This window comes from Bradyrhizobium sp. USDA 4461, from assembly GCF_054055655.1.
This window is the reverse complement of sequence record NZ_JBSRXM010000001.1, coordinates 2,965,141-3,020,423: the sequence shown is the minus strand read 5'-3', so window position 1 is coordinate 3,020,423 and position 55,283 is coordinate 2,965,141. Positions and strand designations below refer to the sequence as shown.

Genomic DNA, 55,283 nt, shown 5'->3' with positions numbered 1-55,283 from the left:
ACGTCGCCGGGGCGGAAGCCGATCGCGTGCAGGCCGAAGGCGATGTCCCTGGAGGTTTGCAGCCATTCGCGCCAGCTGGTCGGCTGCCAGACGCCGAACTTCTTCTCGCGGATCGCGGGCCTGTCGCCACGCGTTTGCACCGCGAGCAGAAAGCTCCGCGCGATCGTGTCGGCAACCGTCAGCACCGCTGGTCCTGCCATGCGCGCTCCCTCCTCTGCCGCCTGTCTCGCGCGCCGGGTTGTTGTGCCGGTCTTGTTGGCGAAACAGGCCTGAAATCTAGCTCCAACCCTCGCTCAACGCAGCGCCGACTTTCGTCGACGCTCATCAACGCCAAGTCCTCCTAACGCCACGTCTTCTTCTTTTTCCAGCGCCGCTCGCCCCGCGCGCCGGCTTCCTTGGCGCCGAGATAGAACTCCTGGATATCGGGTGAATTCATCAGCCGCTCGCAGGTGTCGTTCATCACGACCCGGCCGATCTCCAGCACATAGCCGTAATGCGCGGTCTCCAGCGCGATCTTGGCATTCTGCTCGACCAGCAGGATCGACATGCCCTGCTCCTCGTTGACCCTGCGGATGATGGTGAAGATCTCCTTCACCAGGATCGGCGACAGCCCAAGCGACGGCTCGTCCAGCAGCAGCAGCGTCGGCCGGTTCATCAACGCGCGCCCGATCGCAAGCATCTGCTGCTCGCCGCCCGAAAGCTGGCCGGCCGGCTGGCCGAGCCGCTCCCTCAGCCGTGGAAAATAGCCGTAGACGCGCTCGAGGTCCTGCGCCACACCGTCGCGGTCCTTGCGCAGATAGGCCCCCATCATCAGGTTCTCGCGCACCGACAGGAACGGAAACACCTCGCGCCCCTCCGGCACATGGCTGAGGCCGAGCCGCACGATCCGGTCGGCCTCCATGCGCTGGATCGGCTTGCCCAAAAATTCGATCGAGCCCTTTTGCGGGTCGAGGATGCCGGAGATCGTCTTCAGCACCGTGGTCTTGCCGGCGCCGTTGGCGCCGAGCAGCGTCACGATCCGGCCGCGCGGCACCTCGAGGCTGATGCCGCGGATCGCCATGATCGGCCCGTAATAGCTTTCGACGTTGGAGAGCTTCAGGATGATGTCCGGCGTGCTCATGGCATCATCCTCATGCGCCCAAATACGCGGCGACGACGTCGGGATGGTGCTGGACTTCCGAGGGCGAGCCCATTGCCAGCACGCGGCCGTAGTTCAGCGCGATCACGCGGTCGGAGACGCGGTTGACCAGCGTCATGTCGTGCTCGACCATCAGCACGGTGATCCCGAGCTCGCTCTTCATGTCGCGGATCCAGAACGACATGTCGTCGGTCTCCTCGACATTGAGGCCGGGCGACGGCTCGTCGAGCAGGATCAGCTTCGGCTCCGAGCACAGCGCGCGCGCCAGCTCGATCACCTTGCGCACGCCGTAGGGCAGCCCCGAGATCAGCTTGTCGCGGTAAGGCTCGAGATCGAGGAATTCGATCACCTGCTCGACCTGTCGGCGATGCGCCTTTTCGCCGGCGCGGACGCTTCCCAGAAACAACAGCTCCTGCCAAAGCTGGGTGGTGGAATGACGATGCCGGCCGACCAGCAGGTTGCTCAGCACCGTCGCATTCTCGAACAGCTCGATGTTCTGGAAGGTGCGCGCGATGCCGAGCCTGGCGATGTCGTAGGCCGGCTGCTGGGTGATGTCCTGGTCCTCGAAGAAGATCTTGCCCGACGTCGGCGGATAGATCCGCGAGATCAAATTGAAGATCGAGCTCTTGCCGGCGCCGTTGGGCCCGATGATCGACAGGATCTCGCCCTTCTCGACCGCGAAGCTGACGGCGTCGACCGCCTTGAGGCCACCGAAATGCAGCGACAGGTTCTCGGCGCGGAAATAGCTCATCGATTCCGCTCCGATTTCACATAAATCTTCTGCCGCTTGAAGGTCGCGCGCTTGTACAGCGGGAACAGCTGGAAGAAGAGCTTGATCTTGAGCCAGCGGCCGTAAAGTCCCAAGGGTTCGAAGAGCACGAACACCACGATGATGATGCCGTAGATCGCGCCCTTCAGCCCGTTGGCCGAGGCGAAGGCTGCGACCGCATCCTGGATATGTCCCGCGCGCTCGGGGCCGGCACCCAGCGTCGCCGCGACGCCGCCGATCACGCCGGGCATGTCGTCCTTCAGATAGGTCAGGAACGGGTCGATCATGACCAGGAAGATCGCGCCCAGCACCGCGCCGTGCAGGCTGAATGTGCCGCCGATCAGGATCACGATGATGAACTCGATTGAGAGCTGCAGCGTGAACATCTCGGGCGAGATGAAAGACAGCTTGTGCGCGAACATCACGCCGGCGAAGCCGGTGATGGCAGCCGAGATCGCAAACGACTTCACCTTGTAGAGCGCGACATTGATGCCCATGCTGCGCGCCGCGGTCTCGCTGTCGCGGATCGCGACAAAAGCGCGCCCGGTCGGCGAGCGCAACAGGTTGAGCGTGCCGACGATGGTCAGCACCAGCACCGCGAGGCAGAGGTAATAGAACGTCGGGCCGTCGCGCGACACCGTGGTGCCGAACAGCTGCATCGTCTTGACCCGCATGCCCTCATTGCCATGGGTCACGCTTTCCCAGCGCGCCAGGATTTCCTCGACGATGAACGCAAACGAGATCGTCGCGATCACGAGATAGATGCCCTGCAGCCGCAGCGCCGGAAACCCGACCAGCGCGCCGACCACGCCGGTCAACAGCCCCGCGGCGAGGAAATAGACCGGAAACGGCACGTTGAATTGCTGCAGATAGGCCGCAGTGTAGGCGCCGATCGCCAGAAACGCGGCGTGGCCGAGCGAGGCCTGTCCGGTGAAGCCGGTCAGGATCATCAGCCCGACGCCGACGGTCGCATAGATGCAGACGAAGACCAGCTGGCTCATCAGATAGCTAGAGAGCACGTAGGGCGCGATCAGCAGCACCGCGAGCAACAGGCCGTAGGAATAGACGTAGCCGGAATGCGGGAGCAGCCTGATGTCGTCTTCGTAATCGGTCTTGAAGAGAAACCGCATGCGTCCTCCTCAAACCTTCTTGCGGACGTGAAGGCCGAACAGGCCTTCGGGCTTGAGCAGCAACACCGCGAGCAGCACGATGTAGGGCGCGACGTCCTTCCATCCCTGCGGCAAATAGAAGCCGGCCATGCTCTCGATCACACCGATCAACACGCCGCCGACCACCGCGCCCGGGATCGAGCCGAAGCCGCCGAGCACCGCGGCCGGAAACGCCTTCAGCCCCAGCACCAGCCCGACATTGGAATGGATGAAGGTGATCGGCGCCAGCAGCACGCCGGCGCAGGTCGCGACCGCCGCCGAGATCGCCCAGACGATCGAGACCACGCGCTTGACCGGGATGCCCATGTAATAGGCAGCCAGCATGTTCTCGGAGCTGGCCCGCATCGCGGTACCGAGCGTGGTGCGGTTGAAGAACAGATAGAGCAGCGCGCACAGGATGATGGTCGCCGCGATCACCGACAGCTTGTCATAGGCGAGTACCAGGCTGCCGATCCGCAACACGCCCTGGCTGAACGGCGTCTCGATCTTGAAGTCGTCGGTCCCCCAGATCATGCCGGCCACCGAGCGCAGGAAATAGCCGAGCCCGATCGTCGCCATGATGATGGAGAATTGCGGATAGCCGAGGATCGGCCGCACAACGACCCGTTCGGCCAGCATGCCGAACAACGCCATGCAGATCACCGCGCCGGCGAAGCCGACCCAGTAGTTCAGCCCGAGCATGCCAATGAAGGTGAAGGCGAAAAAGCCGCCCAGCATCATCAAATCGCCCTGCGCGAAGTTGACGACCTCGGTTGCCTTGTAGACCAGCACGAAGCCGAGCGCGATCAGGCCGTAAACGCAGCCGAGCGCGATGCCGCTGACGAGCTGCTGAACAAAGTCCAGCATCGTTCCCTCCCCGATGCCCGGCGATTCTTATCCGATCGCTCGTCGCATCCCGCCTTCACGCCCTTGTGTCGGAAGCGCTGAAAGCCGCTATGTCCGCCCCGATTGAGCCAAAACGCCCGATCCCTGTCAACAAACCGCTGATCCGGCTGTATCATCACATTTGCGAAGATTGCCCGCAGCACGGGGTAATACGGATATCGCCTGCGATTTGCCCCGTGCGATTCACTGCACCGAAACGGTTTTTGTCCAAGTTTGCGCAACCGACGAGCGAAATCCCGGATCGCCACCGCATCATGACATCGCAACTGCCCGCACTCGCCCTGCGAGGGTTAACCAAGCGTTTTGATCGCCCGGCGGTCGATGCGCTCGATCTCACCATCCGGGTTGGGGAGTTCTATGCGCTGCTCGGGCCGAACGGCGCCGGCAAGACCACGACGCTGCGCATGGTGGCAGGTTTGCTGCGTCCGGATGCCGGCTCGGTGTCGATCCTCGGCATCGATGCGCTGGCCGATCCGGTCGCAGCCAAGCAGATCATGGCCTGGGTGTCCGACGAGCCGATGATCTATGACAAGCTGACGCCGCTGGAATATCTCGAATTCGTCGCCGGCCTGTGGGGCATCGATCCCCGCACCTCGGAAAAGTCGGCGCGCGAGCTCCTGGTGTCGCTCGGGCTCGAGCCGCATCTCAACGAGCGCTGCGAGGGCTTCTCCAAGGGCATGCGCCAGAAGGTGGCGCTCGCCGGCGCGCTGGTGCACGAACCCCGCCTGATCATCCTCGACGAGCCGCTGACCGGCCTCGACGCGCTGTCGGCGCGCCACGTCAAGGGTCTGTTGCAGGAGCGCGTCCGCACCGGCTGCACCGTGATCATGACGACCCACATCCTCGAAGTCGCCGAGCGCATGGCCGACCGCATCGGCGTGATCGCGGCCGGCAGGCTGATCGCCGAGGGCACGCTCAATGAACTGCGCGAGCAGAACGGCCGCAACGACACCACGCTCGAGGACATGTTCATCGCGCTGGTCGATACCGAAGCGGCGGCCGCGTGAGCTCGGTCGCCCATCTCAGCTGGTTCGCCCGCCACGAATTCCGCCTGGCGTGGCGCGAATGGCTGGCGATGATGACCGGCGGCCGGCGAAGGCGCAATCGCGCCGTGATCGGACTTGTGGTCTTCGCCGCGATCCTGCATCTGCCGGCCTATGCCGTGGTCAATCGCTATGCCGACTTGAGGTTTCCGCTCGATCCGTCGTCGCTGATCGTGCTGACCGCGACAGTCTTCCTGGCCTGGGCGCTGATGCTGTCGCAGGCGATCGAATCGGTGACGCGCGTGTTCTATGCCCGCGCCGATCTCGATCTGATCATGTCGTCGCCGGCCAAGCTCACCAACATCTTCTCGATCCGGATCGTCGCGATCGCGCTGACGGTGAGCAGCATGGCGCTGTTGCTGTCGACGCCGTTCATCGACGTCCTGGTGTATCTCGGCGGCCCGCGCTGGCTCGCCGGCTTCGGCGTCGTGCTTGCGATCGGACTGTCGGCGGCCGCCACCGCAATTGCCGTCACCGCCTTCCTGTTTCGCCTGATCGGGCCGATCCGGACCCGGCTGGTGGCGCAGGTCGTCTCCGCGGTCATCGGCGCGGGTTTTGTCATTGCGCTGCAGGTCGTGGCCGTGCTGTCCTACGGCACGTTGTCGCGCTTTGCCTTTTTGACTTCGGATACCGCGGCACACATCGCCCCCGCGCTTGACAGCCTGCTGTGGTGGCCGGCGCGCGCATCGCTCGGCGATCTCGACATCATGATGCTGCTGCTCGCGGCAAGCCTCGTGCTGCTCGGCGTCGTGATGGCGGCCTTCGCGCCGCGCTTCGCCGACACGGTCGCAAGCGTCGCCGCCAATCCGGCTGCGGTCACGCGGGGGCGCGCCCGCGCGTTCCGCCCCGGCTCGCGGCAACAGGCGCTGCGGCGCAAGGAGTTCGTGCTGCTGCGCCGCGATCCATGGCTGCTGTCGCAGAGTCTGATGCAGATGCTCTATCTGCTGCCGCCCGCGCTGATGCTCTGGCGCAGCTTCTCCGGCACATCGACCGCGATCGTGCTGATCACGCCTGTTATCGTGATGGCCGCAGGCCAGCTTGCCGGCGGACTTGCCTGGCTGACCATTTCGGGCGAGGACGCGCCCGATCTGGTGGCGACCGCGCCGCTGCCGCCGTCACGCGTGACCCGCGCCAAGATCGAGGTGGTGCTGATCGCAATCGCGGTGGTGTTCACGCCGCTGGTGGCCGCGCTGGCGTTCGCCTCGCTGGCGCAGGCCGTGGTCACGGCGATCGCGATCCTGATTGCGACCGCATCCGCCGCCGCTGTCCAGCTCTGGTTCCGCGCACAGGCCAAGCGCAGCCAGTTCCGCCGGCGCCAGACTTCCTCCCGCATTGCGACCTTCGCCGAAGCCTTTTCCTCGATCGGCTGGGCCGCAACCGCGGCGCTGGCGCTGACGATCCCGGCGGCCGCGCTCGTCAGCGGCATCATGACCCTGCTGACGCTCACGATCGCCTGGAAGATCAGCCCGCGGCAGCGCTGAAACCGAGCTACGCCTTCATCACTTCCATCACCGCCGCTGCAAACGCCTCCGGCGCTTCCTGCGGCACGTTGTGACCGGCGCCCGGAATTGCGCGATAGGCCAGGCGGCATGTGTATTTTGCGGCGGTGCGACTGCCGTCGCTGACGAACGTCACGCCGTCGTCGGCGCCGTCGAGTGAGATGGCGGGGACGGTGATCACAGGCAATGTATCGAGCCGCCGCTGCACATCCGCGTATTGCGGGTCGCCTTCGACGACGCCATAGCGATGCCGATAGCTGTGGATCACGACGTCGACATAATCGGGATTGTCGAACGCGATCGCGGTCCGCTCGAAGCAGGTCTCGTCGAACGTCCAGCTCGGCGACCATTGCGACCACAGGATCCTTGCGATGCCGCGCCGGTTGGCGGCAAGGCCGGCGCGGCCGCGCTCGAGCTGGAAATAGTACTGATACCAGAGCGGGACCTCGCGCTCCGGCGGCGCCGGCACCATCGCGTGCGCAATGTCCTGGATCATGTAGCCATTGGTGCAGACCAGTCCGAGGCAGCGTTCCGGCCACAGCGCCGCACCGATCGATGCGGCGCGGCCGCCCCAATCATAGCCGGCGAATACCGCGCGCTCGATGCCGAGCGCATCCATCAGCGCCATCATGTCGGCGCCGACCGCGGCCTGCTCGCCCGAACGCGGCGTCGCCTTATCTCGGAACATCGTCGGGCCGTAGCCGCGTAGATAGGGCACGACGACCCGGCAGCCTTGCGCGGCCAGGATAGGCGCGACGTCGACAAAGGAATGGATGTCATAGGGAAAGCCGTGCATCAGCAACACCACCGGACCATCCGCCGGGCCGCCCTCGTAATAGGCGATGTTGAGCACGCCTGCGGGGACATGGCGCAACGGTTCGAGCCGCTTGGTCGAAGGCGCGCGCGGCGAGGAGGCAGTGTCGGTCACGCATAACTCCCTGATCTCGGTTGTGTGCGCGGCATGGTAGCGCGTCCCGGCGCCGGAATCGCCTGGATCGTGTTGCAGTCAGCGCCGTGGAGCGATGCGCCGGCCTCATCATGACGGCGCGCCAATTGCGCGGTAGTCTCGCCTCGGCGGATGTCGCCGAAGGCGGAACAGGTCATGCTGAGATTGCTCGCCGCGTTGGTCTTGCTGGGATCATTGACCGGCCATGCCTTCGCGCAGGACGCCCAGCGCAGCGAATGCCTCGCGATGGCCAACGCGCCACTGCGCGCTACCCCCGTGAGCTACCGGCGCGTCGCGGCCAAAACCGAGGAGGTCGCCATCACCTATGCCGGCCATTCCACCTACTACATCGACACGCCTGGTGGCGTCCGGATCGCGACCGACTACAACGGCGTCTATCAGACCGGACGGCTGCCCGACGTCGCGACCATGAACCGGGCGCATGCGACGCATTACACGCTGTTCCCCGATCCCGGCATTGCCCACGTGCTGCACGGCTGGGGCGAGAACGGCCAGGCCGCGCATTACGCGGAGCGGATCGGCGACGTCTATATCCGCAACGTCACGACCGACATCCGCCGCTATTGGGGGGAGGACCCCGGCGGCGAGATGATCAAGGACGGCAATTCGATTTTCATCTTCGAGGTCGCCGGCCTCTGCATCGGCCATCTCGGCCACCTCCATGTCAGGCTCGACGACAGCCAGTTCGCGGCGATCGGCCGGCTCGACATCGTGATGGTGCCGATCGACGGCACCTATACGATGTCGCTCGACGGCATCTCCGAGATCACCAGGCGGCTGCGTGCATCGGTGGTGCTGCCGATGCACCGCTTCGCCACCCCGCTCGACGAGTTCATGCGCCTGATCGGCCAGCAGTTCGAGATCGACCGCCGCGGCGGCGAGCGCACCTTGCGGATTTCCCGCGACACCCTGCCGGCGGCACCGACGGTGATCATCCTCGACGGGGTGTGAGATCTCTGTTCAAGAAGAAGCAAAACCAACGGGAGTGAAAATCGATGGCCAGCACGTTACCCGCCTCCGCCAGCGGGCTCTATGCCAATCCGCGCGAAGACTGGCTCGCCCAATACACCGAGGAGATCATCGATCCGAACAGGCCGATCGTCGATCCGCATCACCATCTCTGGGATCGCGGCGGCCTGCGCTACCTGATCGAGGAGATGCGCGACGACATCGCTTCCGGCCACAACATCGTCGCGACCGTCTATGTCGACTGCCGGTCGATGTACCGCGCCGACGGCCCGGAGGCGTTCCGCCCGGTCGGCGAGGTCGAGTTCGCCAACGGCGTCGCGGCGATGGCGGCGAGCGGCGGCTACGGCAAGGCGGCGATCTGCGCCGGCATCGTCAGCCACGTCAACCTTCTGCTCGGCGACCAGGCCAAGGCGGTGCTGGAGGCGGAGATATCAGCCGGCAACGGCCGGTTCCGCGGCATCCGCCACTCCTCGGCCTGGGACGAGGCCCCTAACGTCGCCCATATGTACGCCAGCCGGCCGAAGGGCATCCTCCTCGATTCCACCTTCCGCAAGGGTTTTGCCTGTCTGGCGCCGCTCGGCCTCAGCTTCGACGCCTGGCTGTTCCATCCGCAGATCGGCGAGCTCACCGACCTCGCCCGCGCCTTCCCCGACACAAGGATCGTGCTCGACCATTGCGGCGGCCCGGTCGGCACCGGCCGCTTCGCCGGCAAGCGGGCGGAGACCTTTCCGGTCTGGAGGGCGTCGATCCAGGAGATCGCCAGATGCCCCAACGTCGTGGTCAAGCTCGGCGGGCTGGCGATGTGCCTGCTTGGCTATGACTTCCACCTCCGCCCCCGCCCGCCGTCGTCGGAGGAACTCGCCGGCGCCTGGCGGCCTTATGTGGAGACCTGCATCGACGCGTTCGGCCCCAACCGTTGCATGTTCGAGAGCAACTTCCCACCTGATAAGGGGCAATGCAGTTATCAGGTCATCTTCAACACCTTTAAACGGCTTGCATCACAATATAGCGAAGCCGAGAAGACGGCGTTGTTCTTGAAGACGGCAAAGGATGTCTATCGGCTCGATATCGGGTAAGCTTCCGACTCATGGATGACGGCATCACCATCCGGCCGCTTCGAGAGGCTGATGCGGAAGCGGTGGTCGCACTTTACGCAAAGGCAGCTGCGGTGGAACCGCGGCTAGGCCCTGTCACGCTGTCGCAATGGGACCAGTTCCTGAAGCTGCCGCAGAACCGCGGCGGCCGCGACTTTCGTGTTGCCGAGCAGAACGGGCGGCTTGTCGGCCTTGCCGAGTCCTCGTTGCGCGACCAGGGCGCAGGGCATTCCCGATTCCTCAAGATCGTCGTGACGCCCGAGATGCGGCGGCGCCGGATCGGGCTCGCATTGGTCGACGACGTGCTGGCAATCGACACCGACCCCAATCTCACCGTGCAGACGCTGGTGAGCAGCGACTGGCCGGCCGGCATGGCCTTCGTCGCCGCCTTCGGCTTTGTTCATGTCGAGTCGGAGATCGGGATGAAGTGCGTCGAGCCGTTGCAGCCCGCGCGCACGCTCGCCGCCGCCCGCGCCACCATCGAGCAGGTCTCGGACGTCACCGCCTGCGCCGGCCAGGTCGCGCGGATCCACAACACCGCCTACGCCTCCGACGCCGCGTTCCGCCTGTACTCGCCGGAAGAGATGGCGCAGGTCCTGACCGAGACCGAGGTCTGGATCGCATCGGAGGATGGACAGGTCTCGGGCTTCTGCCTGACCGAGCCGGAGCAGAACTCGATGTGGATCGAGTCGGTCGCCGTCGACCCGGCGCGGCAGGGACGCGGGCTCGGCCAGCTCCTGGTCTATCGCGTGCTGGCCGCGCACGACGTGTCGGTCGAGCATCCCTGCTGGCTCAATGTCTCAAGCCGGAACGCTCCCGCGCTGAAGATCTACCGCCGTCTCGGCTTCAAGCCGCAGCACGAGACCTGCCGCTTCCTGGCGATGCGAGGCGACCTGATCGCCGCGCGCGAGCGGCGGTTTCGTTAGCCACCTTGAAGCCTAGTCGAGCGACAAGAACCTAGCCCCGTCATCCTGAGGTGCGAGCGGAGCGAGCCTCGAAGGGTGAACGGCCGAGCTCTCTCCGAACGCGTGGCCAATATCCGGGCCGCGCATCCTTCGAGGCGCGCAAGAGCGCGCACCTCAGGATGACGGGATTATGGGCGAGCGCGCCCTACGCCCACTCGCCCTTGCGGAACACCGGGACGCTGCGGCCATCGGCGTGGATGCCGTCGATGTCGGTGTGGGCGGAGCCGATCATCCAGTCGATATGGATCAGGCTCTTGTTGCCGCCCTGCTCGGCGATCTGCTGCGGCGTCAGCTTGTCGCCGTTGACGAAGCATTTCGAGTAGCACTGGCCGAGCGCGATGTGCGAGGCGGCGTTCTCGTCGAACAGCGTGTTGAAGAACAACAGCCCGCTCTTCGAGATCGGCGAGGAGTGCGGCACCAGCGCGACTTCGCCGAGACGGCGCGCGCCCTCGTCGGTGTCGAGCACCTTCTTCAAGACTTCCTCGCCGCGCGAGGCCTTGGCCTCGACGATGCGGCCTTCCTCGAACTTCACCGAGATATTGTCGATCAGCGTGCCCTGATAGGACAGCGGCTTGGAGCTCACGACATGGCCGCTGACGCGGCGGCAGTGCGGCGTGGTGAAGACCTCTTCGGTCGGGATGTTGGCATTGCAGACGATGCCGTTCTTGGCGGTCGAGGCGCCGCCTTCCCATTCATGGCCGTCGGCGAGCCCGATCGTGAGGTCCATGCCGGGGCCGGAATATTTCAGCGCGTGGAAGCGCTGGCCGTTCAGCCAATCGGTGCGCTCGCGCAGTTTGGCGTTGTGCCTTTCCCAGTCGGCGACGGCGCCATCCTGATCGACCCGCGACGCGGAGAAGATCGCATCCGCAAGCTTCGCCACCGCGACGTCCTCGGCATCGTCGGGGAACACCTGCTTGGCCCAGGACGTGCTCGGATAGGCGATGATGTTCCAGTTGGTGTCGAAATTGACGATCTTCTCCAGCGCCGGCTGGTAGGCGATCGAATTGGCCTTGCTGGCGCGCGCGACCTTGGTCGGGTCCTCGCCGGACAGCAGCATCGGATTGTCCCCGACGATGGCAAGCCGCGCGGTGTTGGCGCCGAACGCCTTCGCCATGCCCTCGTAGAGCCAGCCCGCGGCGCGATCGAAACTCGCATCGTTGGCGTAGCGGTAGCGTGCCAGCGTCAGCTCTTCGTCCGAGAAGAACGGGGTCACCAGGCCCGCGCCGGCCTTGTAGGCATGCTCCACCACCCGCCGCACCAGCGGCATCGCCGCGGCCGGCGCCGTCAGCAGCAGATCCTGCCCCGGCTGCAACTGCAGGCCGACCTTGATCGCGACTTCGGCGAGCCGATCGAGCTTTACCGGATCGATCGAGGCGGAAAGGTTGCGTTGATGTGCGGTCATGAAGCGCCGTGTCGTTGGAGGATCTCTTCAGGATTCGTAGTCCAATTCGATCCGCATTCGCAAGGTTCCTGCCTGCCGCATCCGATCACGCGGCAGCGAGCGATTGTCTCGAATTTTGCCGCTTTGGCGCGCGTTCACCTGTTCGGCCCCGGCGTGAACCCTACGCCGCAGGCGGCGCCTCGCCGAACACCTCGGCTGCGATCTTGCTGGTCTCGATCGCGGCCGGAATGCCGCAATACATCGCGACCAGCAGCAGCACGTCCTGCACCTGCGCGGCGGTGCAGCCATTGGCCAGCGCGCCCTTGGCATGGACGCGGAACTCGGCGGGCTTGCTGCTCGCCGCGGTGATGCCGAGCATCACCAGGCTGCGGAGCTGGTCGGACAGGCCAGAGCGCTCCCAGACGTCGCCATAGACATAGGCATTGATGATGTTTTGCAGCGGCGTGCCGAACTCGCCCGCAGCCGCCATCCGCTTGGCGACATCGCCCTCGCCGAACATCTTCTGGCGCCGGCGCAGCCCGCGCGCATGGAGATCGCTGATGTCGACCATCGTCGTCTGGCTCCCTGTATGGACTATTTATACGGATAAATATGTCGCACCTCAATATTCCTGGAGGCGCTTAGCTTGCACCTCCGACCAATTTGTCCGTATAAACTCGGCCCAAACAGACGCGGGAGGGACCGGGATGAAGTTACGGCTGGGGCTGCTCCTCGTCCTGCTCGCGGCACTTCCGGTCCTGCCGGCATACGCGGCGGACGATTTCCCGCAACGGCCGCTCAGGATCATCGTGCCTTTCCCGGCCGGCGCCGGCCCCGACAATGTCGCGCGGCTGGTCGGCCAGCACCTGCAGGACGCGTTCGGCCAGACTGTGCTGATCGAGAATCGCGCCGGCGCGCTCGGCAGCATCGGCGCCCAGGAAGTCGCCCGCAGCGCGCCCGACGGCTACACGCTGCTGATGGGCACCAACACCACCCATGCCAGCAACGTCGCGACACTGAAGAGCCTGCCCTACGACCCGGTGAAGGATTTCGCGCCCGTGATCCGCACCACGACGACGGCGATGGTGCTCCTGGTCAACCCGAAGCTTGCGGCCAAGGACCTGCCGCAGTTCCTCAGCTATGCCAGGGCCAACCCCAATCTGACCGCAGGCTACGGCTCCGGCGCATCGCAGATCTCGATCGCGCAGCTGCAATCGCGCGGCGGCCTGTCGCTGATCGCGGCCTCCTACCGCGGCGTGCCCCAGGCGATGACCGACGTGATGGCCGGAGTGATCGACCTGACCTTCGGCGATTTCTCGGTCGCGATCCCGCAGATGCAGGGCGGCACCCTGCGCGGCATCGCCGTGACGTCGGCGACCCGCAACGAGCTGACGCCCGGCCTGCCCGCGCTGTCAGAAGCGATGCCCGGCTTCGAGGCCACGATCTGGTACGGGCTGTTCGCGCCGGCCGGCACCCCGGGGCCGGTGGTCGACAAGCTCTATGCCGAGTGCGCCAAGTATCTCGCGATGCCGGAGACGAAGAAGAAGCTCGCCGATGTCGGCGTGATCGTGGCGCCGCTGGCGCCGGCCGAGTTCGGCGCGTTCGTCAGGAGCGAGGTCGTGCGCTGGTCGGCCGAGGTCAAGGCGGCCGGCATCCAGCCGCAATAGCGCGGAGCGACATCGCACATGGCTCGCGAGACACCCATCGGCATGATCGGCCTGGGGTTGATGGGATCGGCGCTCTCCGCGCGGCTGATCGACGCCGGCATCGGCGTCATCGGCTTCGACGTCGATGCGGCGAAGACGAATGGCTTGCGGGCCAGCGGCGCCGAGTTCGCGGCCTTCGCCGCCGACGTCGCCGCACGCTGCGGGACTATCGTCGTCGCGGTGTACGACGCGGCCCAGGTCATGGGCCTGCTGCCGGACCTCGCCAATGCGACAGTGCCGCCGCGCGTGATCTGCACCACCACCTGCGCGCCGGGCGAGATCACGGCAATTGCCGAGTTCGCGGCGCGCGCGCGGCTCGGCTTCATCGAGGCGCCGATCTCGGGCACCAGCGCCGAGGTCCGCGCCGGCACCGCCACCGCGCTGGTCGCCGGCGATAGCGACATCATCGCGGCAGCCGCCGCGACGCTCGACATCCTCTGCCCGCAGCGGATCAATGTCGGGGCGATCGGCAATGCCAGCCGCACCAAGCTTGCCGTCAACCTGGTCCTGCAGAGCAACCGCGCCGCGCTCGCCGAGGGCCTCGCCTTTGCCGAAGCGCTCGGCCTCGACGCCGCGGCCTTCCTTGCGGCTGCGCGGCAATCGGCGGCATATTCCAAGGTGATGGACAGCAAGGGACCGAAGATGCTGGCGCGGGATTTCTCGCCGCAATCGCATATCGCGCAGACCTTGAAGGACGCCGAGCTGATCCTGCAGGAGGCTGCCCGCCACGGGCTGTGCTTGCCGATGACGTCGACGCAGGCGGAGCTGCTGCGCGCGGCGATTGCGCTGCAAGGCCCGGACAGCGACAGCGCCGCGGTGATCGAGGCGATCCGCCCCGGCCGCGATCAGCACAGGGAGCGCTCATGATCACGTGCGCGATCGCGGGCCTCGGCCGCTGGGGTCGCGCGCTGGTCGAGGCTGCGCGGAACGAGCCGCGGCTGGAGATCGTCCGCGCGGTGGAACCCGACGTCGCCGGCGCCGCGGGCTTCTGCGCGGCGCACGGCCTATCGCCCGCGCCGAGCCTCGAGGCCGTGCTGGCCGACCCCGCCATCGACGCCGTGCTGCTGGCGACACCGCATTCGCTGCACAAGGGCCAGGTGATCGCGGCAGCCCGAGCCGGCAAGCAGGTGTTCTGCGAGAAGCCGCTGGCGCTCCGGCGCGACGATGCCGCCGAGATGTTCGCGGCCTGCCGCAAGGCGGGCGTGCTGCTCGCGGTCGGGCATAACCGCCGGTTCTGGCCGTCGATGCAGGCGCTGCGCGCGATCGCAGCGAGCGGCGAGCTCGGCACGATCCTGCATGTCGAGGGCCACAACAGCAACGAGAGCTCGCAGGCAATCACCCAGGGCTGGCGGCTGTCGCCCGAGGAGTCGCCGGGCGGCGGGTTGACCGGCGCGGGACTGCACGTGCTCGACGGCTTCGTCAGCCTGCTTGGTCCTGCTCGACAAGTTTATGCCCGGTTGAGTGAGCGCGCGGCGGGCCCACCGCCGCTCGACACTGCAACTTTGGCGATTGAATTTGTGAATGGCGTGAGTGCAACCCTTGCGACGGTGCGCGCAACACCGTTCTATTGGCGCGTGCATGTGTTCGGAACGAAGGGATCCGCCGAGGTGCTCGACGAGACGACGATGGTGCTACGGACGTCCGGTGCGGCGCCTGCGACGACGCGCTATCCGGCGGTCAACACGCTCACCGCGGAACTTGCGGCCTTTGCCGATGCGGTCGAAGGCCGCCGGCCGTTCCCGGTACCGGAGGCAGACGTGCTCGCGACGCTCGCCGCGTTCGAGGCCGCGCTGCGATCGATGCAGTCTGGACACGTGGTCGCCTGCCATACGGCATACCAGTGATCCGCCATGTCTGAACAACCGGACCGTGCGAGATCGTCTCGCTACCGCGACATCGCCACCGGATTGCAGAGGGACATCCGGCTCGGCACCTACGCGGTCGGCAACCTGCTGCCGACCGAAACCGAGCTGATGGCAAGCTACCAGGCGAGCCGCCAGACGGTACGCGAGGCGCTGCGCATCCTGATCGACCAGGGCCTGATCGTGCGCCGCGCCGGCCTCGGGTCGGTGGTGATCGCAGCCGAGCCGCCGGTGCTGTTCACCCACAGCGTCAAATCGCTCGGCGAGTGGCTGCGCTATTCCAACGAAACCTACCGCGATGTGGTCGCGAGCGGCGACATCGTCGCCGACCGCAAGCTGGCCGGGCTGTTGAAATGCGAACCCGGCAAGAGCTGGTTCCTGATCGAGGCGGTGCGCCGCTCCGACCAGTTCGCCGCCCCGCTCGGCTGGACCGAGATCTATGTGTTGCGCCGGTTCGCCGATGTCGTGACCCGCAGCGACCACGGCCGCACCCCGGTGCACGAGCAGATCGCCAAGATGTACGGCCAGGTCACCGAACGCGCCCAGATGGAGATCTTCGTGCGCGGCATGCCGGCGCCGATCGCCAAGGCGCTCGGCGTCAAGACCGGCTCGCCGGCACTCACCGTGATCCGCCGCTATTACGGCGTGCGCGAAGAGCTGTTCGAGGTCACCATCACCACGCACCCGGAAGGGCGCTATACCTACACGATGGACATGCAGCGCTCGCTGCGGCCGAAGCTCTAGCGTTTTGCTTTGACGCGTTTTCTTTTCGCGAACCGGTGTCCACTTCGCTCGAAAACGCTCGGGTCTAGCGCGCCCGCGCCAGATGCGTGGGGGCGGAGGTGTGCGCCATCTGCGGGGTGCCGCTCACTCCCCAAATCGCGACCGCAATCAACGCGGCCGCCCAGACATATGGCACAGCATTCGGCTTCTTCATTTCAGAGATCATCCCCAATGTCTCAGGAGGACCAACTGACCTCACAACCCGGATCGTGAATCTCACGACCGAGGCCATCAGCGTCTCACCAGGCACCGTCCTTCACAACGCTACTAAGGTTAGACCTTGTCGGTTTCAGGACGCCTTCGTGCGAATCCGGAAATGATTTCGCGGGAACCGGGCTCTCTCATCCGAATTGATGAGACCGTGGCCGGCCGGCTTCGGCGCCGTGCGAGGTCCAGGAGAATTTTCTGCTTAAATTTGAGTCAGACACGTAGCAAACCTGCCAAAGGGTGCCCGCTGAATTCTTTTTGATTGTCCGTCGGACTCCGGTCGTGGCATCAGGACCTGTGACACTGTGATGACAAGGGTTTCTCCCGTGACTGCCGAATCGGCCAAACCGCACGGCGGCTCCCGCCGCCACTCCAAGGAAACCCAGGACGAGGTCGCACGGTCGCTGGAACGGGAGCTCAGGTTCCTGACCGAGGAGCGCCAGGAGCGCGCGCTCCGGCTCGGCTTCGAGATCGCGGCCAACGGACCGATCAAGGCACCGAAGACAGACCATTAGGCCCGCTGCCGCGAAGCCGGACGCACAACTTCCGTAGCACTGCTGATTCGCGCGGCCGGCTGCCAACGACCGAGACGCACGCCGGCGTGCGTTCGTCGCGCGGCGTTCGGCGTCCGGGCACGACGCGAGGATTCCGATTCAACCTGTCAAACAGCTTGTTCGACGTCATCACCCGCATGCGGTTGATGCGCGCCGCGGCTCCTTCCCCGCGTCGTCCCGGCCTAGTGCGCAATTGCGCACGGGGGGCGGGACGACGGTGGCGATAGAACTCGATGCACGACGTCAAACACCTTGTTCAGTGTCATCGCCCGGCTCGACCGGGCGATCCAGTACGCCGCGGCCTCCCGGCTCAAGCACTGCTGCCTCTGGAATACTGGATCGCCCGGTCGAGCCGGGCGATGACAGCTGAGGATGGGATACAGTTTCGCATTCTCGCGACATAAATCGTCCGAGCTTTTGATTTCGTTCCGCCCTCCTCTCACAGAGGGCGCAGGGAAAGCCGGGTGCCGATCGCACCCATGGGCCCCGAGCAATGGGTAGAAAGCTCGGGGGTAGGACCACAGGTGTAACCGGAAACACTCCGGCTTTCCCTGCGCGATGGCTTACGACTTATACGTGCTCTCCCCGGCGAGACTGGGCTTTTTTGTCACCGCCTTCACAACGCGCATTTGCGCAATCGGAAGAGACACCTACCGCTAGGGCGTCAGGCCTGCACGATTTCGCCGTCCGCTTCATGCGCATTCGTCGACTGCGCAATCAGCGTCCACCGCATCTCGACCCACGTTCGTGACGACCGCGAAGCGCCCCTCGTGTCGGGCGAGACGCGGAATTCATACACCGAGTTGCGCTTCGGATAAAGCGAAAAATTTTTGCGGCGAGCCCTTGACGCGTTTTTGCTGAGTTGCCCGTCGGGTTGTTTTGTCGCACCTCTCTCCGTCATTGCCCGGTGCGCAATTGCGCACCTGAGGGCGCGCCGCTTGGCGCGAGCCCCGGAATGACGACGCTGGGAGCTGCGCGATTTGCCCTACCCCGCAGACGCCGACTTGTCTGTGGCCAGAGCCCGATCCCGCCAAACGCCCTATTGCCAATGGGCTGGTTTTGATACACGCTCAGCGTGCATCAATTTTTGATTGTTTTTTTGACGAATGGATTGGGGCGCGTCATGACACGGCGCTGGGCAGTTATATTTCCGGGACTGATCTTCCTCACGGCGTGCGCCATCCACCCTTTGCCGGAAGACTACACGGGCGTAACCACACCGCAGATCGTTCAGCAGATTCGCTGCGAAACCCGTGACGCGGCCATTCAGGCGCTTGTCACCTGGCTCGAAGACCTTGGCCGGGATCATCCAAGCCAGGCGGGCGTTCCGCTCGCCCGAACGCTCGCGGCGCGCTACAAGAACAACCCGAATGAAATTTCCGGGTTCAGTTCGGCTCTCTTCAAAGGGGATGAATTTCAACAAGTCCGCAATGTGATCGATGTCTTCTATTCGATCGGTGTTGCCTACAATTTCGATCTGACGATGACCGAGAACAATGATTTCTCGGCCGGGACCGCAAACCTCCAAGGCGGGCCGTCAAACTCGCTGTTCAAGTTGGGGCTCGGCGGGTCCGTTACGCGAAAGCGCAACAACGAGCGCAGCTTCACGGTCACCGACACGTTCAGCAATCTGCTCACCAAGCTCAACACGACCGTGAGGGAAGGTGGCCGTCGCGACTGCGATGGCTACCTCGTTGAAGCGAACTACGCTTATCCAATCGTCGGCCATATCGGCATGGACAGGATGGTCTACGACTATCTTGACCTCACCCTGTTCGGAAACCTGGCCGGGACGAAAGCGAAACCGACCGCGCCTCCAACGATGACCGACGATTTGACATTCACGACGACACTCGACGCCTCGGCGACACCAAAGATCACGTTCACACCAACGGGCACGGCCTTTCAGTTGACGGACGCCGCCCTGACCGGAGAGCTGAAGCGGACCGATATGCATGAAGTGACCGTCGGCTTGGCGTTGCCGACCAGTGCGACGGCCTATCTGAGCAGCCTGCGGGCCTTCACCTTCGCGCCGACCAATGCCGTTGTGGTCGGTGACAGGGAACGCGGCCGCACCTCGATGGTCCTGGGCGCGCGCGTCATTGGCGGAGGCACGTCTTCCGAGACGTTGGCCGTTTATGCCGTCGACCAACGCAAGAGCCAGCAATTCAAGCTTCTGCCAACTCCGTAGCAGGAAGGTAAAGACCATGGCCAAGGCATCGAAGACTGCGAAGAAGGCGAAAAAGGCGAAAAAGGCCAAGAAGGCCAAGAAGACCAAGACGGGCAAGAAAGCGGCGACGCGTAAGGCAGCGGGAAAACGCGCAGCCAAGAAGGCCAAGCGCAAGCCCGTCAAGAAGGCCAAAAAGCAGATCAACCCGTTTCCAGGCGGCCCGCACGTTCCGCGGGGAGCCAAACCGGCGACCAGAGGGGCGCAGCAAACCGAAGAGGTGATCAATCCATTTCCGGACGGCCCGCACTGGCCCCGATAAGACAAGCTCCGCGCGCCCCGCCGATTTCCATCGACAGCGCGGTAGAGGGACCAGCGGCCCCGTTGCCGCAAGGCCCCATGACGCTGCCGTCTTTGCTCGGAAGATCAGGCGGCGCTGTAGCCGCCGTCGACGACGTGCGATGCGCCGGTCATGAACGAGGCCTTGTCCGAACACATCCAGACCACGGCTTCGGCGATTTCCTCGGGCACGCCCAAACGACGCACCGGCACCTTGGCGATGATCTCGTCGTAACGTTCGTCCATCGTTTCCTTGGTCATCGGCGTCTTGATGTATCCGGGATTGACGCAGTTCACCCGGATGCCGTCCTGGGCATATTCGATCGCGGCAGACTTGGTCAGCCCGACGACGCCGTGCTTGGTCGCGACATAGTGGCCCGACGTGGCGAGGCCGACCAGGCCTGCGATCGAGGCCGTGTTGACGATGGCGCCGCCACCGCCCTGCTTCAGCATCTGCGCGACCTCGTATTTCAGGCACAGGAACACGCCCATCAGGTTCACCGAGAACATCTTCGCGACCGAGGCTTGCGTCAGTTCGTGAATGCGCTGGCCGGGCGGGCCGACGGAGCGTGCGGCCACGCCGGCATTGTTGAACGCGCAATCGATGCGGCCGAACGCCGAAGCCGTGCGCGCCACCATGTTCGCGACATCGGCCTCGTCGGTGACGTCACCCTGGATCGCGATCGACTGGCCGCCGGCGGCATTGATGAGCGCGACCGTCTCCTCGATGCCGCCCTTCGAGAGGTCGGACACCGCCACCCGCGCGCCTTCGCGCGCCATCGCGATCGCGGTTGCCCGGCCGATGCCGGAGCCGCCGCCCGTCACCAATGCAGCCTTGCCGTCCAGAATGCCTGCCATGAACCTGCTCCGATGGTCAGCGCTTGCCTTCGATTGCGATCTCGACGAGGTACGGCCGCCGGGCCGCGACGGCCTTGGCAACGGCGCCGGCGATGTCGTCGGCCTTGTCGACTCTCACGGCCTCGACGCCCATGCCGGCCGCGAGATGCACGAAGTCGAGCGCGGGGCCGGTGAGATCCATGTTCTGATAGGGATGCTGGGTGCCGGCTTCGAAGTTCTGACGCCAGACGTCGACATTGTGCTTGAGGATGCGGTACTCGCGGTTCGCCAGCACCACGAACACGATCGCAAGCCTGTGGTGCGCGGCGGTCCACAACGCCTGGATCGCATACATCGCCGAGCCGTCGCCGGAGATCGCGACCACCGGACGGTCGGGCATCGCGACCTTGACGCCGATCGCGCCGGCAAGCCCTTGGCCGATGCCGCCGCCCCGGCCGCCGAAATAATCGCCGAAGCCGCGATAGTCGAAGGCACGCGCGAGATCGAGGCTCGCCGTGATGCTTTCATCGACGATGACGACGTCATCGGGCAGGCCGCGGCGCAGCTCCGCCGCAACCCGCGGCATCGAGCTCGGTTCCCGGTTCCAGCTCTTCTCGACACGCGCGCGATAGGTCTCCTTCTCCTTCGCCTGCAATTGAGAAAGCCTGATATTGCGGCTTTGCGCGGCTTGCCTGAACTCCGCGCTCGCCTTGGCGCGTACCGCGTCGGTCAATGCGCCGATGCTGACGGCGATGTCGCCGACAATGCCGGCATCGAGCCGGTTGTTGAGCGCAAGACGCTCGGCGGAGGCTTCGATTTGCAGCACCGATGCGCCGTCGGGGATGTGGCCGCCGGGCGCAAACCAGATGTCCTCGAAGAACGGACCGCCGATCAGCAGCACGAGATCGGTCTCGCCGAGCGCCTTGCGCACCTGCCGGGCATCGCCCGGCAGCGACTGGCGATAGCTCGGATGACTGGTCGGAAACGGCGCGTGATGCCGCAGCCCCTCGAACCAGACGGTGGCGCCGATCGTCTCCGTAAGCGTCACCAGCGCCTGCTCGCCGCCGGATCGCGCCACGTCGTCGCCGGCGATGACGGCCGGATTGTTCGACGTGAGGAGCAGCGCGGCCAGCGCGTCGATGCCGGCCGGATCGGGGCGCGTCGATCGCCACAAACGATCCGGCGTCGATGCATCGACCGCGGTCTCCTGCTCCAGGACGTCGATCGGCAGCGCGACGAACACCGGCCCCTGCGGCGCATCGGTCGCCACCTTGAACGCGCGGCGCATGATCGGCGTGATCTCGTCGGCGCGCTCGATCTGCACGCTCCACTTGGTCACCGGAGCTGCCATCGCAACCAGGTCATGACCGAGCAGCGGATTGTTGAGCCGCATGCGCGTATCCTGCTGGCCGGCGGTCGCAATCACGGGCGACCCTGCCTTCAGCGCGCCGTAGAGCGAGCCGATGCCGTTGCCGAGGCCGGGAGCGACATGCAGGTTGGCGATGGTGACGCGTCCCGACGCCTGCGCGTAGAAGCTCGCCGCGCTGACCGCGACACCTTCATGCAGCGCCATGATGTAGTCGAGTTGCGGAAAGGCCGGCAGGCTGTCGAGCAGCGGCGTCTCCGTCGTGCCGGGATTGCCGAAGATGTGGCGCACGCCGTGCGACACGAACGATTCCATCAGCACACGACGCCCGCGCATTCGCTCCCTCTCGATCGGCTTTGTTTTGTGCATCATCAGCCGTCGAGCGGCACATGGCAACCGCGCCAGCCGGCCAGCGTCCGCGCGGCCGGCTGCGTCTTCCGCATGGCTTCAAGGCGCGAGCGCACCGTGCCGCCGCGATTGCGGGCGAAGCGAAGCAATGACGGCGTGATATGGAGCGGCATTCTGCGCTGTCATCACCCGCGAAAGCGGGTGATCCAGTATTCCAGAGACAGCGGTGCTTGAATCGAGAAGCCGCGGCGTACTGGATCGCCCGGTCAAGCTGGGCGATGACGGTGCGCTGAACGGCGGCGGCGTTCAGCGAGGCTGCCGGAGGCCACCTTTCCTGCTTATTTCTTGAGATTTGCAGCGAACAGCTTGGCGGCTTCAGCCTTCGATTCCTGATCCGCCTTGGCGTCGTATCGGAGCGGCAGGTTGAACTTCTTGCCGAGCTCGGTGGCTTCCGGGTTGGTGAAGGCGTGCACGGCGCCGGGATATTCGATGATCCGGTAGTCGGCCTTCGCGGCGTCGAAATCCTTCTTCAGCGCCTCGTACTGCTCGCGCTTCACGAATGGATCGTCGGCGCCGTTGAGGATCAGGATCTTCGCCTTGACGGTTCCCGGTGCCGGCGCGGGGGTGTTGAGGCCGAGCGAGGCGTGAAAGCCCGCTACCGCAGCGAGATCGGCGCCGCTGCGCGCCATGTTCAGCACCACCGCGCCGCCGAAGCAGTAACCGACCGCGCCGATCCGCTGCGGATCGACTGAGGCCTGCTTGGCAAGCTGCTCCCGCGCGGCGTTGAAGCGCTGCTCCATCACCTTCGGATCCTTCATCACCGAGCCTGCGAGCGCGCCGGCGTCCTTCGGGTTGTCGGCGGTCCTGGCGTCGCCATACATATCCGCAACGAACGCGGTGTAGCCCTGCTCCGCGAACTTGCGCGCCTCGTTATGGATATGCGCCGTGATGCCCCACCATTCATGCACCATGACGATGCCGGGCCGCTTGGCCTGGGTCGCGTCGTCATAGACAACGAAGCCTTTCATCGTGGCCTCGCCGTCGGAATAGGTGACGGGCTCTTCCCGGATCGCAGCATTCGCGCTCGTGACCATCGCGACGGCGCACAGTGCACCAATTAGAATCGCTCGCATGCCGACCTCCTGTGCGTTTGCGTGATGATACTGGCATACCAGAAACTCCTACGCCAGACCGTGCAGGCATCACTAATACGTTGCAGGGCGCGCCGGATTCGTCAGGAGTCCGGCCCCAAGCCGGAAGCCGAGGGCTCCGCAGAAACGATCCGAAACCTCGTCGGTGAAAGCGAAGCGCGGGGCACCGACCTCGCTCACATTTTTGCGGCAAGTATGTCCAATCCTGCGAGCAGCGCGGTGGAGACGCGCTTTGCGCGTGCGTCCGATCTGACCAGGTCGGCGCAGCAAGGAGCAGCCCGCGACGTCGCCACCACGAGCCGCCGGCTGGAGATCGCCACACGAATCGATGACCCGAAGTATCCGAGCTGCTGGCCAGAAATGAACACTGCCGCGTCGAATTCGGGGTCGTGCGGCCGTCCGGAGAGACTCGCTGGCTTCGTTCGGTCGCCTGCCTGATCCTGAATTCCACCAGCGGTCACCGTCGCGCGATCGGCTGCGTCACCGTTGCGGCCGATGTCAATATGCCGAACGGGACTAACGGCTTCGCGCTCGCTGCGGCCTGCTACGAATTTTCGGAGATTTGAATGCTCGGCCGCCCCGACGACAAGGAAGCCCTCCGGCTCGCGCTGGCGTTCTATTGCATCATGGAGCCGGAGAAGCGCGCCATCGTTCTGAGCCTCGCCGAACAATTTGCCCGCGCATCGCAAACCGTCGAAGGCTGCGTGCACTTCCTGTTGCTGGACGACAGCCTGCCGGCGAGTCACGATGCGGTGCAGGAATTCCTGAATCGGAAGCGTCCGACCGACCAATAACTGTCGCTCCCGCGCTCGTCGCGCTATCGCGCGCTCTCCACGAAGCTGACCGGCGTCCCCTTGGCTACACCGGCCGCGACGCGCGCCGCGTCCCAATTGGTGAGCCGGACGCAGCCATGGGACTCGGCTTTGGAGACTTTGTCGGGATTGCCGGTGCCGTGGATGCCATAGCCCTCCCCCGAGAGATTGATCCAGACCGAGCCAACCGGGTTGTTCGGGCCGGGCTTGATCGTGAACGGTTTGTTCGACTTGACGCCCTTGAACCTGTATTTTGGATTGTAGTGATAGGTCGGGTTCTTCTCGACCGCCGTCACCTTCAGCGTGCCGCTCGGCGTCGGCTTCTCCGTGCTGCCGACCGTCGCGGGATAAAAGGCGAGCAGCTTCCCCGCAGCGTCGAATGTGCTGAGCGTCTGTCGCGTCTTGTCGACTTCCACACGCGCAATCGCCGGCGGCTTTCCGGTGTCGAGCACGTTCGCGACCATAATGCTGTCACCCGGCTTGTCGAACTTCTGTCCCGGATTGAGCGCCTGCAGCAGCCCCTCGCTCATGTGGAATTTTTCCGCGAGCGCTTCGCGCGGGCTGGTGTAGTTCAGCGCCGGGAGGCTCTTCATATCTTCCATCTTCGCGGGAATCTTCTTCGAGAACGGACCTTTCACGTCGGCATCGGCGATCGTGTAGCTGACGATCGCGGGCCCCTCGCTGGCGGCGGCGAGCTTGCTCCAGAGGTCGGCCGAGACCGTCTTATCGAAGGATAACCCGTTCGCTGCGGCAAACGCAGCGAGCGCCTTCTGCGCATTCTCGCCGAACTTGCCGTCGATCTCGCCCGGAGAGAAATGCGCGCGGTCGAGCAGGATCTCGAGCTTGGCAATCGAGGCGTTGAGCTGGTGACGGCCCGGCAATGTTGCCGGCGGCGCCGCAACGTCATTGATCGCCGCGGCATCGAGACCTGCCGCGACTGCGGGCGCGGCCGGCAGAAGCAGAGCAGCAAGGGCAAATCGCACAACGAAAAAATGTCGGAACATCGCGCATCCCAACGAGCTACCTTCTGTAAAGCGACGGAAAGCGCCGAAGTTCCAATGCAAGTGGCGGCCGGCCACATTTCCACTCAGAGAATTGAGCGCACTGGTGTATTTTGCGGATCGTTTTCAGACCCGCTTGCTTGCAATTCATTTCCAGTGGACGTTGCCATGACATTGATCGATGGCCTGGGATATCTGGCGTCGGCGCTCGTGTTGCTGACGTTCAGCATGAGCACGATGTTGAGCCTGCGCTCGGTCGCGATATGCAGCAATCTGGCGTTCATCAGCTACGGGCTGGGTGCCCGATTGTACCCGGTGCTCGCCCTGCACATTATTCTGTTGCCGTTGAACGCGCTGTTGCTGGTCCAGATGGTCCGGCTGCTGCGCAAGGCCAGGCTCGCCGCATCGACTGATCTCTCGCCAAACTGGCTGCAACCGTTCATGCAGCCGAAGCACGTCAAGGCCGGAGAAACCATCTTCAGGAAGGGCGATGACGCGGACCTGCTCTACATGGTCGTTTCGGGCGAGGTCAGGTTTCCGGAGATCGATCGAAGCGTATCGGCGGGCGAATTGTTCGGCGAGATCGGACTGTTCTCGCTCGAGCGCCGCCGCACGCAAACCGCGCTGGCGGCAACCGATGTGGATCTGTTGTGGATCAGCGACGGCGCGCTGCGCAAGCTGTGCGAACGCAATCCGGGACTGTCGCTGTATTTCCTGCGGCTGACGGCGACGCGGATGACAGAGAACGCGGCGCGTGCGATCGGCGTGGCCGCAGTCGCGCGTTGAGTGCGCCGCGCGCCGGTTCTACCGCGCGGAAACCGCAGCGCTCGGCAGCGGCGCAAACTGCATCTCCGCGACGGCGGAGCCGGCATAGGCGCTGGCGATCAGGATCATAACGCGAAGGGCGACGAACATGGAGCCTCCTGAGCTTCTTGTGTTTGCGCCAGGATAGGCGGGACTCCTTTCCCGCCGGTGAGGAAAGCTGGTTGCCGCAACCTTGAAGGCATTGGTAAGCGAGCTCTTTACACGGCCACGTTCATCAGTTGGGAACCGTATCGGCCGATCGCCCGGAACGCTCAACCCGGAGTTCACCGTCGCCGGGCATTGTGCGCCTCAATCAAGAAGGCGCGAACACAATGCCGATTTTCAGGACGATCCTTGTTGTCGTATCGATTTTTCTTGCCGGCTTGTACGTCTACGATACCTGCCGCCGCAACCCGCAGGCCATGCCGGGTTCGGTAAACGAAATCCTTGCACGGCGGTGGCCGGAGCCCGATGCGTTTCGTGTCACGGCGGCCGCGGTTTCCGCAGCCACCGCCAGCACGACGCCGGCGGCGCGCGTTAGGGAAACGTTTGCGATGTTCATCCCGAGGGACGCGCGGCGTCATTTGACGCAGGGCAGTCTTTGACCGCTTCGGTCAGCCCAGCGACACGCCGGCCTTGGCGCGGCTGATTCCGAGCGTCAGGATGCGGTTCAGCAGGCCCGGGTAGTCCAGCCCGTCATGCCCGGCGGCGGTCGCGAACTCCTGGCTCTTGGCAATTTCCGGATTGGGATTGGCCTCGATGAAAAACGGCACGCCATTGGTCGACAGGCGGAAGTCGATGCGCGCGTAGCCGTCGAGCCCCAGGGTGCGGTAGATGCGCTTGGCCAGCCGCTGGATATGCGCTGAGAGTTCCGGCGTCAGGTCCTCGGCCGGGCCATCCACGATCCCGACGCGCTCCTGATAGCTGGTGTCATGCTTGACCTTCTCGGTTGCGATCTGCCGCGCAGCCGGGCCGCCCATGCTGCCGAACTTCAACTCCCAGACCGGCAACACCCGCAACCGGTTGTTGCCGAGCACGCCGACATAGAGCTCGCGTCCCTCGATGAACTGCTCGGCGATCGCCGCCGTGCCGATCCGTTCATGGATGAAGGCGACGCGCTCCGCGAGCTTTTCGTCGGTATCGACGATCGAGGCCTGCGAGATGCCGAGCGAGCCGTCGCTGCTCAGGCTCTTGACGATCAGCGGCAGCTCGAGACGCGGCGGCCGTTTGACCTTGCGGCGCATCGGGAACACGGCGAAGGCCGGCACCGGAACCCGGCGATGATGCACCAGCGTCTTCGACAGGTCCTTGCCGCGCGCCAGGATCAGGCCGCGCGGATTGCACCCGGTATAGGGAATCTTCATCAGCTCGAGATAGCTCGCGATGTGCTGGTCGTACACGACATCGTAGTGAAACTCCTCCAGCAGCGTGAACACGACGTGCGGCTTGAAGTCCTCGATCGCGTCGCGCACCGGCTTGATTTCCTCCTGCACGCCGAGCGGACGAACGTCATGGCCGGCCGCGCGCAGGGTGCTCACGACGTCGTATTCGGTTTTCCACTCGTTGATCTCCCGCGCGGAATATCCGTCGCTGGAGTCCGGCGGCACACAGTCCGGGTGCATCAGCACCAGAATGCGAGAGTGTTTCATAGCGCGATCCATTTGCGGCGCGAGGGGCCGAACAGCGCGTGCATGGTCTTGGCGGTCAGCAGGATAATGAAATTGGTCACCAGCTTCTTCTCGGGGCCGACGGCACGCAGATTGAGCTCGCGGCAGCGCGAGATCATATCGTCGAGCACCGCATCGAGCGTCAGCTGGTTCTCGCCGGTCCAGCGCGCGACCAGCTGCCTGATCTGGGCGCGATGCCGCCGGATGAAGGACGAAGCCGGCGGATGCCGGTGATGGCGGGGATCGGCGGAGAACAGTTTCGACAGATCGCGATCGTAGGTCTTGGGCGGGCTGAAGGCGTAAAACGCCTGCTTCTTCTTGTAGTGCTCGCCGAGCGTCTGCTTGAGCGTATACAGCGGATCGACCCGCTCGCGGTTGGCGAGCGGCGGCCGCTTGCCGGCGATCTCGCCCATCAGCTCGTCGACATATTCGAGCTTCTTGATCGCCGGCCAGCCGGCATAGCGCGTCCGCCAGTTCGACCGCGGCCGCAGCCACACCGCAAAGGTCTCGGCGAAATCCTCGTCCGGATGGCTCTGCGCGTACCAGAGGCGGAGATGCTGGACATAATTCCGGCTGGCCGGATTGGGCCGGTAATAGCGCGGATAATGTTTCGACGACGGGCCGAACAGCTGCTGCCAGCGCCGGCGACGTTGCAGCTGGTAGCCGTGCTGCACGGCGTGGCCCGCCTCGTGACGGAGGATCGCCATGCATTCCGACCAGGTGCCGCCTTCGACGTCGAGCATCATCTTCTTCTCGAGCTTCATCAAGCGGGGATGGGCGAGATAGAACGGAATGGCGATGCCGGGCACATCGGCCGGGCTGAACCATTCGCTCGATATCCAGGTGTGCGGCCGCAGCCGCAAGCCGCGTTCCTCGAGCTCCTCATAGAGCGTGCTGACGCAGTCCGCGAGCCAGGTGTCCTCGACCGCAACCCTCAGGCTGCTGAGACGCTGCTCGAGCAACTCTTCGTCCGACAGATTCTCCCAGGCGAATTTGCGGCGCGGCATTGGCTTCCAAAAATCAAAAACAATCGGAATCGGGATGGTGTCATAGGTTGCCGCCGGCAACAACCGCCAGGCCTTCGCGGCAGCCCCCGGCCCGTGCCGGGCCCGACCCGCAGTTGCCCGTGCTTCCGCCGCAGGCCGGCAGCGGCGCGACGAGACCAGGTCGCTGGCGTGCGCCTGTGAAGCGGCTCAGCTTGTACGATACCCGGGATTACTCGCCGCAAGGCCCCGCATGCCGCTTCGCTCATGCGGGCTGCACGGTCGCTAGGGCTTGACCCAGCGCTGCACGGCGGCGGCGGTATCGGCCGGGTTGCTGTTGAAGCAGATGGCGGCGCCAGGCGCGAGCCGGTGCACCAGATTGAGGATCTGCTCGAACAGCAGCAGCCGCTCCGGCGGCTCGCGCAGCCCCGCGCCGATCACGATGCAATCATAGCGGCGCGCGTTGAGGGCCGCCGCCGCCACCGCTTCCGCGGTCTCGCCGAGATCGATCAGGCAGCTCTCGACGTCGTAGCCGAGCGTCCGCAGGCCCTCGATCTGCGCGTCGATATAGCTGCGCACGAGCTCGGGCGTGAATTGCGGGACGACGGAGAGATCGACGAAGGTCGGGTCGAGGCCGATCGCCAGCACGGATGGCTTCGTCATGGCGGCAGTTCCCAGTTCGGTACATCTCGCGCGAGCCTGCCACGGATTTGAGTCGAAATCGCGGAGCCGTCAGTGACGGCCCTGGTCCTGCGCGGCGCGCGCAGCGGCGGCGGCACGGCGCTTGAGGAACTCGCGCTCGCGCGCATTGCCGGCCAATGCGGCGGCGGCCTCGAACGCGGCCTGCGCCTCGGCAAAGCGGCTCAGCCGGTGCAGCAGATCGCCGCGCACGCTCGGCAGCAGGTGATAGGATTTCAGCGCCGGCTCGTCCGCGAGACTATCGACGATCGCGAGCGCGACGAGCGGCCCTTCGGCCATGCCGATCGCGACCGCGCGGTTGAGCGCGATCACCGGCGAGTCCAGCAGCGCGGCCAGATCGCCGTACAGCGCGGCGATGCGGTGCCAGTCGGTGGCTTCAGGCGTGTCGGCCTCGGCGTGGCAGGCGGCGATCGCGGCCTGCAGCACATAGAAGCCGCCGGCGCCGCCGAGCTCGCGGGCGCGCGCCAGCGCCAGTTGGCCGCGGCGGATCTGCAAACGATCCCACAGCGCGCGGTTCTGCTCCATCAGCAGGATCGGCTCGCCGGCCGCGTCGGTGCGCGCCACCATCCGCGAGGCGTTGAACTCCATCAGCGCCAGCAGCCCATGCGCTTCCGGCTCGGACGGCGCGATCGACGTCAGCACGCGGCCGATGCGCAGCGCCTCGTTGCAGAGCTGCGGCCGCAGCCATTGGTCGCCGCGTGCCGCGGTGTAACCCTCGTTGAAGATCAGATAGACCACCTCGAGCACCGAGGCGAGCCGCTCGGACAGCTCCGCACCGCCGGGCGTCTCATAGGCGAGACCGGAGTCCGACAGCGTGCGCTTGGCGCGCACGATGCGTTGGGCGATCGCGGCCTCGCTCTGCAGGAAGGCGCGCGCGATCTCCTCGGTGGTGAGGCCGCAGATCATCCGCAGCGCCAGGGCGGCGCGGGCCTCGCGCGACAGGCGCGGATGGCAGGCGGTGAAGATCAGCCGCAGCAATTCGTCGCCGATATCGTCGTCGAGCGCGGAATCGAAATCGGGCATGGTCTCCTGCTCCCGCGCCAGATCATGCGCCAGCATGCCGTGCCGCTGGCTCAGCATGCGGTTGCGCCTGATATGATCGAGCGCGCGGCGCTTGGCGGTCGCCATCAGCCAGGCGCCCGGCTTCTCCGGCACGCCATCGGCCGGCCAGTGCTCCAGCGCGGCGACCAGCGCTTCCTGGGTCAGATCCTCGGCGAGCGGCACGTCGCGCAGCATCCGCGACAGGCTGGTGATCAGCCGCGGCTGCTCGATGCGCCACACACCGAGGATGGTGCGCTTGACATCGTCGTCCGTCACGCCGGCCTCCGGCATGCGCCCGAGGCGACCGTCAGCACTCCATGAAGGGACGAACCTCGCATGACAGTTCCCAATCCGGCATGTGGTCGAGATGAAGCTGCATGAACTCGACCGCGCGCGCCACGGCCTCCTCCTTGTCCTTCAGCTCGAACACCGCATAGCCGCCGACCACTTCCTTGGCTTCCATGAAGGGGCCGTCGGTGACGGTGAGCTTGCGATCCTTGATCTTGACCTCCGCGCCCGCGGTGCGCGGCAACAGCGCGCCGGTATCGAGCATGCGACCGGCCGCGATCTCGCGTTCGGCGAGCTTGCCGATCGCCTCCCGCAACGGCGGGTTCGGCAGCATCGGCTTCTCGGCCACCAGGACATACATGAAGCGCATCGCCTGTCCTCCTCTTGGTCTTTCCCTTGGTCTATTCGGGACACTGGCCGGCGAAGCCTGCGAAGGCACGGACCTCGCAGGTGCCTTCCCAGCCCGGCATGTGATCCTTGTGCAGCTGCATGAACTCGACCGCGAGTGCGATGGCCTCTTCCTTGCTGCGCAGCTCCGTGATGGCATAGCCGCCGATCACTTCCTTGGCCTCGATGAACGGGCCGTCGACGACGCTGAGCTTGCCGTCGGCTATCCGCACCTGGGCGCCGGTGGCGAGCGGCATCAGGCCGGCATTGTCGATCATGCGGCCAGCCTTGATCTCGCGATCGGCGAGCTTGTGCATGGCCTCCAGCAGTTCCGGGGTCGGCTGCTGCGGCGGCTGCGACGAGGTGACGATCGACATAAAGCGCATGAAATTGCTCCTGTTTCCGGGCGAGCCGCGGGATGATCGCAGGTCAAATCGGCTTGTTATGGGGAACGACGATCCGGCGGCCGCCGGATCGACAGGGGCTTGGGAATTATTTTGAGGGTGCCATCGAGACGCAGATCGCCCCTTCGTCGTCCCTGCGAAAGCAGGGACCCATAACCACAGAGTTGAGTTGTTGAGACGAGCCCTGGCCACAGCCGCGCCAACCAACGGGCATCGTGGCTATGGGTCCCTGCTCCCGTGCGCAATTGCGCACTAGGCAGGGACGACACGGTATGTGTGGCAGCGCCGCCCCCTACTGCTCGCGCAGCATGATCAGCGGGTCGGCGCTGTCGGGGACGCGGCGCCACTGGGCGTTGTCGTCGGCCTCGAATTGCCAGGTCTCGCCCTTGGCCGACATCAGGATGATCTGGCCGTGGTCGAGCCGCCACTGCGTCGGGTTGAAGGCGGCGACCGTGGGATCGCATTTGCCTTTCAGGAACACCTGGAAATTGTCGTTGCCGGCGTCGGTGTTGGTCAACACCAGGCCGCAGATCGCCTGGCCGTTGCCGCGGACCATCGACCAGTCGCCGATCATCTGGTCCATCGACTTGGCGAGCGAACGGGCGGCAGCGAGGTTTTGCAGGATGTAGACGCCCTCGTTGGTGCGCATGCCCTCGAAGATGCCGGTCTCGACCTCGGTGAAATCGATCACCGCCTCGCCGGTCGCGTTTTGCAGCCGCACGATGTCACCGAGACCCTTGATGCTCCAGCCGGTGATGTCCTTGGTGAAGGGCAGCGCGGCCGCGCAGCCCGGCTCGAGCTCGAGCTTGAGGCCCAAAGGCGTCGTGTCGCTCTTCAGCGTCACGACGCAGGTCTTGCTGCGCTCGGTGGTGGCGAGCTCCCACTGCCCGATCATGTCCTTCTGCAACGTCTTGACGTCCTGCGCGGCGGCCGGACCGGATGCGGCCAGCAGCACGAGCAGGGCGACGTTGCAGCGGGACAGCGGCATCAGCGATCCCTGACCGGCGTTTCGGCAACCGGCGTCAGCGGCGGCTTGCCGGCGAACCAGTTCTTGATGTTGTCGACCACGAGCTGGTCCATCGCATTGCGCGTCACCACCGACGCCGAGCCGATATGCGGCAGCAGCACGACGTTCTGCATCGCCTTCAATTCGTCCGGCACGTTCGGCTCGGCCGCGAACACGTCGAGGCCGGCGGCGAGAATGGTGCCCGATTTCAGCGCGGCAACCAGCGCCGGCTCGTCGACGACGGAGCCGCGCGCGACATTGATCAGTACGCCGCGGGGTCCCAGCGCCTTCAGGACGTCGGCATTGATCATCTTCGCGGTCGAGGCGCCGCCCGGCACGATGACGATCAGGGTGTCGACCGCCTTCGCCATCTCGATCAGATCGGGATAGTGCTTGTAGGAGACGTCCTTGGACGGGTTGCGCGAGTGATAGGACACCGGCACCCGTGAGGCTTCGAGACGGCGCCCGATCGCCTGGCCGATCCGGCCCATGCCGACGATGCCGATCTTGCGGTCGCGCAGCGAGCCGACGCTGAGTGGATAATTCTGGGTCTGCCACAGGCCGGAGCGCACATAGCGGTCGGCCTTGACGAACTCGCGCAGCGTCGCGATCAAGAGGCCCATCGCGACGTCGGCGACCTCCTCGGTCAGCACGTCGGGCGTGTTGGTGACCACGATATTGTGATCGCGCGCATAGGCGGAATCGACGTGGTCGTAGCCGACGCCGAAGCTGCCGACGATCTCGAGCTTGGGAAACAGTGCCAGCGCGGTCTTGTCGGTCGCCATCGTATGATAGGTGACCGCGATGCCGCGGATCTTGCTCATCGTGTCGGGCGTCAGGCGCTCGAGGTCGCCGCGGCTTTCGGCCCGGTGCAGCACGTATTGGTCGGGAAAGCCGTTTTCGAGGATTGGCCGGATCGGTCCATAGATCAGCAGATCGATCTTTTCGGAAGAAATCGGGGCCATCAACTGTCCTTTCCTAACGCGCTTTCATGCCAGCGGCGCAACAAGAGGTGGGAAACTAGCGCCAGCACCCCATAGATGACAATCCCGGCCAGCGATAACAGCAGAAGGGCTGCGAACATGCGGGGAATATTCAACCGGTAGCCGGATTCAGCGATCCGGAAGGCGAGCCCCGAGCCGGCGCCGGCGCTGCCCGCCGCGATCTCCGCGACCACGGCGCCGATCAGCGACAATCCTCCAGCGATGCGCAGGCCGCCGAGGATATAGGGCAGCGCCGCCGGCAGCTTCAGGAACAGCAGCGTCTGCAGCTTCGAGGCGCCATATAGTTGAAACAATCCGGCGAGGTTGCGATCGACCGAGCTGAGGCCGAGCGTGGTGTTCGACAGCACCGGAAAGAACGCCACGATCCAGGCACAGACGATGACGGCGGTCTGCTGCTGCAGATAGATCAAGAGCAGCGGTGCGATCGCGATCACCGGCGTGACCTGCAGCACCACGGCATATGGGAACAGAGAATATTCCAGCCATTTCGACTGGTTGAACAGCAGCGCCAGCACGATGCCGCCGATCGCCGCAGCGACGAAGCCTTCGAGCGTTGTCAGCAGCGTGACGCCGAGCGATTGCGACAGGATCGGCCAGTCCGCGACCAACGTTTTTAATACGAGTAGCGGGCTCGGCAGCACATAGGGCTGGATGCCATAGGCGCGCACGATCGCCTCCCAGAGCACGAGGCCCGCGGCAAACACCGCGACCGGCAACACGAAGCGGACGAGATCCTGCGGAGACGTCATGCGCCCGCCTGCCCTGCATAAGACGGCGCCAGCGCGCCTGACACTTCGCGGCAGAACGCGGCATATTCGGCGGAGGTGCGGAACTCCTCACCGCGCGGCTCGGTCGTGGCGATGCGAAACTCGGCGCCGATCCGGCCCGGACGCGCCGTCATCACGATCACGCGCTCGGACAGATAGACCGACTCGAACACCGAGTGCGTCACGAAGATGACGGTCTTGTGCAGGTTGCGCCACAGCGCCAGCAGGTCGTTGTTGAGGCGAAAGCGCGTGATCTCATCGAGCGCCGCGAACGGCTCGTCCATCAGGAGAATATCCGGATCGGTCACCAGCGCGCGCGCCAGCGACACCCGCATCTTCATGCCGCCGGACAATTCGCGCGGATAGGCGGCGGCGAACTCCGCAAGCCCGACCTGATCGAGCGCCGCATCGATGCGCGCATCGGCAGCGGCCGCAGGCAGACGGGCCAGCTTCAGCGGCAGGCGGACATTGTCATGCACATTGGCCCACGGCATCAGGGTCGGCTCCTGAAACACGAAGCCGATCCTGTGGCTGCCGCGCTGCGCCGCGCCGTGATGGGCCAGCTCGACCGTACCGGCGCTCGGCGTGGCGAGACCTGCGATAATTCGCAGCGCGGTGGATTTGCCGCAACCGGAGGGCCCGAGCAGCGAGACGAACTCGCCGCGCCTGACATCGAGGTCGAGCGGGCCAAGCGCCGTCACGCCGCTGTCATAGGTCTTGCAGACGCCGCGCAGGCGCACGGCGAAGCGGCTGGCCGCGGTTTCCGGCACGATGCTCTCTACCATCGACGGCCAGATATTGCTGCACACGATCGTGCCGCAAACTGCACCTCTCCACACCGGGAAGAGGCCGCGCCGCAGGCGCGGGTGAGGGGGCGCCGGTCCCATGAGACAGCGGATACCCGCATCGCATCTGATGATGCGATGCGACCTCTCCCACAAGGGGAGAGGTGAAGCACCGATGCCGCAGGACCTGGGTACATGCCCGTCCGCGCCCGTCAGTTCTTCGGCCGCAGCTCGACGCCGACCGCCTTGTTGACGAAGCGCAGCGTGTAGCCCTGGCGATAGTCGATGGTGCTCTTCACCACGCCGGCGCGCACCATCTTGTCGAAGAAGCTCGCCATCCGCTCGTCGGTCATGGCGCCGATGCCGTTCTTGACGGAGTCGCCGGAGTCGACGATGCCATGCTCGCGCATCTTGGCAACGCAATAGGCCAGCAGCTCGTCGTTCATGTCGGGGTTGAGCTTCTTGATCATCGCATTGCCGGCCGAGTTGTCGCCGTAGACATAGGTGTACCAGCCGACAACAGAGGCATCGACGAAGCGCTGCACCAGGTCAGGCTTCTTGTCGACCAGGTCGCGGCGGGTCTCGATCAACGTCGAATAGGAGTTGAAGCCGTAATCGGCGAGCAAGAGCACGTTCGGCTTGAAGCCGGCGGCCTTCTCGACCGCAAAGGGTTCCGAGGTGACGTAGCCCTGCATCGCGGTCTGCTTGTTCACGATGAAGGGCTGCGGATTGAACGTGTAGGGCTTCACCTTGTTTTCATCGAAGCCGTATTCGGATTTCAGCCACTGGAAGTAGCTGGTGATGCCCTCCTTGGAGATCAGAAGCGTCAGCGGCTTCAGATCCTCGATCTTCGTGACCTTGACCTCGGGATGGGTCAGGAAGACCTGCGGGTCCTTCTGGAACATGGCGGCGACCGCGACCAGCGGCACGTTGTTGGTGACGGCATCGAAGGTCTGCAGCGAATTCGCGCTCATGAAGAAGTCGAGCTTGCCCGCGATCAAGAGCATGCGGTTGTTCTCGTTGGGACCGCCGGGCACGATGGTGACGTCGAGGCCGTACTTCCTGTAGGTGCCGTCGGCCAGCGCCTGGAAGAACCCGCCATGCTCGCCCTCGGCGACCCAGTTGGTGCCGAACGAGACCTTGTCCAGAGTCTGCGCTCGTGCCGGGACGAGGGTCACGGCGAGGCCGAAGGCAACGGCCAGCAGGCTTGTGGTTAACGCTCGCGGCAAAAAGGCCCGGATCATGGTTGGACTCCGTCTGATATTATGGCCCATGATGGAAGGCGGGACACGTGGACCGCGCCCGGAGACGCGAACGCCCCGAATGATGTTAGACAAACTAGCCTGCAAATCCATCCAATGAAACGCTTGTATTGAGACGACCGGCCCGATGACTTCTCAGCTCCCGTCCCGTGACTGGACCGCCATCCACTGGCCCGACCTCGCCAAGGGGGCGGCGGCGCGCTGGATCGCGGTGCTGCCGCTGGCCGCGACCGAGCAGCACGGGCCGCATCTGCCGCTCGGAACCGACGTCATGATCGGCGAGGCGTATCTGGCGCGGGTGCGCGAGCTGCTGCCGGCCAAGATCCTGGCCACGTTCCTGCCCGTGCAGCCGGTCGGCATCTCCACCGAGCACATCGATTTTCCCGGCACCCTGACGCTGCCGACCGAGGTCGCACTGAAGGGCTGGATGGCGCTCGGCGAGAGCGTGGCGCGCACCGGGATCAGGAAGCTCGTGATCGTGACCAGCCATGGCGGCAATTCGGCGGCGATGCAGCTGGTGGCGCAGGATCTGCGCGCGCATCACAAGATGCTGGTGGTGACCACGAGTTGGTCGCGCTTCGGCGCGCCCGACGGGCTGTTCGATGCCGACGAACTGCGCCACGGCATCCATGGCGGCGCAGTCGAGACCTCGATCATGCTGGCGAAATATCCGCAACATGTGCGCAAGGATGCGATCGCGGACTTCAAGTCTGCAAGCGTGCAGATCGAGAAGGATCATCGTTTGCTGTCGACGCAGCGCCCGGCGCCGTTCGCCTGGCAGGCGCAGGACCTTAATCCCAGCGGCGCGATCGGCGATGCGACCAAGGCCTCTGCCGACAAAGGCGAGAAGCTGCTCGAGCACGGCGCACGCGCGTTCTGCGAGCTGCTGGCCGATGTCGATCGGTTCGATCCGGGCGTCTTTCAGGGCAACTGACCGGGCATCGCTACGTTCGGCGAGAGGCCGACGAAACAATTCACGAAACCATATTTCCTGCCTCGTGTTCGAACCGGAACCGAAAAACCTCCGTCCAACGGGCATGCGGACCACACCGGCGCCGCGCTCAAACAGGATGAGTATCCGATGTCGATCAAGACCAAGTTGGCCGCCCTCGCCCTCACTGCGCTTGCCGTGACCGGCACCATCGCGACCACCACCTCGCAGGCCGAAGCCAGGCCGTATGGCTGGGGCTGGGGCGTCGGTGCAGGCCTCGTCGGCGCCGCCATCGTCGGCAGCGCGATCGCAGCCAATGACGGCTACTACAGTGGCTATCGCCGCTGCGTCTGGGTGCGCCAGTTCGACGCCTACGGCAACTACATCGGCCGCGTGCGTTCCTGCTACTGATCGACGGGTTTCTCATAAAGGCTGCGGATCCTGCGTTCGGCGCGGGTCCTCATCCACCCCGTGTCGCAACCGACCCGTCCGGTGATCCCCCCGGGCGGGTCACGCTTTGCCAGCTCGCCGCATGCGGGCCGTCTCACAGATATTTCGCGATCAGCCGGAAGTCGCGCAGCACGCCGCGGCCCTTCGGACCCGACGCCTTCAGCGTTTCCTCCAGGCTGTGGCCGATGTGATCGTGGATCAGCGCCTTCTTGGCGCTCTCGATCGCGCTCTCCACCGCCTGCAATTGCTGGGCGATCTGCGCGCAGGGCCGGCCCTGCTCGATCATCTCGACAATGGTCTCGAGATGGCCGTTGGCGCGCTTCAAGCGCCGGGCGATCGCAGCGTGCGGATGGTCGTCGGGCATCTGGGTCTCCTATCCTCCCTGGAGGATAATCATGATCCTCCCCGGAGGATAGCAGAATCGGCTTGACAGGCCATTGTCACGGGCGTAGTGCCCGATTGCCGGAACATGCGTTCCGCACCGGGGTTTTACTCCCGGATAGCAACCCGACCACGAGCCAGCACAGAAGGCACATGGGCAGTAGCAACTCAGGCGACAGTCGACCGGCAACGGGACACTTGACGCCGCAACACCGCAAGACTGTCGCGCAGATTGCCTGCGTGGATGGGTGGTCGCGCCTGACGTAACCGCCTGCTCCTCACCGGCCTGCCGCGCGACAGCGGAAGTGGAGGTGAGCGATGTTCGAAAAGCTCGCAAAATTCCGGTCGTTCGAGCCGCGGCGCGTGCCGCGGCCGGCGGCCATTCATTCCAATGACAACCTGCCGGGCTTTCGCCGCCTGGCCGGCCGCCGGCGTCCAACCCCGGCCTGTCATTGGGTTCTGATCGAGGGCCGGCTGGAGTGCCGGTGGAGGATCGACGACGGCAGCGGCGATCTCGATCGTCAGCGGCGCGCGGGCCGGCATCTCGGCCCGCGCGTGAGAGCTACACGTCTCGCGGTGAAGACCGCCGCGTACGTCTAGGAGGCCAATATGGACGAAGGACCTAGTCGTCCCGTTGCGCGCCATCGCGGCGCGGCAGCGGGACCATGGAGCTGCATCACATCTGGAAACGCCGCTGCTCACGGTAGCGGAGACGTGCGTACCTAGCGGCGCTGCGTCCCTCCCGCCGTGCCCGCAAGGCGGCGAGGAGACGCGAAATGACCGAAAGCAAGATCACCCAAACCGCCATTCTCGACAGCGCACATGCCGGAGATATCCGCGGCGCGCTCGGCAGCATTGCACGCGACGACACCGCACCGCGTGCGACCTTGCTGGCGCGGCTGAAGACGCTGCTGGCGATCGTCGGTCCCGGCCTGATCGTGATGGTCGGCGACAACGATGCCGGCGCGTTCGGCACCTACACCCAGGCCGGGCAGAATTACGGCACCACGCTATTGTGGACGCTGCTGCTGCTGATCCCCGTGCTCTACGTCAACCAGGAGATGGTGGTGCGGCTCGGCGCCGTCACCGGCGTCGGCCATGCGCGGCTGATCTTCGAGCGCTTCGGCAAGTTCTGGGGCGCCTTCAGCGTCATCGACCTGCTGGTGCTGAATGCGCTGACCATCGTCACCGAATTCATCGGCATCACCTTCGCGCTGCATTTTCTCGGCGTCTCGCGGTTCTGGGGCGTGCTGGCCTCGGCTGTGATCGTGATGCTGGCAGTCTCGACCGGCGACTTCCGTCGCTTCGAGCGCTTCGGCATCGTGCTGGTGATCGGCAGCCTGCTGCTGGTGCCGGTCATCCTGATGGTGCACCCGCCGATCGGGCAGATCGCGGCCGACTTCTTGGTGCCGAAGATGCCGCACGACGCCAAGCTCAGCGAGGTGATGCTCCTGATCGTCGCGATCGTCGGCACCACGGTGGCGCCGTGGCAATTGTTCTTCCAGCAGAGCTACATCGTCGACAAGCGGATCACGCCGCGCTTCATCCGCTATGAGCGGATGGACCTCTGCCTCGGCATCGTGCTGGTCGTGGTCGGCGCGGTGGCGATGATCTCGTTCTGCGCAGCGGTGTTCGCCGGCAAGCCCGAATTCGGCAATTACACCGACGCGCTGGGGACCGCGGTCGGGCTCGAAAAATATGCCGGCCGGCTGCCGGCGGTCCTGTTTGCCCTCGCGCTACTGGATGCCTGCATCATCGGCGCGGCCGCGGTGTCGCTCGCAACCGCCTACGCGATCGGCGACGTGTTCGCGGTCAAGCACTCGTTGCACCGCAAGCCATGGGATGCGAAGGGCTTCTACAGCGTCTATTGCGGGCTGATCGTGCTGGCCGCCGTGCTGGTGCTGACGCCGGGCACGCCGCTCGGGCTGCTCACCAATGCGGTGCAGACGCTGGCCGGCGTGCTGCTGCCGAGCGCGACCGTGTTCCTGCTCTTGCTGTGCAACGACCGCCACATCCTCGGGCCGTGGGTGAACTCGACGCGGTTGAACCTGTTCACCGGCGCCGTGGTCGCGGGGCTGGTGATGCTGTCGGTGATCCTGACCGCCTCGGTGCTGTTCCCCGACCTCGGCGAGCAATGGATCATCGGCATCCTGGTCGGCGGCAGCGGGCTTGCACTCGCGCTCACCGCCGCCGTCAAGTTCTACGAAATGTCGTCGCGACGTCACGCTTCATTCCGCTTCAGGCGCAAGCCGCCGCTGGCCGATCGCGACAGCTGGCGGATGCCGCCGCTCGACCGGCTGCCGCCGGCGCGACTCAGCCCGCTGAGCCGGATCTGGATGATCGTGCTGCGCTTCTATCTGGTGGTTGCCGCCGGCCTTGTGCTGCTGCGCATCGTCCAGCTCGCGACGGTCGGGGCGTGACGGCGCTCGGCCGCGGCCGGCGGTGGGGCGCGATCATGCTGTTCAGGCTGGCCGGCGCCATCCTGCGCGGTGCGGCTGCGCTCCATCAGCGGCACGTGATTTCGCCCGCCGGCTTGCGGACGGCGCTGTCGATGGCGCGATCGGTCGAACGGGCCGGCGCGCGGATCGTGCTCGGCAGGGCAGCGCAGCCGGCATTCATCGCAACAACGGAAGAAGACAATGACTGAACGGTCCGATCTCGACCGATCTGCCACAGCCGCGCAGCCGATCGCAGCCGCGGAGGCGTGCAGCCCGGCGGTGTTACGTGACTGTCATAGTGGCGTGCAAATCGAAAAGGTATCAGGCGCACCCCAGTTGCTATTGCGAATTATTTGCAATAAGAAGCTGAGGATGCCAGGTGCTGATCTGGCTTTGGATGGGACGAGACGGATCGGACCGGGGACGGCGGGCAATGAATTCAAATCTCGGGTGGCACACGGCCGCCAAATCTGTGATGACGGGCGAAACCGCCAACCGTTCGCGGAACGCCGCGCCATGACCTGCGTCCGTCTCTTCCGGGTTCAGATCGCCGCCGGCGCAGCGCTCGGTGCGGCCACCTTCGGCGCGCCGGCGACCGCGGCCGATCTGCCGCTCAAGTCCCCAGCCGCCAAGGCGGTCTACAGCTGGACCGGTTTCTATGTCGGCGGCCATGTCGGTTATGGCGACGGCACCCTGGGCCCCGGCACCAATCCGATCCTGGAGCAGGGCGTGTTCTTTCCGCCCACCATCACCGGCGGGATCGGCGGCTTCCAGGCCGGCTACAACAAGGAATTCGCCAACCGCTTCGTGCTCGGCGTCGAGGCGGACGCGACTTTCACCGGCCCCACCGACCTGCCGCGGCGTGTGCCGGGGCCCTTCAATTCGTCGATCGACTATGTCGGCACGGTGCGCGGCCGCGCCGGTTACAGCTTCGGCAGCTGGATGCCCTATGTGACCGGTGGCTTCGCCTGGGGCCACACCGAGGTCAGGGTCAACGATGCCGGCGGCAACGTGATCTCCGAGCCCGGCCAGTACCAGACCGGCTGGACCGTCGGTGCCGGCGCCGAATTTGCGCTGAGCGGCAACTGGACCGCCAAGCTCGAATACGACTACATCGACCTGTCGCGCCGCACGCTCGGCCTCGACGATTTCGGCATGCCCGGCGTCAGCATCGACCCGCGCATTCATTTGCTGAAATTCGGCCTGAACTACCAGCTCGGCGACTCGCCCTGGTCGGCGACGCCGACGCGGAGCGCGCTGCCCGACTCCAGCGACTGGAGCGTGCACGGGCAGACCACGCTGCTCGGCCAGGGCTATCCGTCGTTCCGCGCGCCCTATTCCGGCACCAACAGCCTGCCGGGCGTGAGCCAGGTGCAGCAGACCTGGACCACGACGGCGTTTCTCGGCGTGCGGCTCTGGGAGGGCGGTGAGCTCTATTTCAACCCCGAGACGGCGCAGGGTTTTGGCCTCAACGGCACGCTCGGCCTTGCCGGCTTCCCGAACGGCGAGGCGCAGAAGGCCGGCGCCGAATTCCCGAAGATCCGGCCGCAGCGCTATTACCTCAAGCAGATCTTCGGCTTCGGCGGCGAGCAGGAAGACGTCGCGGACGGTCCGAACCAGATCGCGGGCAAGCGCGACATCGATCGCCTCACGATCGTGGTCGGCCGCTTTGCGGTGGGCGATTTCTTCGACGGCAATTCCTACGCCAAGGACCCGCGCGCCGACTTCATGAACTGGGCGATGTGGGCGTCGGCCGCCTACGACTTCCCGGCCGATCTGCCCGGCTACACCCGTGGCGCCGTGGTCGAGCTCAACCGCAAGGACTGGGCCGTGCGCGCCGGCGTGTTCCAGGTGCCCAATGCACCGAACAGCGACGTGCTGGTCTCCAACGCCAATACCGGCGGCGCGGTGGTGGAATTCGAGGGCCGCTACTCGATCTTCGATCAGCCCGGCAAGCTGCGCGTCGGCGTGTTCGGCAATCGCGGCAACACCGGCAATTACGCCCAAGCGCTCGCGATCGAGGACGCCAACCCTGCGCTCGACATCAACGACGTGATGGCCGGTATCCGCAAGGACAACACCAAATACGGTTTCTATTTGAACGGCGAGCAGCAGATCGCAACCGATGTCGGCATGTTCGGGCGCCTCAGCTGGAACGACGGCCGGACCGAGATCCTGTCGTTCACCGACGTCGATCGCAGCCTTTCGGGCGGCCTGTCGATCAAGGGCAGCCGATGGGGCCGGGCGAACGACACGATCGGCATCGGCGGCGCGATCAACGGGCTCTCCGCCGCGCACCGCGACTACCTCGCTGCCGGCGGCCTCGGTCTGCTGATCGGCGACGGTGCGCTGAACTACAGCCCGGAGCGGATCTTCGAGACCTATTACGCCTATCAGGTGAACAAGAACCTGACCGTGACCGCGGACTATCAGTTCATCACCAACCCCGCCTACAACGCCGACCGCGGCCCGGTGCACATCTTCTCCGGCCGCATCCACGGCGAGTTCTGAGGCCGCTGTAGCCCGGATGGAGCGCAGCGAAATCCGGGGTGCTTCATCCGCGCATAAAGAATCCCGGATTGCGCGGAAGCATGGATTGCCTCGTCGCTTCGCTCCTCGCAATGACAGCCTGGATGGTTGGTCGAGGTGCGGCCAAGCCGAACGCCCTCTCCCCACTTAGATATATGTAGACCCCCCGGGCTTGCCGCAAGCCCGGGGTGATCCCGTAGAACGCGCGCCCAATCGAATGGAGGAGCGCGCGATGCGGGAACATGATGTGGTGATTTCCGGCGGTGGACCGACCGGGTTGATGCTGGCGTGCGAGCTGGCGCTGGGGGGAATCGACGTTGCGATTGTCGAGCGGCGCGCCAGCCAGGATCTTATGGGCTCCCGCGCAGGCGGGCTGCACGCGCGCACCCTCGAGGTGCTCGACCAGCGCGGCGTCGCGGACCGGTTCGTCTCGGAAGGGACGCGCCATCCGGTCGTGCACGTCCACCCGATGCCGCTCGATCTCAGCGATTTTCCGACCCGGCATAATTACACGCTCGCGCTGTGGCAAAACCATATCGAGCGTATCCTGGCCGGCTGGGCCGGCGAGCTCGGCGTGCCGATCTATCGCGGGTGCGACGTGACCGGCTTTACGCAAGATGACAGCGGCGTCGATGTCACGCTGTCAGAGGGCGATGTGCTGCGGGCACAGTATCTTGTCGGCTGCGACGGCGGACGCAGCCTGGTTCGCAAGGCAGCCGGCATCGATTTCCCCGGCTTCGAACCGACCGCCAGCTGGCTGATCGCGGAAGTGCAGATGGCGGAGGAGCCGCCGCTCGGCTTTCGCAACGATGCCGTCGGGATCCACGGGATCGGCAAGATCGAGGACGGACGCGGGTTGCGGCTGGTGCTGACCGAGCGGCAGCTAAAGTCCACCGAACCTAGCTTGAGCGATGTGCGCGAGGCGCTCGTCGCGGTCTATGGCTCCGACTTCGGCATCCACAGTCCCGGCTGGATCTCACGGTTCACCGACATGGCGCGTCAGGCAGGCGCCTATCGCGAACGGCGCGTGCTGCTCGCCGGCGACGCCGCGCATGTGCATCCGCCGATGGGCGGACAGGGCCTCAACATCGGCGTGCAGGACGCGGTCAATCTCGGATGGAAGCTGGCGCAGGTGGTCAAGGGCATTGCGCCGGACAGTCTGCTCGACAGCTACCACAGGGAGCGCCACCCGATCGGCGCTCGCGTGCTGCGCAATACGATGGCGCAGGTCGCGCTGCGCCGTACCGACGACCGCTCCAAGGCGCTGGATGAATTCGTGCGCGAACTGCTCAGCATGGACGAACCGCGCAGACGCTTCGCCGCGATGATGTCCGGACTGGACATTCGATACGATTTCGGCAGCGGCCATCCGCTGCTCGGACGCCGTCTGCCCGATCTCGATCTCGTCACCGCCGGTGGCCCGGTGCAGGCCTTCACGCTGCTGCACCTTGCGTGGCCGGTGCTGCTCAATTTCGGTGAGCCGGCCAGCGTCGACCTGACCGGATGGACCGACCGGGTTCGGCTGGTCGACGCCGTCTATGGCGGCGAATGGGAGCTTCCGGCGATCGGCACCGTTGCGGCCCCGACCGCGGTGCTGGTGCGGCCCGACGGTTACGTGGCGTGGGTCGGAGAGCGCACGCAGGCTGGGCTCACTGAAGCACTGACGAGATGGTTCGGCGCGCCTGCCGGTACGTAGGGAACGTAGCCCGGATGAAGCCAACGGGTCGCGCGAACGCGCGCCCGATGACAGGCTCCGCGTAATCCGGGATCGGTCGATCCACAGAGAAAGGGCCCCGGATTGCGCTGCGCTTCATCCGGGCTGCGGCACGACGCTTTCGCGCTTCTACCCCGCCGGCTGGAACGAGTCCGCGCGCGCCATCGCCCAGGCGTCGCGGAAGCGGCGGTCCTGGGTGCCTTCGAGCAGCTCGCCGGGGCGCAGCGTCGGGTAGAGTTCGGCAAACGTGGAGACCTCGGTGGTCGAAGAGCGCTGCGAGAAGTGGATCGGGCGCAGATCCTTGGTGTGCTCAAGGCCGGCGGCGGCGAGCAGCTCGGTCAGCGCGTGCAGGGTCGAGTGGTGGTAATTGTACACGCGCTCGATCTTGTCCGGCACATAGAGCGCGCGGTTGCGGATCGGATCCTGCGAGGTGACGCCGGTCGGGCAGCGATCGGTGTGGCAGCTCAGGGACTGGATGCAGCCGAGCGCGAACATGAAGCCACGCGCCGAATTGCACCAATCGGCCCCGATCGCCATCGCGCGCGCCATGTCGAAGGCGGTCGCGATCTTCCCGGAGGCGCCGATCTTGATGCGATCGCGCGCGCCGATGCCGATCAGCGCGTTGTGGACGAAGTTGACGCCCTCGCGCATCGGCATGCCCAGATGGTCCATGAACTCGAGCGGCGCCGCACCGGTGCCGCCTTCATTGCCGTCGACCACGATGAAGTCGGGATACAGCCCGCTCTCCTTCATCGCCTTGCAGATCGCCAGGAATTCCCAGGGATGGCCGATGCACATCTTGAAGCCGGCCGGCTTGCCGCCGGACAGTTTTCGCATGTTCGCGACGAATTCCATCATCTGGATCGGCGTCGAGAACGCCTTGTGATAGGCCGGCGAGATGCAGTCCTCGCCCATCGGCACGCCGCGGATCTTGGAAATCTCCTCGGAGACCTTCGCCGCCGGCAGCACGCCGCCATGGCCGGGCTTGGCGCCCTGGCTGATCTTGAGCTCGACCATCTTGATCTGGTCCTCGCCCGCGACGCTCGCGAACAGCTCCGGGTTGAAGGTGCCGTCGCGGTTGCGGCAGCCGAAATAGCCGGAACCGATCTCCCAGATGATGTCGCCGCCCATCTCGCGGTGATAGGGACTGACGCCCCCCTCGCCGGTGTCGTGGGCGAAGCCGCCCTTCTTGGCGCCGGCATTCAGCGCCCGCACCGCGTTCGGGCTGAGCGCGCCAAAGCTCATCGCCGAGATGTTGAAGACCGAGGCCGAATACGGCCTGGTGCAATCGGGGCCGCCGATGGTGATGCGGAATTTCTCGTCGGCTTTCGGCTTCGGCGCCACCGAGTGGTGCATCCACTCATAGCCCTCGCGATAGACGTCCTCCTGAGTGCCGAACGGCCGCTTGTCGAGCACCATCTTGGCGCGCTGATAGACCACCGCGCGGGTGTCGCGGGAGAACGGCATCCCGTCCTTCTCGCTCTCGAAGAAATACTGCCGCATCTCGGGGCGGATTTCTTCGAGCAGGAAGCGGACATGCGCCGAGATCGGGTAGTTGCGCAGCACCGCATGATTCTTCTGTGTCAGGTCACGGATGCCGAGGAACGTCAGCGCGCCGAAGATGACCAGCGGGATCAGGACGATCTTGAAGACCTTGTGGTCGAATATTCCAACCAGCAGCAGGAGCGTGGTGACGACGGCGCAGATCGTCAGCACGATGAAGCGCGGCGAGAACGGAAGCAGCATCGTATCCATCGGAATCCCCTCCGGTCTGCCCTGACTACCCTGTCGGTCGTGAGCCTAATCCAACTCGCCGAACAAGTGCACTACGGTTATACGGCCGAGCAGTCACAGATGTGACAACCGCCCGGATGGGCGGGTGCTGTGGCCGGTCAAATTGAATCGAATTGCCTTTTGCAGTGCAACGAAGGGCAACCGCGCAACTGCGCTCCCTCGCCCACTCTCTTGTCCCCGCATCCGCCTTTGGGCGAAGGCGGATGCGGGGCGAGGTGAAGCGCGCCCCGCTCAATGGTCGTGCGGCTGCAATTCGTGCGGGATGTGGCCCGGCTTCAGGCCGTCGCCGGCCAGCCACGCATTGGTGGTGTCCAGGGCGCGTGCGATGTGATCTGAGGTCCGCGAGAAATCGTAGGGCGAGCCGACCAGCGGGCAGAGCGGCGGCACCACGAAATACTCGACGTCGGGGCCGATATTCTCGAGCTCGTTGACGAGCTGGCGCGCGATCAGCAGCGTCAGCGCATGCAGCGCGTTGGCAAGCGCGCCGACCGGCGGCGCCTGGTTGGCGCAGGCATGCCCGGTCGGCAGCACGATCAGGCGTTTTGCCCCATGCCTCACCGCAACGCGGACCGGCGTGTTGCTGGAGATCGCGCCATCGGCGAGGTAGTGATCGCGGTAATGCACCGGCGTGAACGCGCCGGGGATCGCGGTCGATGCGACGATCGCCTCCGCCGTCGAGCCTTCCGACAGCACCACGCTGTCGCCGCTGATGATGTCGGTGGTGACGATGTGGATCGGGATCCGCGCATCCTCGAGATTGCGGAACGGAATGTAATCGTCGATCAGCCTGCGCACGCCGTCATGCGGGATCAGGAAATCGCGCCGCCACAGGAAGCTGACCAGCGTCCGCCAGGTCACCGGAAACACGTCCTGCCGGTTCAGGCCGCGCCAGATCTCGGCGAGCCGCGCCACGCCCGCGACCGTCGGGTCGCCGGCATAGAAGGCGCCGTTCAAGGCGCCGACGCTGGAGCCCACCACCATGTCGGCCATCACGCCATGCCCGGCCAATGCCTGCAACATGCCGACCTGGACCGCACCAAAACTGCCGCCGCCGGCAAACACAAAGGCGGTCTTCGGTGCATCCGGATCGGTGATGGACAAGGTGCTGCTCCCTGGTCGCCACGTTCGGGGAGGGGCGCGCGGCGTTGGGGGCGTTATAGCAGCGGGGGAATGGACGGCGCTATATCAGGCGTCATTCCGGGGCGATGCGAAGCATCGAACCCGGAATCCATAACCACCAATGCAAAAGGCTGGAGCCAGATGAGGCCCCAGCCTTCGACAAACAAAAAGCAGTGGTTATGGATTCCAGGCCCATCGCTTCGCGATGTCCCGGAATGACGAAGTGGAAGGAGCCTTAACGCTCGACGAATGCCTTCTCGATCACGAAGTGGCCGGGCGTGTTGCCGCTGCCTTCCTGGAAGCCGCGGGTCTCGAACAGCTGCTTCAGCTCTTCGAGCATCGCCGGGCTGCCGCACATCATGATGCGGTCGGTCTCGATGTCGAGCGGCCCCTGATCTAGGTCGGTGAACAGCTGGTTCGAGGTGATCAGGTCGGTGATGCGGCCGCGGTTGCGGAACGGCTCGCGCGTCACGGTCGGATAGTAGGAGAGCTTCTCGGACAGCAGCGGCCCGAACAGTTCGTCGTCGCGCAGCTTGGCCACCAGCTCTTCGCCATAGGCGAGCTCGGAGACCTGGCGGCAGCCATGCACCAGCAGGATCTGGTCGTAGCGATCATAGACCTCGGGGTCCTTGATCAGGCTGGCGAACGGCGCGAGGCCGGTGCCGGTCGAGAGCAGCATCAGCCGCTTGCCGGGAATCAGATTGTCGGTGATCAGCGTGCCGGTCGCCTTGCGGCCGACCAGGATGGTGTCGCCCTCGCGGATCTTCTGCAGCTTGGAGGTGAGCGGGCCGTCCTGCACCTTGATCGAGAAGAACTCGAGCTCTTCCTCGTGATTGGCGCTCGCCATCGAATAGGCGCGCAGCAGCGGCCGGCCGTCGACCTCGAGGCCGATCATGGCAAACTGGCCATTCTGGAAGCGGAAACCGGAATCGCGGGTCGCCCGGAAGCTGAAAAGCGTATCGGTCCAGTGCTGAACGGAAAGAACCTTCTCTCGATAGAACGCGCTCATGTGTTTTCGTTTTCTCGACTGACCAGATTCAGAATGATTTGATTTCTAGACTGCTCGCGACGGCGCAGAAGTAGCCGAAATCATTGAAGATCTCGCGTGTCCATCGCGCCTGCGCATGAGATAGTCAAGATCAACTGGCGTGCAATTGCGATCTCAGAATGGCAGTCGTTCGATTTCGCGCAGAGGTTCAGCGACGGCATCGTTAACGCGCGGCGCTGCACGTAATTTACTTGCTGAGATCGGCGCCGATCTGGCAATTAATTGCTACGAAAACCGCGGCGAAGGGAAAATGTCTCGTGGTCCTGATCAGCCAGCGAACCTTCCTGGAAACCATCAAAAAATATTGTCTGGCGCACGATATTGCGGTCGAGGTCCGGTCAGGCGGCTGGCTGCTCATCTTGACCAAGGACGACGCGCGACATCTCGTGATCGGCTACGACGTCGGGCTGAACAGCGCGGTCGCGCACCAGGTCGCCAACGACAAATCGGCCTGCGCCGAGGTGCTGGCAGCGGCCGGCGTGCCAGCCATTCCGCACACGCTGTTTCTCGGCGCCAGGCTCAGCAAGCACATCCCGGGATCGGACTCGCTGGACGCGATGCAGCGTCTGCTCGACGCCCATCCGCACGGACTGGTCGTCAAACCGAATGAGGGGACGTCCGGCGAGCTCGTCGTCCGCGTGACGACGCGGGATCAGCTCGAGGCCGCGGTCGCGCGTATCCTTGCCGCGCATCCAAGCCTTGCGATCTCGCCCTATGTCGCGATCAAGCACGAAGTGCGATTCATCGTGCTCGACGACAGCGCCCTGCTCGCCTACGTCAAATTGCGTCCATCGGTTGTCGGCGATGGCATCCATTCGCTGCGCGAACTCGCGCACAAGGCCGCACATGCTGACCAGCTCAAGACCATCACCGACGACTTCTCGCCTGCCGTGCTAGACGGCATTCCGGCCAAAGGCGAAGTACGCATCATCAACTGGCGACATAATCTTGATTCCGGCGCCGAGCCGGCGCTGCTCAAGTCCAAGGAAATGCCGTCCTTCGGCAGCGCGCTTGCGATCAAAGCCGCACAGGCTCTTCGCATTCGCTTCGCTTCCATCGACGTGGTGCAGGCCGACGGCGGCTGGCAGATTCTCGAGGTCAACTCGGGGGTAAAGATGGAAGCGCTCGGCAGGCGCGCCCCTGATCTCGTCGAGATGATTTACTCCGCCGCGCTGGACAAGGTGTTCGCGTAGGTAGCGCATCTCGCGCTTCCCTTTAGGCGCCCCCAATCAGTCTCGCAGGTGCTGCTTTTCATAGGCGGCGACGATCAGCTCCGATTGCTCGATCTGTGCCATGAGACGGTCGATCTCGGCCTGTGTTTCCGGAAATACCTCCACACCCGCCGTGTTTGCGGTTTGCAACTCCGCGAGCAGCTCACGATTCTTGGTGATCTGCTCGCGGTGCCAATCGATTTCTGGATCCTCTTGCATGAACCAATTCTCAATCCCCGAAACCTACGACGTCAGCTCGCGCAGCAGGAGGGGCGGATAAACCGGCTTCTCGAAGAACTTGACGCCGGCAGGCAGGGCGACGGCCAGCGGCAGGCCTGAGATCACCAGAACGCGCACGGCTGGGTCGCAATTGACCGCCATATGCGCGAGCGCGATCCCATCCATCTTGCCCGTGAGCTTGATGTCGGTCACGACAAGCGACGGGTGGCGCCGCTTGATGGCCAGCGCTGCCGTCTCTGCGTCCTCGCACTGGATGACGTCGAAGTGATCTTGCTCCAGCAACAGCGTGATCATGTCGCGCTGGATGATATCGTCTTCGACCACCACCGCAGTTTTTCGGTTTGGCCTCGCGTAACCCATGGCACCCTCCAAAGGGTAACCACAGTCAACGCTCGGGGACGCCGATAGTTCTGGTTCCAGGCCCAGCGACGGGCGGGTTCCGGCAAGCCTTTGCAGGTTCCAACCGGAACGACTTTCGAGGTATCGGAGTCATTGATGAGCGACGAGCTATCAGCTCGCGGCCGAAGAAAGGACGTCGTGCCAGGAGGCAAAGCTCATGAAGAACGCTGCACAGCCGGATCAGGATGTTTGCGAACCCTACGGGACCGACGTGACGACCGGCGCGCCAGGCAGTCTGTCCGCGCGACGACCGGCTGAAGATCGGGTCGACGAACATGCCAACGTCATGCGCTTCAAGACGATGGCGCGAGAAACGACCGATCCGCTCGGTGCCCGCCTGCACGACATTATTTCCGACATGGAAGCGGAGCTATCGCAAGTGGTCGACCGAATCGTCGCGGAGCGGCATTAGCCCGTCAGGCGACAAATTGGTCGATCTCACGATTGGTACTTGCCTGCCGATGCTCGAGAGATCGCGGCGCGTGGAAACTCGAAGCAAGATCCCGCCGGATCGATGGAGCGTTGATGGGGGTTATTGTTGGCCGCGCGATCTTCCAGGTCATGGTTGTGCTCGCGGCCGTCGGCATCGTTGCCCTCGCCTGCATGGCGGTGCAAGGCAGCTAGCGCCGATGCGCGAGCGTTCCCCGTCATTTTGATCCATTCGGCGGCTTGCTCATCCCGCCCAAGGGAGTACGCTTTGCGCATTCATCGACCCGGATCCAGATTATGCGCAAACTCCTTTTGAGTGTCCTGGCCGCCGCGGCGGTCGCCGCCACCCTCAATCCTCCGGCCGCCCACGCCGTATTCTGGCGCGGCGTCACGGCCCCGACCAATATCGACATCCACGGCTACCCGATCATCAAGGAGCCATATCCGAGCACATGCCAGTTGATCCATGTCAACGGATACTGGGTCCGGCAGTGCCTGGATCTGTCGCGCCGCTATTGGCGATGAACGACGCCGCGGCCGCGTGCACCGTCGTCAGGCGATCTGCGCCAGCGCCGGAGCGCTGTCCTGATCCGCCGCCGGCGCCACATCGCCGCGATGGGTGAGGCCGCGGAACGTCTCGATCCTGGCCGGCGCGCCCAGCAGGTAACCCTGCATTTCATCGCAGAGCTCGTCGCGCAGGAACTGGAGTTCTTCGTTCGACTCGACGCCTTCCGCGAGCACCGGCAGGCCAAGCCCCCGTCCGATGCCCAGCACGGCGCGCACGATGGTGGCGGCCTGCTCGTTGGTATCGACCGACTTGATGAACGAGCCGTCGATCTTGATCTTGTCGAACGGAAACGCGCGCAGGTTCGACAGCGACGAATAGCCGGTCCCGAAATCGTCCATCGCAATGCGCACGCCGAATCCCTTGACCCGCCGCAGCGTCGCCAGCGCGCGATTGAAATCGCGGACCAGCGCCGTCTCGGTGATTTCGATTTCGAGCCGGCGCGGCGAAAGCCCGCTTTCCAGCAATATCTTGTGCACGTCCTGCACGAAATTGCTGTTGTAGAGCTGCACGCCGGAGACGTTGACGGCAACCGTCAGCGGTTGCGTCCAGTTGGCCGCCTCCCGGCACGCCGTCCTCATCACCCAGTCGCCGATCTCCAGGATGGAGCCGGACTCCTCGGCGATCGGGATGAAGACCGCCGGCGAGATGTCGCCGCGGGTCGGATGCTTCCAGCGCAGCAGTGCCTCGAAGCCGGTCACGGCGCCGGAACGAATGTCCTTTTGCGGTTGATAGACCAGCCGCAGCTCGTCGCGGCCGATCGCGTGGCGCAGATCGTGCTCGATCATGCGCCGCTCGCGGACGTCGGAGCCCATCTTCGCCTCGAAGAAGCGGTAGGTGGAACGACCCTCGGTCTTGGCCCGATAGAGCGCGGTGTCGGCATGGACCAGCAAAGCCTCGCGTTCCGAGGCGTCATCGGGGCAGATCGCGATGCCGATGCTGCTCGAAATGCTCTCCACGTCGGGCATGATCTCCTTGCGGCGCAAGGCATCGAGGATGGCTTCGGCCAGATGGCTCACCGCGGACGGGCTGGCCTGCGGCACCAGGACGGCGAATTCGTCGCCGCCCAGCCGGGCCATCATATGCCGCTCGCCCAGCACCGCGGTCACGCGCGAGGCCACCGCCTGCAGCACCTTGTCGCCCGCGGCATGACCGAACAGGTCGTTGACCTCCTTGAAGCGATCGAGATCGAGGCAGAGCACCGCGAGCTTCTCGCTCTTGGCGAGTGCGATTCCGACTTCCTGATCCATCCGCGCGTTGAAGTGGCTGCGGTTTGGCAACGACGTCAGCGCATCATGGTGCGCCAGGTAACGAATATGCCGCTCCGCCTCGCGGCGCGCGCGCAGGTCGCGAACCGCAATGACGTGATGCGGCCGCCCGGCAAAATCGAGCGATCGCATGATCAGTTCGACCGGGATCATCGAACCATCGGTGTGATGCAGATTGGTCTCGATCGGCTTGTGCGGATCGGCGACGATCCTGGCGAGCGCGATCCGATCGGGAAAGCAGGTTGCGAGCCGGCAACCGACCAGTTGCTCGGAGGCGGCGCCCGCCAGATGCACGAGGCTGTCATTCACGGTCACGATCAGGTCGCCGTCACAGACCAGCAGCCCCTCGATGGCTCCGTTGGCGAGACCGCGCATGCGATCGGCCTCGATCTCCATCCGGCGCCGCTCGCGCAGATCGAGCGCGCTGCCGGTCAGCGCGAGCAGGATGATGATGAAGCTCGCGACGCCGACGGCGCCGGCAAGCCATTCGGCGGGCAGCGCCGAGCGCGACACCTGGATCGTCGGATCGGGAACGATCGATACCGCGCCCATCGCCGTGAAGTGGTGGCTGCAGATCGCGAGCGTCAGCAGCAGCGCGCCCACGGCCTTCCACTTTTCGGAGCGGTCATGGAGACCGGCGGGCAACGCCGCGGCGCCGATCACCGCACCAATCACAATCGAGACGACGACGAGCGTTCGATCCCAGAGGATGATTCCGGCGATCTCGAAGGCGGCCATGCCGGTGTAATGCATCGCGGCGATGCCGCCGGCGACGATTGCGCCGCCCAGCGCCGGTCCGAACCGCCAGCCCGGCCGCATCGCGACCGCCAGCCCCACGCCGGTGAGCACGATGGCCGCGACCAGCGAGAGAAAGGTCAGCTTGATGTTGTAACCGCTGGGAATTCCGGGCGTGAAGGCCAGCATCGCGATGAAGTGCGTCGCCCAGATGCCGAAGCCGGTGGACACCGCCGACACCACCAGCCAGACGCCGCGCATTTGACCGACGGAACTGCGCGCATGGCGCAGCAGGTTGATGGCTGCATAGGATGCGAGGCTACAGACGACGGCGGCCAGCCCGACGAGCCACAGGTCATGCTCGGTCGCGATGCAATTATAGACCTTGAACATCCGATCACTGCCGCAATTTGATGGACCCATAACGGGCCGTTATGGCCCGACGATAGGCGGCAGCGTCTTAGGAGTGGTAAATCCCCGTAAAAGACCGGAGTTTAGCGCTTAACATGGTAAATAATTGGCGTCGACGCGCGCGGTCACGGCCGGTGCGGCCGCATGCCGAGCGCGGGCTCTCTTCTTTCCGGACGACGCCCGGCCCGGGCGGCCGTTCGGCAGCCTAATTGCTCTGCCCCTCGTCGAGCACCTTGAAGGCCTCTTCGAGCTGCGGCGAGAGCGCGACGTTGAGCTTCTCGCCGGTCGGCAGCCGGCCGACGAACCATTTGTTGTAGAGCGGGATGATGTCGCGGTTCGAGGCGAGCCTGCGGAAGGCGCGCTCGACCACGTCCTTCATCTGCGGCTCGCCCTTGCGGTACATGATGCCGTAGGGATCGTAGGACAGATAGTCTCCGGTGACGCGGAATTTGTCCTGCGACTTGTGCCGCGCGATCAGGCCGTAGAGCAGGATATCGTCGGTCGCGAACGCATCCGCCTTGCCGTCCACCAGCATCTGGTAGGACTGCTCATGGTCGCCTGCGGTGACGATGTTGAGGCCGAGCTGTTGCTTGGCGTCGACATTGTGCATCGCCTGCTCATTGGTGGTGCCTTTGGTCACCACCACCGTCTTGCCCTTCAGGTCGGCGACCTGGGCAACGCCGGAGGCCTTCGGCACCATCAGCTTGGTGCCGGCCACGAACATCAGCGGCGAGAACGCCACCAGCTTGCCGCGCTCGGAGTTCGCCGTGGTCGACCCGCATTCGAGGTCGATCTTCTTGTCGACGACCGCCGGAATGCGGTCGTCGGAGGTGACCTTGACGTAGTCCACCTTGAGGTTGGCGTCGTCGACCTCGGCGCCGATCTCCTCGACGATCGCATCGCACAGCTCGAGGCTGTAGCCGATCGGCCGGTTGGAGTGGTCGAGGAACGAGAACGGCGGCGAGCTCTCGCGATAGCCGATCCGCACACTGTGCGTGGCCTTGATGTTGGCGAGCGTGGGGCTGAGCCCCTCGCCCGCCGGCTGTGCGAACACCGGACCAGCGAGCAGGCTTGCCGCCAGCAGGCATGCCGACAGCAGCCATGTCGACGGCAGAGGCCCCTCAGCCCGTACTGGCCTCCAGCGGGCGCGATGCATGCATCCCTCCCGTCAATGGCCGGCCATCACGGCGCCGGGCACCGCGTCCTGCGGCACCGCGTCGTCGGGCCCGAGCTCGTGCTCGGCCTTCAGCTCGCCCTCCCACTTCGCGACCACCGACGTCGCCAGCGAGTTGCCGATCACGTTGGTGGCGCTGCGGCCCATGTCGAGGAAGGTGTCGATGCCCATGATCATCAACAGGCCGGCCTCGGGGATGCCGAACTGCGACAGCGTCGAGGCGATCACCACCAGCGACGCGCGCGGCACGCCGGCGACGCCCTTCGAGGTGATCATCAGGGTCGCCAGCATCGCGAGCTGCGTGCCGAGCGACATCTCGATGTGGTAGGTCTGCGCGA

At 65.0% G+C, this 55,283-nt stretch carries 58 protein-coding genes and 1 pseudogene (2 of these 59 only partly in view); 25 read left to right on the top strand and 34 right to left on the bottom strand.

Going from position 1 to position 55,283, the window contains the following annotated elements:
• From ACVINW_RS14080 to ACVINW_RS14060, 5 genes are all read right to left on the bottom strand, one after another.
• A protein-coding gene (locus ACVINW_RS14080; protein WP_456751849.1) for an AMP-dependent synthetase/ligase crosses the window boundary here: on the bottom strand, positions 1-200 show its start. It extends 1,639 nt beyond the left edge of the window; 200 of the gene's 1,839 nt are visible here — the first part of the coding sequence; its start codon is at positions 198-200; the stop codon falls past the left edge of the window.
• A 140-nt stretch (positions 201-340) separates the two neighbouring features.
• Positions 341-1,120 (bottom strand): ABC transporter ATP-binding protein, encoded by a 780-nt coding sequence (locus tag ACVINW_RS14075; protein WP_456751848.1) that lies wholly within the window; start codon positions 1,118-1,120, stop codon positions 341-343.
• 10 nt (positions 1,121-1,130) lie between these two features.
• Positions 1,131-1,889 (bottom strand): ABC transporter ATP-binding protein, encoded by a 759-nt coding sequence (locus ACVINW_RS14070; RefSeq protein ID WP_456751847.1) that lies wholly within the window; start codon positions 1,887-1,889, stop codon positions 1,131-1,133.
• Positions 1,886-3,037 (bottom strand): branched-chain amino acid ABC transporter permease, encoded by a 1,152-nt coding sequence (locus tag ACVINW_RS14065; protein ID WP_456751846.1) that lies wholly within the window; start codon positions 3,035-3,037, stop codon positions 1,886-1,888. Before ACVINW_RS14065 ends, ACVINW_RS14070 begins: the two co-directional genes overlap by 4 nt.
• Positions 3,038-3,046: 9 nt before the next feature.
• Positions 3,047-3,922, bottom strand: coding sequence for a branched-chain amino acid ABC transporter permease (locus ACVINW_RS14060; protein ID WP_050423026.1), 876 nt, complete (start codon positions 3,920-3,922; stop codon positions 3,047-3,049).
• 293 nt (positions 3,923-4,215) lie between these two features.
• Between ACVINW_RS14060 and ACVINW_RS14055 the strand changes: the two genes are divergently transcribed.
• Both ACVINW_RS14055 and ACVINW_RS14050 read left to right on the top strand, forming a co-directional pair.
• Entirely contained in the window at positions 4,216-4,968 is a 753-nt protein-coding gene (locus tag ACVINW_RS14055) for an ABC transporter ATP-binding protein (RefSeq protein WP_456751845.1), read from the top strand.
• The gene (locus ACVINW_RS14050; RefSeq protein ID WP_456751844.1) at positions 4,965-6,485 is read left to right on the top strand and encodes a permease; all 1,521 of its coding nucleotides are present in this window, start codon (positions 4,965-4,967) and stop codon (positions 6,483-6,485) included. The genes ACVINW_RS14055 and ACVINW_RS14050 overlap by 4 nt, the downstream gene beginning before the upstream one ends.
• 7 nt (positions 6,486-6,492) lie before the next feature.
• Here the strand turns inward: ACVINW_RS14050 and ACVINW_RS14045 are convergent, their stop codons facing one another.
• Positions 6,493-7,431, bottom strand: a complete 939-nt coding sequence (locus ACVINW_RS14045; RefSeq protein ID WP_456751843.1) for an alpha/beta fold hydrolase — start codon at positions 7,429-7,431, stop codon at positions 6,493-6,495.
• 174 nt (positions 7,432-7,605) lie between these two features.
• On the opposite strand from ACVINW_RS14045, the gene ACVINW_RS14040 reads away from it, so the two are divergent.
• From ACVINW_RS14040 to ACVINW_RS14030, 3 genes are read left to right on the top strand one after another with little or no spacing between them, the layout of a single operon-like run.
• Positions 7,606-8,421, top strand: a complete 816-nt coding sequence (locus ACVINW_RS14040) for an MBL fold metallo-hydrolase (RefSeq protein ID WP_456751842.1) — start codon at positions 7,606-7,608, stop codon at positions 8,419-8,421.
• A 44-nt stretch (positions 8,422-8,465) separates the two neighbouring features.
• Positions 8,466-9,515, top strand: coding sequence for an amidohydrolase family protein (locus ACVINW_RS14035; protein WP_456751841.1), 1,050 nt, complete (start codon positions 8,466-8,468; stop codon positions 9,513-9,515).
• An 11-nt stretch (positions 9,516-9,526) separates the two neighbouring features.
• Positions 9,527-10,459: a GNAT family N-acetyltransferase gene (locus tag ACVINW_RS14030; RefSeq protein ID WP_456751840.1), complete on the top strand. Its 933-nt coding sequence runs from the start codon at positions 9,527-9,529 to the stop codon at positions 10,457-10,459.
• Positions 10,460-10,643: 184 nt separating this feature from the next.
• Here ACVINW_RS14030 and ACVINW_RS14025 read toward each other — a convergent pair whose 3' ends face one another.
• Positions 10,644-11,900 (bottom strand): aminopeptidase, encoded by a 1,257-nt coding sequence (locus ACVINW_RS14025; protein WP_456751839.1) that lies wholly within the window; start codon positions 11,898-11,900, stop codon positions 10,644-10,646.
• 160 nt (positions 11,901-12,060) lie between these two features.
• Positions 12,061-12,450 carry a carboxymuconolactone decarboxylase family protein gene (locus ACVINW_RS14020; RefSeq protein ID WP_456751838.1) on the bottom strand — a complete coding sequence of 130 codons (390 nt, stop codon included), beginning with the start codon at positions 12,448-12,450 and terminating at the stop codon, positions 12,061-12,063.
• Between the two features lie 136 nt (positions 12,451-12,586).
• Between ACVINW_RS14020 and ACVINW_RS14015 the strand changes: the two genes are divergently transcribed.
• The 7 genes from ACVINW_RS14015 to ACVINW_RS13985 all read left to right on the top strand — a co-directional run bounded on the left by ACVINW_RS14015 (position 12,587) and on the right by ACVINW_RS13985 (position 19,480).
• Positions 12,587-13,546: a Bug family tripartite tricarboxylate transporter substrate binding protein gene (locus ACVINW_RS14015; protein WP_456751837.1), complete on the top strand. Its 960-nt coding sequence runs from the start codon at positions 12,587-12,589 to the stop codon at positions 13,544-13,546.
• A gap of 18 nt (positions 13,547-13,564) precedes the next feature.
• The gene (locus ACVINW_RS14010) at positions 13,565-14,452 is read left to right on the top strand and encodes an NAD(P)-dependent oxidoreductase (protein ID WP_456751836.1); all 888 of its coding nucleotides are present in this window, start codon (positions 13,565-13,567) and stop codon (positions 14,450-14,452) included.
• A complete protein-coding gene (locus ACVINW_RS14005) occupies positions 14,449-15,429 on the top strand; it encodes a Gfo/Idh/MocA family protein (RefSeq protein WP_456751835.1) in 981 nt (326 codons plus the stop codon). The genes ACVINW_RS14010 and ACVINW_RS14005 overlap by 4 nt, the downstream gene beginning before the upstream one ends.
• A gap of 6 nt (positions 15,430-15,435) precedes the next feature.
• Positions 15,436-16,191, top strand: coding sequence for a GntR family transcriptional regulator (locus ACVINW_RS14000; RefSeq protein ID WP_456751834.1), 756 nt, complete (start codon positions 15,436-15,438; stop codon positions 16,189-16,191).
• Positions 16,192-16,763: 572 nt separating this feature from the next.
• The gene (locus ACVINW_RS13995; protein WP_456751833.1) at positions 16,764-16,952 is read left to right on the top strand and encodes a hypothetical protein; all 189 of its coding nucleotides are present in this window, start codon (positions 16,764-16,766) and stop codon (positions 16,950-16,952) included.
• A gap of 1,162 nt (positions 16,953-18,114) precedes the next feature.
• Positions 18,115-19,182 carry a hypothetical protein gene (locus ACVINW_RS13990; protein WP_456751832.1) on the top strand — a complete coding sequence of 356 codons (1,068 nt, stop codon included), beginning with the start codon at positions 18,115-18,117 and terminating at the stop codon, positions 19,180-19,182.
• 16 nt (positions 19,183-19,198) lie between these two features.
• Entirely contained in the window at positions 19,199-19,480 is a 282-nt protein-coding gene (locus tag ACVINW_RS13985) for a hypothetical protein (RefSeq protein ID WP_456751831.1), read from the top strand.
• A 104-nt stretch (positions 19,481-19,584) separates the two neighbouring features.
• Here the strand turns inward: ACVINW_RS13985 and ACVINW_RS13980 are convergent, their stop codons facing one another.
• The 5 genes and pseudogenes from ACVINW_RS13980 to ACVINW_RS13960 form a co-directional block, all read right to left on the bottom strand.
• Complete coding sequence (locus ACVINW_RS13980) at positions 19,585-20,355, bottom strand: SDR family NAD(P)-dependent oxidoreductase (protein ID WP_456751830.1); 771 nt, start codon at positions 20,353-20,355, stop codon at positions 19,585-19,587.
• Between the two features lie 16 nt (positions 20,356-20,371).
• Complete coding sequence (locus ACVINW_RS13975) at positions 20,372-21,622, bottom strand: thiamine pyrophosphate-binding protein (RefSeq protein WP_456756394.1); 1,251 nt, start codon at positions 21,620-21,622, stop codon at positions 20,372-20,374.
• A gap of 156 nt (positions 21,623-21,778) precedes the next feature.
• Positions 21,779-22,015: pseudogene (locus ACVINW_RS13970) on the bottom strand (thiamine pyrophosphate-binding protein); the annotation flags it as partial.
• 56 nt (positions 22,016-22,071) lie between these two features.
• Positions 22,072-22,221: a hypothetical protein gene (locus ACVINW_RS13965; protein WP_456751829.1), complete on the bottom strand. Its 150-nt coding sequence runs from the start codon at positions 22,219-22,221 to the stop codon at positions 22,072-22,074.
• A gap of 165 nt (positions 22,222-22,386) precedes the next feature.
• The gene (locus ACVINW_RS13960; protein WP_456751828.1) at positions 22,387-23,181 is read right to left on the bottom strand and encodes a dienelactone hydrolase family protein; all 795 of its coding nucleotides are present in this window, start codon (positions 23,179-23,181) and stop codon (positions 22,387-22,389) included.
• 584 nt (positions 23,182-23,765) lie between these two features.
• Here ACVINW_RS13960 and ACVINW_RS13955 point away from each other — a divergent pair.
• Positions 23,766-23,993, top strand: coding sequence for a hypothetical protein (locus tag ACVINW_RS13955; RefSeq protein WP_456751827.1), 228 nt, complete (start codon positions 23,766-23,768; stop codon positions 23,991-23,993).
• Positions 23,994-24,016: 23 nt separating this feature from the next.
• On the opposite strand, the gene ACVINW_RS13950 is transcribed toward ACVINW_RS13955, so the two are convergent.
• On the bottom strand, positions 24,017-25,015 hold the full coding sequence (locus tag ACVINW_RS13950; RefSeq protein ID WP_456751826.1) for a L,D-transpeptidase: 999 nt from the start codon (positions 25,013-25,015) through the stop codon (positions 24,017-24,019).
• Positions 25,016-25,069: 54 nt separating this feature from the next.
• On the opposite strand from ACVINW_RS13950, the gene ACVINW_RS13945 reads away from it, so the two are divergent.
• Both ACVINW_RS13945 and ACVINW_RS13940 read left to right on the top strand, forming a co-directional pair.
• Positions 25,070-25,798 carry a Crp/Fnr family transcriptional regulator gene (locus ACVINW_RS13945; protein ID WP_456751825.1) on the top strand — a complete coding sequence of 243 codons (729 nt, stop codon included), beginning with the start codon at positions 25,070-25,072 and terminating at the stop codon, positions 25,796-25,798.
• 350 nt (positions 25,799-26,148) lie between these two features.
• A complete protein-coding gene (locus ACVINW_RS13940) occupies positions 26,149-26,421 on the top strand; it encodes a hypothetical protein (protein ID WP_456751824.1) in 273 nt (90 codons plus the stop codon).
• Between the two features lie 9 nt (positions 26,422-26,430).
• On the opposite strand, the gene ACVINW_RS13935 is transcribed toward ACVINW_RS13940, so the two are convergent.
• The 11 genes from ACVINW_RS13935 to ACVINW_RS13885 form a co-directional block, all read right to left on the bottom strand.
• Entirely contained in the window at positions 26,431-27,465 is a 1,035-nt protein-coding gene (locus ACVINW_RS13935) for a D-alanine--D-alanine ligase family protein (RefSeq protein ID WP_456751823.1), read from the bottom strand.
• Positions 27,462-28,490 (bottom strand): putative zinc-binding metallopeptidase, encoded by a 1,029-nt coding sequence (locus tag ACVINW_RS13930; RefSeq protein ID WP_456751822.1) that lies wholly within the window; start codon positions 28,488-28,490, stop codon positions 27,462-27,464. Before ACVINW_RS13930 ends, ACVINW_RS13935 begins: the two co-directional genes overlap by 4 nt.
• 261 nt (positions 28,491-28,751) lie before the next feature.
• Entirely contained in the window at positions 28,752-29,129 is a 378-nt protein-coding gene (locus tag ACVINW_RS13925; protein ID WP_456751821.1) for a hypothetical protein, read from the bottom strand.
• A gap of 69 nt (positions 29,130-29,198) precedes the next feature.
• Positions 29,199-30,497 (bottom strand): RNA polymerase sigma factor, encoded by a 1,299-nt coding sequence (locus ACVINW_RS13920; RefSeq protein WP_456751820.1) that lies wholly within the window; start codon positions 30,495-30,497, stop codon positions 29,199-29,201.
• A 16-nt stretch (positions 30,498-30,513) separates the two neighbouring features.
• The gene (locus ACVINW_RS13915; RefSeq protein ID WP_028341793.1) at positions 30,514-30,864 is read right to left on the bottom strand and encodes a YciI family protein; all 351 of its coding nucleotides are present in this window, start codon (positions 30,862-30,864) and stop codon (positions 30,514-30,516) included.
• A 31-nt stretch (positions 30,865-30,895) separates the two neighbouring features.
• The gene (locus ACVINW_RS13910) at positions 30,896-31,267 is read right to left on the bottom strand and encodes a YciI family protein (protein WP_456751819.1); all 372 of its coding nucleotides are present in this window, start codon (positions 31,265-31,267) and stop codon (positions 30,896-30,898) included.
• A gap of 310 nt (positions 31,268-31,577) precedes the next feature.
• Complete coding sequence (locus tag ACVINW_RS13905; protein ID WP_456751818.1) at positions 31,578-32,273, bottom strand: AprI/Inh family metalloprotease inhibitor; 696 nt, start codon at positions 32,271-32,273, stop codon at positions 31,578-31,580.
• On the bottom strand, positions 32,273-33,256 hold the full coding sequence (locus ACVINW_RS13900; RefSeq protein ID WP_456751817.1) for a 2-hydroxyacid dehydrogenase: 984 nt from the start codon (positions 33,254-33,256) through the stop codon (positions 32,273-32,275). Before ACVINW_RS13900 ends, ACVINW_RS13905 begins: the two co-directional genes overlap by 1 nt.
• On the bottom strand, positions 33,256-34,044 hold the full coding sequence (locus ACVINW_RS13895) for an ABC transporter permease (protein ID WP_456751816.1): 789 nt from the start codon (positions 34,042-34,044) through the stop codon (positions 33,256-33,258). The genes ACVINW_RS13900 and ACVINW_RS13895 overlap by 1 nt, the downstream gene beginning before the upstream one ends.
• Positions 34,041-34,847 (bottom strand): ABC transporter ATP-binding protein, encoded by an 807-nt coding sequence (locus ACVINW_RS13890; RefSeq protein ID WP_456751815.1) that lies wholly within the window; start codon positions 34,845-34,847, stop codon positions 34,041-34,043. Before ACVINW_RS13890 ends, ACVINW_RS13895 begins: the two co-directional genes overlap by 4 nt.
• 212 nt (positions 34,848-35,059) lie before the next feature.
• Entirely contained in the window at positions 35,060-36,091 is a 1,032-nt protein-coding gene (locus ACVINW_RS13885) for an ABC transporter substrate-binding protein (RefSeq protein WP_456751814.1), read from the bottom strand.
• A gap of 145 nt (positions 36,092-36,236) precedes the next feature.
• Between ACVINW_RS13885 and ACVINW_RS13880 the strand changes: the two genes are divergently transcribed.
• Together ACVINW_RS13880 and ACVINW_RS13875 are read left to right on the top strand one after the other, a co-directional pair.
• Positions 36,237-37,043, top strand: a complete 807-nt coding sequence (locus ACVINW_RS13880; RefSeq protein ID WP_456751813.1) for a creatininase family protein — start codon at positions 36,237-36,239, stop codon at positions 37,041-37,043.
• A gap of 147 nt (positions 37,044-37,190) precedes the next feature.
• The gene (locus tag ACVINW_RS13875; RefSeq protein ID WP_456751812.1) at positions 37,191-37,451 is read left to right on the top strand and encodes a hypothetical protein; all 261 of its coding nucleotides are present in this window, start codon (positions 37,191-37,193) and stop codon (positions 37,449-37,451) included.
• A gap of 133 nt (positions 37,452-37,584) precedes the next feature.
• Here the strand turns inward: ACVINW_RS13875 and ACVINW_RS13870 are convergent, their stop codons facing one another.
• Positions 37,585-37,854, bottom strand: a complete 270-nt coding sequence (locus tag ACVINW_RS13870; protein ID WP_456751811.1) for a metal-sensing transcriptional repressor — start codon at positions 37,852-37,854, stop codon at positions 37,585-37,587.
• A 335-nt stretch (positions 37,855-38,189) separates the two neighbouring features.
• Here ACVINW_RS13870 and ACVINW_RS13865 point away from each other — a divergent pair, with 335 nt between their 5' ends.
• The 5 genes from ACVINW_RS13865 to ACVINW_RS13845 all read left to right on the top strand — a co-directional run bounded on the left by ACVINW_RS13865 (position 38,190) and on the right by ACVINW_RS13845 (position 44,534).
• Positions 38,190-38,471, top strand: coding sequence for a hypothetical protein (locus ACVINW_RS13865; RefSeq protein WP_456751810.1), 282 nt, complete (start codon positions 38,190-38,192; stop codon positions 38,469-38,471).
• A 176-nt stretch (positions 38,472-38,647) separates the two neighbouring features.
• The gene (locus ACVINW_RS13860) at positions 38,648-40,291 is read left to right on the top strand and encodes an Nramp family divalent metal transporter (RefSeq protein WP_456751809.1); all 1,644 of its coding nucleotides are present in this window, start codon (positions 38,648-38,650) and stop codon (positions 40,289-40,291) included.
• Between the two features lie 35 nt (positions 40,292-40,326).
• On the top strand, positions 40,327-40,518 hold the full coding sequence (locus ACVINW_RS13855) for a hypothetical protein (RefSeq protein ID WP_456751808.1): 192 nt from the start codon (positions 40,327-40,329) through the stop codon (positions 40,516-40,518).
• A gap of 307 nt (positions 40,519-40,825) precedes the next feature.
• Entirely contained in the window at positions 40,826-42,820 is a 1,995-nt protein-coding gene (locus ACVINW_RS13850) for a carbohydrate porin (RefSeq protein WP_456751807.1), read from the top strand.
• Between the two features lie 250 nt (positions 42,821-43,070).
• Entirely contained in the window at positions 43,071-44,534 is a 1,464-nt protein-coding gene (locus ACVINW_RS13845; protein ID WP_456751806.1) for an FAD-dependent monooxygenase, read from the top strand.
• A gap of 147 nt (positions 44,535-44,681) precedes the next feature.
• Here the strand turns inward: ACVINW_RS13845 and ACVINW_RS13840 are convergent, their stop codons facing one another.
• The 3 genes from ACVINW_RS13840 to ACVINW_RS13830 all read right to left on the bottom strand — a co-directional run bounded on the left by ACVINW_RS13840 (position 44,682) and on the right by ACVINW_RS13830 (position 48,474).
• The gene (locus ACVINW_RS13840; protein ID WP_456751805.1) at positions 44,682-46,307 is read right to left on the bottom strand and encodes an FMN-binding glutamate synthase family protein; all 1,626 of its coding nucleotides are present in this window, start codon (positions 46,305-46,307) and stop codon (positions 44,682-44,684) included.
• Between the two features lie 270 nt (positions 46,308-46,577).
• Positions 46,578-47,447 (bottom strand): patatin-like phospholipase family protein, encoded by an 870-nt coding sequence (locus ACVINW_RS13835; protein WP_456751804.1) that lies wholly within the window; start codon positions 47,445-47,447, stop codon positions 46,578-46,580.
• Positions 47,448-47,700: 253 nt separating this feature from the next.
• Entirely contained in the window at positions 47,701-48,474 is a 774-nt protein-coding gene (locus ACVINW_RS13830; RefSeq protein ID WP_456751803.1) for a ferredoxin--NADP reductase, read from the bottom strand.
• A gap of 296 nt (positions 48,475-48,770) precedes the next feature.
• Here ACVINW_RS13830 and ACVINW_RS13825 point away from each other — a divergent pair, with 296 nt between their 5' ends.
• Positions 48,771-49,706, top strand: coding sequence for an ATP-grasp domain-containing protein (locus ACVINW_RS13825; protein ID WP_456751802.1), 936 nt, complete (start codon positions 48,771-48,773; stop codon positions 49,704-49,706).
• 36 nt (positions 49,707-49,742) lie between these two features.
• On the opposite strand, the gene ACVINW_RS13820 is transcribed toward ACVINW_RS13825, so the two are convergent.
• On the bottom strand, positions 49,743-49,943 hold the full coding sequence (locus ACVINW_RS13820; RefSeq protein WP_456751801.1) for a hypothetical protein: 201 nt from the start codon (positions 49,941-49,943) through the stop codon (positions 49,743-49,745).
• A 24-nt stretch (positions 49,944-49,967) separates the two neighbouring features.
• Positions 49,968-50,324, bottom strand: coding sequence for a response regulator (locus tag ACVINW_RS13815; protein WP_456751800.1), 357 nt, complete (start codon positions 50,322-50,324; stop codon positions 49,968-49,970).
• 196 nt (positions 50,325-50,520) lie between these two features.
• Between ACVINW_RS13815 and ACVINW_RS13810 the strand changes: the two genes are divergently transcribed.
• Both ACVINW_RS13810 and ACVINW_RS13805 read left to right on the top strand, forming a co-directional pair.
• Positions 50,521-50,775, top strand: a complete 255-nt coding sequence (locus tag ACVINW_RS13810) for a hypothetical protein (RefSeq protein WP_456751799.1) — start codon at positions 50,521-50,523, stop codon at positions 50,773-50,775.
• A 314-nt stretch (positions 50,776-51,089) separates the two neighbouring features.
• Positions 51,090-51,317: a hypothetical protein gene (locus ACVINW_RS13805; RefSeq protein WP_456751798.1), complete on the top strand. Its 228-nt coding sequence runs from the start codon at positions 51,090-51,092 to the stop codon at positions 51,315-51,317.
• A gap of 27 nt (positions 51,318-51,344) precedes the next feature.
• Here ACVINW_RS13805 and ACVINW_RS13800 read toward each other — a convergent pair whose 3' ends face one another.
• The 3 genes from ACVINW_RS13800 to ACVINW_RS13790 all read right to left on the bottom strand — a co-directional run.
• Positions 51,345-53,753 (bottom strand): bifunctional diguanylate cyclase/phosphodiesterase, encoded by a 2,409-nt coding sequence (locus tag ACVINW_RS13800; RefSeq protein WP_456751797.1) that lies wholly within the window; start codon positions 53,751-53,753, stop codon positions 51,345-51,347.
• 223 nt (positions 53,754-53,976) lie between these two features.
• The gene (locus tag ACVINW_RS13795) at positions 53,977-54,927 is read right to left on the bottom strand and encodes an amino acid ABC transporter substrate-binding protein (protein ID WP_456751796.1); all 951 of its coding nucleotides are present in this window, start codon (positions 54,925-54,927) and stop codon (positions 53,977-53,979) included.
• 12 nt (positions 54,928-54,939) lie between these two features.
• Positions 54,940-55,283: the 3' end of a dicarboxylate/amino acid:cation symporter gene (locus ACVINW_RS13790; protein ID WP_456751795.1), read on the bottom strand. Its footprint extends 946 nt past the window's final position; only the last 344 of its 1,290 coding nucleotides appear in the window; its start codon lies off the right edge, out of view; its stop codon occupies positions 54,940-54,942.

Coding starts and splice junctions, on each gene's coding strand:
- ACVINW_RS14040 (WP_456751842.1), top strand. CDS start 7,606: ATGCTGAGATTGCTCGCCGCGTTGGTCTTGCTGGGATCATTGACCGGC.
- ACVINW_RS13955 (WP_456751827.1), top strand. CDS start 23,766: ATGCTCGGCCGCCCCGACGACAAGGAAGCCCTCCGGCTCGCGCTGGCG.
- ACVINW_RS13890 (WP_456751815.1), bottom strand. CDS start 34,847: ATGGTAGAGAGCATCGTGCCGGAAACCGCGGCCAGCCGCTTCGCCGTG.
- ACVINW_RS13920 (WP_456751820.1), bottom strand. CDS start 30,497: ATGCCGGAGGCCGGCGTGACGGACGACGATGTCAAGCGCACCATCCTC.
- ACVINW_RS13945 (WP_456751825.1), top strand. CDS start 25,070: ATGCAAGTGGCGGCCGGCCACATTTCCACTCAGAGAATTGAGCGCACT.
- ACVINW_RS13800 (WP_456751797.1), bottom strand. CDS start 53,753: ATGTTCAAGGTCTATAATTGCATCGCGACCGAGCATGACCTGTGGCTC.
- ACVINW_RS13815 (WP_456751800.1), bottom strand. CDS start 50,324: ATGGGTTACGCGAGGCCAAACCGAAAAACTGCGGTGGTGGTCGAAGAC.
- ACVINW_RS13880 (WP_456751813.1), top strand. CDS start 36,237: ATGACTTCTCAGCTCCCGTCCCGTGACTGGACCGCCATCCACTGGCCC.
- ACVINW_RS13895 (WP_456751816.1), bottom strand. CDS start 34,044: ATGACGTCTCCGCAGGATCTCGTCCGCTTCGTGTTGCCGGTCGCGGTG.
- ACVINW_RS13915 (WP_028341793.1), bottom strand. CDS start 30,864: ATGCGCTTCATGTATGTCCTGGTGGCCGAGAAGCCGATGCTGCCGAAC.
- ACVINW_RS14035 (WP_456751841.1), top strand. CDS start 8,466: ATGGCCAGCACGTTACCCGCCTCCGCCAGCGGGCTCTATGCCAATCCG.
- ACVINW_RS13850 (WP_456751807.1), top strand. CDS start 40,826: ATGACCTGCGTCCGTCTCTTCCGGGTTCAGATCGCCGCCGGCGCAGCG.
- ACVINW_RS14055 (WP_456751845.1), top strand. CDS start 4,216: ATGACATCGCAACTGCCCGCACTCGCCCTGCGAGGGTTAACCAAGCGT.
- ACVINW_RS14015 (WP_456751837.1), top strand. CDS start 12,587: ATGAAGTTACGGCTGGGGCTGCTCCTCGTCCTGCTCGCGGCACTTCCG.
- ACVINW_RS13905 (WP_456751818.1), bottom strand. CDS start 32,273: ATGCCGCTGTCCCGCTGCAACGTCGCCCTGCTCGTGCTGCTGGCCGCA.
- ACVINW_RS13845 (WP_456751806.1), top strand. CDS start 43,071: ATGCGGGAACATGATGTGGTGATTTCCGGCGGTGGACCGACCGGGTTG.
- ACVINW_RS14030 (WP_456751840.1), top strand. CDS start 9,527: ATGGATGACGGCATCACCATCCGGCCGCTTCGAGAGGCTGATGCGGAA.
- ACVINW_RS13865 (WP_456751810.1), top strand. CDS start 38,190: ATGTTCGAAAAGCTCGCAAAATTCCGGTCGTTCGAGCCGCGGCGCGTG.
- ACVINW_RS13965 (WP_456751829.1), bottom strand. CDS start 22,221: ATGCCGCTCCATATCACGCCGTCATTGCTTCGCTTCGCCCGCAATCGC.
- ACVINW_RS13870 (WP_456751811.1), bottom strand. CDS start 37,854: ATGCCCGACGACCATCCGCACGCTGCGATCGCCCGGCGCTTGAAGCGC.
- ACVINW_RS14020 (WP_456751838.1), bottom strand. CDS start 12,450: ATGGTCGACATCAGCGATCTCCATGCGCGCGGGCTGCGCCGGCGCCAG.
- ACVINW_RS13830 (WP_456751803.1), bottom strand. CDS start 48,474: ATGAGCGCGTTCTATCGAGAGAAGGTTCTTTCCGTTCAGCACTGGACC.
- ACVINW_RS13925 (WP_456751821.1), bottom strand. CDS start 29,129: ATGACGAAGCCATCCGTGCTGGCGATCGGCCTCGACCCGACCTTCGTC.
- ACVINW_RS14000 (WP_456751834.1), top strand. CDS start 15,436: ATGTCTGAACAACCGGACCGTGCGAGATCGTCTCGCTACCGCGACATC.
- ACVINW_RS14075 (WP_456751848.1), bottom strand. CDS start 1,120: ATGAGCACGCCGGACATCATCCTGAAGCTCTCCAACGTCGAAAGCTAT.
- ACVINW_RS13960 (WP_456751828.1), bottom strand. CDS start 23,181: ATGCGAGCGATTCTAATTGGTGCACTGTGCGCCGTCGCGATGGTCACG.
- ACVINW_RS13900 (WP_456751817.1), bottom strand. CDS start 33,256: ATGGCCCCGATTTCTTCCGAAAAGATCGATCTGCTGATCTATGGACCG.
- ACVINW_RS14070 (WP_456751847.1), bottom strand. CDS start 1,889: ATGAGCTATTTCCGCGCCGAGAACCTGTCGCTGCATTTCGGTGGCCTC.
- ACVINW_RS13940 (WP_456751824.1), top strand. CDS start 26,149: ATGCCGATTTTCAGGACGATCCTTGTTGTCGTATCGATTTTTCTTGCC.
- ACVINW_RS13805 (WP_456751798.1), top strand. CDS start 51,090: ATGCGCAAACTCCTTTTGAGTGTCCTGGCCGCCGCGGCGGTCGCCGCC.
- ACVINW_RS13885 (WP_456751814.1), bottom strand. CDS start 36,091: ATGATCCGGGCCTTTTTGCCGCGAGCGTTAACCACAAGCCTGCTGGCC.
- ACVINW_RS14065 (WP_456751846.1), bottom strand. CDS start 3,037: ATGCGGTTTCTCTTCAAGACCGATTACGAAGACGACATCAGGCTGCTC.
- ACVINW_RS13910 (WP_456751819.1), bottom strand. CDS start 31,267: ATGCGCTTTATGTCGATCGTCACCTCGTCGCAGCCGCCGCAGCAGCCG.
- ACVINW_RS13840 (WP_456751805.1), bottom strand. CDS start 46,307: ATGGATACGATGCTGCTTCCGTTCTCGCCGCGCTTCATCGTGCTGACG.
- ACVINW_RS13855 (WP_456751808.1), top strand. CDS start 40,327: ATGCTGTTCAGGCTGGCCGGCGCCATCCTGCGCGGTGCGGCTGCGCTC.
- ACVINW_RS13795 (WP_456751796.1), bottom strand. CDS start 54,927: ATGCATCGCGCCCGCTGGAGGCCAGTACGGGCTGAGGGGCCTCTGCCG.
- ACVINW_RS13990 (WP_456751832.1), top strand. CDS start 18,115: ATGACACGGCGCTGGGCAGTTATATTTCCGGGACTGATCTTCCTCACG.
- ACVINW_RS13935 (WP_456751823.1), bottom strand. CDS start 27,465: ATGAAACACTCTCGCATTCTGGTGCTGATGCACCCGGACTGTGTGCCG.
- ACVINW_RS13950 (WP_456751826.1), bottom strand. CDS start 25,015: ATGTTCCGACATTTTTTCGTTGTGCGATTTGCCCTTGCTGCTCTGCTT.
- ACVINW_RS14060 (WP_050423026.1), bottom strand. CDS start 3,922: ATGCTGGACTTTGTTCAGCAGCTCGTCAGCGGCATCGCGCTCGGCTGC.
- ACVINW_RS14025 (WP_456751839.1), bottom strand. CDS start 11,900: ATGACCGCACATCAACGCAACCTTTCCGCCTCGATCGATCCGGTAAAG.
- ACVINW_RS14005 (WP_456751835.1), top strand. CDS start 14,449: ATGATCACGTGCGCGATCGCGGGCCTCGGCCGCTGGGGTCGCGCGCTG.
- ACVINW_RS13875 (WP_456751812.1), top strand. CDS start 37,191: ATGTCGATCAAGACCAAGTTGGCCGCCCTCGCCCTCACTGCGCTTGCC.
- ACVINW_RS13975 (WP_456756394.1), bottom strand. CDS start 21,622: ATGCGCCGCGCGTTCAAGGTGGCGACCGATGCGCCGCAGGGGCCGGTG.
- ACVINW_RS13860 (WP_456751809.1), top strand. CDS start 38,648: ATGACCGAAAGCAAGATCACCCAAACCGCCATTCTCGACAGCGCACAT.
- ACVINW_RS14010 (WP_456751836.1), top strand. CDS start 13,565: ATGGCTCGCGAGACACCCATCGGCATGATCGGCCTGGGGTTGATGGGA.
- ACVINW_RS13820 (WP_456751801.1), bottom strand. CDS start 49,943: ATGCAAGAGGATCCAGAAATCGATTGGCACCGCGAGCAGATCACCAAG.
- ACVINW_RS13930 (WP_456751822.1), bottom strand. CDS start 28,490: ATGCCGCGCCGCAAATTCGCCTGGGAGAATCTGTCGGACGAAGAGTTG.
- ACVINW_RS13980 (WP_456751830.1), bottom strand. CDS start 20,355: ATGGCAGGCATTCTGGACGGCAAGGCTGCATTGGTGACGGGCGGCGGC.
- ACVINW_RS13810 (WP_456751799.1), top strand. CDS start 50,521: ATGAAGAACGCTGCACAGCCGGATCAGGATGTTTGCGAACCCTACGGG.
- ACVINW_RS13985 (WP_456751831.1), top strand. CDS start 19,199: ATGGCCAAGGCATCGAAGACTGCGAAGAAGGCGAAAAAGGCGAAAAAG.